The organism is Megasphaera hutchinsoni, assembly GCF_001553405.1.
Classification (GTDB): Bacteria; Bacillota; Negativicutes; order Veillonellales; family Megasphaeraceae; genus Megasphaera; species Megasphaera hutchinsoni.
Genome location: NZ_KQ960952.1, coordinates 326978 through 369108, shown reverse-complemented (window position 1 = coordinate 369108; position 42131 = coordinate 326978). Strand labels below are relative to the sequence as shown.

Below are 42131 nucleotides of genomic sequence, written 5' to 3'. Positions count from 1 at the left end.
CACAGTATGTAGATAAAGACGGCAATCCGCTTGTTAAAGCCAAAGACGGTAAATATTATCCGAAAGACAAGGTAGGCGATGACGGAACACCGCAAACCGGTGCACAGGCAGTTGACCCGGTAGGAATTCAGGTCGGCGAAAAAGATAAACCGACACAACTTATGAATATAGCACCGGGAACCACTTCCATTGCAACGCCGACCGATCCGAATGCAAGTAAGGCAGATAAAGAAAAAGCCGGACTCGCCGATTTAAGTATACCGACGGATGCAGCGGCGGATAACGTTAGTAAGCATACCGCTGCAACAGTAGATGACCTTCGCCGTATGGGTTGGATACTCAGCGTGGGAGATACGTATGCCGCCAAAGTACAAAATGCACAAGAAGTAAACTTTAAAGGTGAAGGTTTGGCAGAAGTAAGCGGTAAGACGGAAGGCCAAAAGAGGATTATTACGGTGACCGTCGATGATAAGAAAGTGGCGGCAGCGGTAAAGGCTATTAATGATAAAGCCGGAAACACTCCGATTCATTATGTCGATCAAGACGGTAACCCACTTGTTAAAGCAAAGGACGACAAGTATTATCCGACAGATAAAGTGGATAATGAAGGAAATGTTATAGCAGGAGCGAAGGACGTTGTCCCGGTTGTACAAATCGGTGAAAAAGGACATCCTATGCAGCTCACGAACGTAGCAGCGGGAACTAAAGAAATCACCGCAGACGGTCCGACAAAAGGCTTGGCAGATTTGGAACATGCAGTATCCGGAACCGTAGCAACCGTAGATGATTTGCAGAAGTTAGGATTTGTCATTAAAGGAACGGATGAAAACGGTAAGGCTGTTAGCGGACAGGTAAGACATGCGAACACCGTAGAATTTGCCGGTGACGGGTTGGCAAAAGTCATTACCGAATCTAAAGACGGTGTTAGCAAAGTAACCGTTAAGGTAAATAAAGAAGAGATTGCCAAAGCGGTTAATGCGGAAAATGCGAAGAACGGTTCTGCACCTACTCAATATGTAGATAAAGATGGCAATTCGCTTGTTAAAGTAGGGGATAAATATTACACGAAAGATCAACTGAAAGATGACGGACAGCCTAAAGCGGATGCGAAGGCAATTGAACCGGCAGGTATTCAGGTCGGTGAAAAAGATAAACCGATTACTGTGACTAATGTAAAAAGTAATTTTGATGCAGTAGCACCGGATGCGAAAGAAGCAAAAGCACCGGAGAGCAAGAAGAACCCGGACGGCTCCGTAGATCCTACTGCTGCAAATCCGTTGGTTGCTATGCAGCATAATGCGGCAACGATTGCCGATATTATGAATAGCCCGTGGAATTTACAGGTTAACGGAAAAGCAGTTAAGGCTGTCAAGGCCTTTGATACGGTAAATATTACAGACGGGACGAATACAAAAGTTGTGGCTACTGAAACCGGCTATAAAGTAAATGTTGTAGGACTTCCTACGGCGTATACAGACAATGCAGGGAATACTATTGCTAAAGGTACAGACGGAAAATGGTTTGTTACCGATAAAGACGGTAATATGACGGCTACTCCTGCCGACTTGGGACAAGACGGTAAGGGAACGCCCTCTGTAAGCTTGGTAAATCCGGCGGCCGAACCGGGAAAAGCGGGAGAACCCGTGGTTATGCACAACGTTGGACAAGGTAATTTGCCGACCGATGCGGTGAATAAAGACCAAATGGATACGGCTATTGCCGGTATGGCCAAGGCAATCGGCAACACTAAGGATGAAGCACATGGAATCGGTGCGGACGCAGCCGCATTGGCGGCGTTGAAACCGTTGCAATATGATCCGGTGGAACCGACTCAGATTATGGCGGGCATAGGAAACTATCAACAAAAAACGGCAGTTGCCTTGGGTGTTGCACATTATACCAATGAAAGCACGATGCTGAATGCGGGCGTATCGTTAGGCACCGGTCATACGATGGTAAATGTAGGCTATACTCGTAAATTCGGACATACAAAGGATGAAAAAGAAATTCCGGATCGGTATAAGGCAGGACCTATCAGTTCTATTTATGTGATGCAAGATGAAGTCAGCGCACTGAAAGCGGAAAATGAACAACAAAAACGTGAAATTCAGGAATTGCGAGAAATGGTGCTGGCTATGGCGGCTAATAAAAAATAGAATAATGTAAAAGCAAGGAAACATAGCGGTACGGTTGACAACATTAGTCATGTTGTTGACCGTATCGCTTTTTTTTGTGTGAAATGTGGATATGAGAAATAACGTGTATCGCTGTTAATTTTGAAAGACGATAAAGAAACAATCACCGTATCGATAAATCCATCGATACGGTGATTAAAGAAAGTGTCGGCAAGTTTGGTGGCAAGCAATCAAAGAAAGCCGATATTAAATTATCCTTTCGAGATGGGGATAGGGAGTGCGATGATGAAGTGTATAAAGGATACGGTTTTCTTAACGCTAATTCAACTAAGCCATCATAATTTGCAGATAAGGCGGTGAACATGCCGGGTAAAGATAAACAAGCAATCATCGTAACACATAAAGAAATAGTAAAAAACGCCTTTGATACTGCTACATATCATTACTGAATAAGCTAAATGGATATTGTAAATCCCCTGCCAATAAAAGTAAAGATCAAAAAAAGCGTCTTATTTTGTGATAAAAATTGAATATGTAAATTTTAGACGATAGAACGTAATAATTCTGTCGTTTTTTTGTTCAAAGAAAGAAGGGAAGAATGAATTTTGTTTATTTTTTTATTACCTGTATACAGATCTCTGCAAATATCTATATACGCATTTTAACTAATATAAGATAGGGATGTGTAAATAAAAAAATCCTTAATCACGGTAATCACATTTTTAATTGTGATGTTAGCAAGTTAAATTACGGATTTCGCTAGGAAGTTTACCTTTATATCTTTTGTAATAGAGGGAAAATTTGCTATGCGATGAGTAGCCCACAGATTTAGCTATTTCCTTTATAGGCAGTTCGGTATTTAACAGAAGGGTTTCAGCTACATTCATTCTTTTTCTTTGGGTGTATTCTGTAATGCTTTGACCATATTTTTCTTTGAACAAATTTTTTAATTTCGTCCCACTCATTCTCGATATTTTTTCAAGTGTATCCTGATTTATATTCATAGCGAAATGATCATCTAAAAATCTAGCTACATCATCAAGGGATTTATTATCATCTGATTCGATTTTATGTTTTTTTCTATTTAAGTACGTATCTATTACTATACTTATCCATTCATTAGCTTTAGCTTTAAAGAAAAATTCAGCGGCGGGAGTGTCCATCTTACAATTTAAAATTTCCATTGCCACCTTTTCTAATGCCTTTGTAAGTATTAGTTGATTTGTTTGAAGTAAAGCCCTATAAAATGATTCTGGATCAATATTAATAAATGATAGGTGTTTTTCTAGAAGCGTTCTTTTAAAACCGATAGAAACAGCAAGATAATAACAGTTTTCGTGTAATAAAAAGAGAAAGTCATCTTTTATGTTGTCAAAATCAAGCGTACATAATGAGTTTGCAGTAAGCGTTTGATAAGGACTAAATCTTTCACCATTTGCACTGACAATATAGCTGGAATATATTGAAACATAGTCGGCCATACTATAAGTACTACGTTGAATTATTTCTTCTCTGACATAGAAATCATGGATATCAATAATAAATCCATTTCCTTCATAAAACCAATACAAGCCCTCTGCATAAGTGGAGTTATTTTTACTCCAACAAAATGTATGTCCTGCATTTGAATATTTCTGATTACTTTTACATTCATTTACGTTCATATATTCTTTTACAAAATCATAATAAGTCATCATAACCATATCCCTTTTAGACAATATTCCGATTAGCTTTATTCATTCCAATCTCTTGTATTAGTAATCATAACCAATATATAATAAAAAAGCAATAATAATTATTATCACTCAAGTAAATTTCAATCTAAAAGGGATATTAAAGAAAGGAGATATTATTATGAAGATTTATAAGAAACTATTTGCTTATGTGGAAGATAAAAAATATCTTGGATATTGGGCTATAGTTTTTTCTGTTATATCTGCTGTTCTTACGGTACATGGATATTATTTAATTTATAAATTTCTAGATAAGTTAATAATTAATTCAGATTTATCTGGTGCAGAGAGCATAGCATTAAAATCTGTCATCACATTAACAAGTGGGGCAATATTTTATTTTGTTTCAGGTACATTTTCACACATACTAGGATTTAGGCTTGAAACCAATTTAAGGAAAAGGGGAATTGATGGCCTAGAAAAAGCCAGTTTTAGGTTTTTCGACTTAAATCCATCTGGTCAAATAAGAAAGAGCATAGATGATAATGCCGCACTAACACATCAGGTGGTAGCTCACATGATTCCCGACAGCTCTCAAGCAATAATAACCCCCATACTTGTGCTTGTGCTTGGCTTTATAGTAAGTATAAGGGTTGGTATTACTTTACTTGCTCTAACCATAATAGGAGCCTTAATTTTAGGGGCAATGATGGGTGAGAAAGAATTTATGAAGATATACCAAGAAGCGCTATCTAAACTAAGCGCAGAGACTGTTGAATACGTTAGAGGAATGCAAGTTGTAAAAATATTTAGAGCAAATGTAGAGTCATTTAAAAGCTTTTACAAGGCGATAAAAGATTACTCGAAGTATGCTTATAATTATTCACTATCTTGTAAAAGAACTTATGTTTTGTATCAATGGCTATTTTTTGGTTTAATTGCAATTTTAATTATTCCTATAGTTTATTTTATGACTAGCTTAGGCAGCACCAAGGTGATTTTACTTGAGCTTATCATGATTTTATTCTTATCGGGAGTTCTCTTTGTTTCATTTATGAGAATGATGTGGTATGCCATGTACATTTCTCAAGGCAATTATGCAGTAGATACTTTAGAGGCACTTTACAAGGATATGCAAAAAGACAAATTGGTCCATGGTAATGTCAACAATTTTAAAAACTATAATATAGAGTTTGACAATGTAAGTTTTGCTTATAACGACAAAGCTGTAATTGAAAATTTATCCTTTGAATTAGAAGAAGGAAAGTCCTATGCACTAGTCGGTTCCTCTGGATCAGGAAAATCAACAGTAGCAAAACTTATATCAGGTTTCTACAATGTAAATGAAGGAACGATAAAGATAGGCGGCATACCAATAAGTGAATATTCTGACGAAGCCTTAATAAAAGCTATTTCCTTTGTCTTCCAAGATTCAAAATTGTTCAAGAAGAGCATTTATGACAATGTAGCCTTAGCAAATAAAGACGCGACAAGAGATGACATTATGAAAGCCTTAAAATTAGCGGGATGCGATTTGATATTAGACAAATTTCCAGATAGAGAAAATACAGTCATAGGCTCAAAAGGTGTTTATTTATCTGGCGGAGAAAAACAAAGAATTGCAATTGCCAGAGCCATTTTAAAGGATTCAAAAATTATTATTATGGATGAGGCCTCAGCATCAATTGATCCGGATAACGAGTTTGAACTGCAAAAAGCTTTCAAAAATCTGATGAAAGATAAAACAGTTATTATGATTGCTCATAGGTTATCTACAATAAAAGACCTTGATGAAATTATGGTGATGGATAGAGGAAAAATTATAGAAAGAGGTTCCGACAAAGAATTGATGTCAAGAGATACAAGCTATAAGAAATTGCAAGAGTTGTTTAACAGTGCGAATGAATGGAGGTTTTCAAATGAAGGCGTTTTATAAAAAAAGATTTGCTCTTACAGATAAAGGAGCAAAAAATTTAAGTAAAGCAACCCTATCCTCATTTTTCGTTTATTGTATAAACATGCTTCCTGCCATACTACTAATGATTTTTGCTCAGGAAGTTTTGGAAAATATGGGAAAAAGTAAGGAATTTTATATAGTATTCTCCCTTTTGACCTTGATAGCAATGTATATTTTGCTTTCTATCGAATACGATAAATTATATAGTACGACCTATCAAGAAAGTGCGGATTTAAGAATAAGGACAGCGGAAAATTTATCAAAACTACCTCTATCTTACTTTTCTAAGCATGATATTTCCGATCTTTCACAAACAATCATGGCTGATATTGAAGGTATAGAGCATGCAATGAGCCACGCAATACCAAAGGTGGGCGGCATGGCACTCTTCTTCCCGCTAATATCCATCATGATGTTAGTTGGCAATGTCAAGATGGGTTTGGCTGTAATTATTCCAACGGTTCTAAGCTTTATATTTATACCACTATCTAAAAAACATTCAGTTAAAGGAGAGAAGGAATATTATGATGTTTTAAGAGCAAACGCTGAAAGCTTTCAAGAAAATATCGAGATGCAAATGGAGATAAAAGCTTATGGCTTAGCAGAGGAAATGAAAGAGAAGCTATATGATAAAATGGATAGAAGTGAAAAAGTGCACTTAAAAGCAGAAATTGTAACCATCTTAATTATGTCACTTTCATCAATGTTTAGCTTTATATCTCTAGCTGTTGTAATATTTGTTGGCGTAAATCTAATTATTAGCAAAGAGATAAGTGCTCTCTACCTTGTAGGATATTTACTAGCGGCTATAAAGATAAAAGACGCTTTAGATGCATCTAAAGAGGGCATGATGGAGATATTTTATTTAACGCCAAAGATTGAAAGATTAAAAGAAATTCAAAATCAACATCTTCAAGAGGGCGATGACTATAATTTGAAAAAATTTGATATTGATCTAAAAGATGTTGAATTTGCCTATAATAAAGACGCAAAAATTTTAAATGGCGTAAGCTTTAAAGCAAAGCAGGGTGAGGTTACTGCATTAGTAGGCACAAGCGGCTGCGGTAAAACAACTATCTTGAAACTTATATCAAGACTTTATGATTATGACGAGGGACAAATTTTAATTGATGGCAAAGATATAAAAAAAATATCCACAGAATCTCTTTTTGATAAGGTGTCTATAGTTTTCCAAGATGTAGTTCTCTTTAATCAAAGTGTTATGGAAAATATTAGACTTGGTAAGCAAGATGCAAGCGACGCAGAAGTTAAAAGAGCAGCAGAGCTTGCAAACTGCACAGACTTTATAGAAAAAATGGATAAGGGTTTCGATACAGTTGTTGGTGAAAACGGAGCGGAGCTATCAGGAGGAGAAAGACAGCGGTTATCAATAGCTAGAGCATTCTTAAAAGATGCGCCAATATTGATATTAGACGAGATAGCAGCAAGCCTTGACGTTGACAACGAGAAAAAAATTCAAGAGTCTTTAAACAATTTGATTAAAGATAAGACCGTTGTCATCATTTCACATAGAATGAAATCCATAGAAAATGCGGACAAAATAGTAGTGCTTGAAAACGGAAAAGTAGAAAGTGAAGGTAAGCATGAAGCACTTTTACAAAAATCAAAAGTTTACAAGAATTTAATTGAAAAGACAAAAATGGCTGAAGAATTTATTTATTAGTAGATAAAAATGAAAAATTAAAGAGAAAATAGTTTATTATACTAGGTTTAAAAAGTTAAAAAACTAGAATTATTATATTGGTAGAGGGGATAATGATTTGGTAAATAGTGTCGGGAATATCATTGCCTAAATTGAAACGCTCGAAAGGGAAAAGATGAAGGGGATTTTACCATAGTGGCTATGGTAAAAAGAGAATTGATGAGGGGTATAAGCTTTACACTAATTCTCTCATCATATGACTCATCGTTCTTCTACATTTTATACAGTCCAGGTAGTTTAGATTTCGATGAAGAATACTCTTGCATAAGGGTATTCTTTTTTTAGTTCCTTGATCTGTGGATAAAACGAGTGTAAATTTGTGGATAACAAGTGGATAAGTATATTTAGTTGAATTTATAATTGTGCAGTTATCGTGTAGTTGTAGTGTAGTTATCGTGTGGTTGTCGTGTAGTTATCGTGTCAGCGTCCCACAGTGTTGCATTTTGCAATCTTAAAAACGGCATGGTTAAGGGATTTTTTTTTTGCATCTCTTATATAAGAGAAGAATAAGAATAAGAAGAGAATAAGAAGAGAATAAGATAAAGAATAAATAAAATAAAATAAAATAATAATTAATATTGTTAGCATAAAACAACATAGGAATAGCACATAAAAAAAAGGGATGCTCTAAAAGAAACATCCCTTTTTTGTGGTGGAGATGAGGAGAGTCGAACTCCTGTCCGTAAATGCTGCCCCATAAATCTCTCCGAGCGCAGTCTTTGTTTGAGTTCTTAAGTAACGGTCGTACAAAGACAAACTAGATTACTCCAGCCTATCTTATTCCCTATCTATTGTTAGGCAACGGATAGATAAGTATCCTGCTGAGTGACGCCTTTAGATATCACGCAGGAATAGATATCCAAGACGTTAGCTACGCTTAGGCAGCTAAAGCAAAATTTTGTTCTTTTGCGTTTACTTTAAAGGTTCACCGTTTTACGGGTAGATGAAATCCCGGCTCGCTACTTATGATACAACCATCCACGTCGAAACCTTTACATCCCCATGTATGGTACGCTTAGTATAGCATATATGAGGATATTTGCAAAGACGAGGAGATATTTTCTTTGGCAGATGGAGAAGTATATATAAATGGGACTGGAAATGTCCATGCGGTTGTAATATCGTACCGCTGATGTCATAATAAAAGCATAAAGAATATAGGAAAAAAGGAGTGGACGCGATGATAAAAATAGGCATTAACGGATTTGGACGGATTGGGCGTTTTGTTTTTCGGTTAGCACAAGCTCGTCCTGATATAGAAGTTGTGGGTATTAATGATTTGTTACCTGTAGATTATATGGCTTATATGCTCAAATATGATACTGTACATGGACCATTTCAGGGAAACGTTGAAGCAGATGTCGATCATAATCAATTGATCGTTAATGGCAAGGAGATTCGCGTGACCGCAGAAAAAGATCCAGCACAGTTGCGGTGGCATGAAGTGGGTGCCGATTATATCGTAGAGGCGACAGGTCGTTTTTTAACCTTGCCTTTAGCAGAACGACACATTCAGGCTGGGGCAGGTCATGTCGTTTTGACAGCACCATCGAAAGCTGATGAAACGGGGAAGCAGGCGGATATGTTTGTGGTTGGCGTGAATACGGATCAATATAGGGGTCAACGCATTGTATCTAATGCTTCGTGTACGACAAACTGTTTAGCACCGCTAGCAAAGGTATTACACGATAATTTTGGCATCAAAGATGGGCTAATGACGACGGTTCATGCGATGACAGCTACGCAAAATACGGTAGATGCTGTATCCGTTAAAGACTGGCGGGGTGGTAGAGCGGCGAGTGGTAATATCATTCCTTCTACGACAGGGGCTGCCAAAGCAGTGGGTAAAATTATCCCGTCTTTAGCGGGTAAGTTGACAGGTATGGCGATGCGTGTTCCTACGTTAGACGTATCTGTCGTTGATTTGACCGTAAACCTCCAAAAACCCACATCGTATACTTCCATATGCCAAGCGATGAAAAAAGCCGCTGAGGGCCCTTTAAAGGGAATTTTAGGCTATACTGATGAGGATGTTGTATCCTCTGACTTTTTAGGTTGTACTACGCCATCTGTTTTTGATGCCAAAGCAGGTATTGCACTGACCGATACATTTGTTAAAGTTGTCGCCTGGTATGATAATGAAATTGGCTATTCAGCGAAGGTTCTGGATCTAATTACCCTTATGGATAGCTATCAGCGACATTGATACTTGACGGACGAGAAACACATCAGTACAATAAATAATATAAGTATTTAAAAGCAGGGAATAATCCCTGCTTTTTTGTCCACGGAATAAAGGAGTATAACAATGATGAATAAAAAGCCGGTTATGTTGGTTATTATGGATGGTTTTGGATGTAGTGAGGAAGTCGAAAACAATGCGGTCGCTCAGGGCCAATTACATGCGTTGCGTGGTTTATGGCGTGCATATCCTCATACGCATTTAGGTGCTTCAGGTGAATCTGTAGGCTTACCGGCTGGACAAATTGGCAATTCTGAAGTGGGCCATTTAAATATAGGTGCTGGTCGGATTGTGTATCAAGCATTAACCAAGATTACGCACGATATTGAAGACGAGACATTTTTTTCACGTCCCGTATTAGTACAGGCGATGGAACAGGTACAACGCAAGGGAACGGCATTGCATATTATGGGGTTGGTTTCTCCTGGCGGTGTGCATAGTAGTGAAAAACATTTGTATGGATTGTTAGAGATGGCCCGGCGGTATCAGCTTTCACGTGTATATATTCATGCCTTTTTGGACGGGCGTGATGTATTACCTCGCAGTGCGGGTCCTTATTTAGCTGAATTAGAGGCCACATGTGCCCGGTTGGGCGTAGGCGTGCTGAGCACGATTAGTGGGCGTTATTATGCGATGGATCGAGATTCTCGGTGGGAACGCGTGGAAAAGGCTTATCGAGCTATTGCTGACGGTAAAGGTGAAGTGGCACGAGACTATAACACTTGTTTGCAACAGTCTTATCAAGCGGATATAGCTGATGAATTTGTTGTACCGACGGTCATTAAAGCACATCCAGTGCAAGATGGTGATAGCGTAATCTTTTTTAATTTTCGCCCCGATCGAGCACGGCAATTGACAGCAGCGTTTGTTGATCCTGATTTTTCAGCTTTTTCTCGGAAGCGGTATAACGATTTGTATTTTGCTACGATGACTCGTTATGAAGACACGTTGCCCGTGCATGTCGTATATGACAAGGAAGCCATTCCCCATACGTTAGGTGAAGTGGTTGCACAAGCCGGGAAAAAGCAATTACGTATTGCTGAAACGGAAAAATATGCCCATGTTACGTATTTCTTTAATGGTGGTGAGGAAACGCCGAATGTGGGAGAAGATCGGGTGTTGATTCCATCTCCCAAGGTAGCTACGTATGACTTACAACCACGCATGAGTGCAATAGAAGTAACAGAGCAAGTTGTACAGGCCATTGCACAAGATACATATGATTTGATTGTGCTTAATTTTGCTAATCCGGATATGGTAGGGCATACGGGTGATTTAGCGGCAACGATAGAAGCGGTGGAAGTCGTTGATCAATGTATTGGGAAAATTCGTGATGCCTTAATAAAAGTTGAGGGGGAACTGGTTATTATTGCTGACCATGGCAATGCCGAAAAAATGCGTGATCCTAAGACGGGTAGTCCCTACACCGCTCATACGACAAACGATGTGCCGTGTATCATCATGAGCAAGCGTTATCAAAAGGCAAGGTTGCGTGCGGGGATTTTAGCGGATGTAGCACCTACGATATTGACGTTAATGGGAATTGCTATTCCCGTGGAGATGACGGGAAAATCACTTTTCGTAGATACGCGTGTAGAAAAATAGGATAACCGTTTATTAAGATAAATGAAAATATCTTGTCCTATCCTTTACAATTGCATAGCTCCATGATATTATTCAATATATGGTTTATAATAGGTTACCATAGGCTAGACTTTAAAGATAAAGAGAGGGAATTGCGTTGGCTTTAATTGTTAAAAAATTTGGTGGTAGTTCCGTTGCTACGCCCGATAAGATTAGTTCCATTGTACAGCGAGTGATACGAGAAAAAAAGGAAGGCGATCAGATCGTGATCGTTGTTTCTGCGATGGGCGATACAACGGATGAGTTAGTAACGTTAGCAAATAAAATTACGTCTAAACCCTATGGTCGTGAAATGGATATGTTGTTGGCGACAGGTGAACAGATATCTATTGCCCTCATGGCGATGGCGTTTGAAGAAGCCGGGGAAAAGGCGATATCTTTTACAGGTGGACAGGCTGGTATTATGACGAGTGCCGCCTTTAATAAGGGGCGTATTTTAGATTTACAACCAGCACGTATTTTCAAGGCGTTACAGGAAGGTAATATCGTGATTGTTGCAGGGTTCCAAGGGCAAACTTCACGAGGGGATATTACGACGTTAGGACGGGGCGGTTCGGATACGACAGCGGTAGCTATTGCTGGGGCTATTCATGCAGATGTTTGTGAAATTTTTACAGACGTTGATGGCATTTATACATCCGATCCTCGAGTAGTACCGGCGGCGCAGAAAATGGAGTCTATTACTTATGGTGAAATGTTGGAAATGGCCAAATTAGGAGCGGGCGTGATGCAACCACGGGCAGTTGAAATGGGAAGCCGTTTTAATGTACCCATTCACGTTCGTTCTACTTTTTCAGAAGAACCAGGGACGATGATACAGGAGGATTATGCAATGAAGGTAAAGCAATATTTAATTCGGGGAGTTGCACAAGATAAAAATGTGGCAAAAATTACAGTATTAGGAATTCCTAATCGTCCAGGGTTTGCATATCAAGTATTTGCGGAATTAGCAGAAAAAAATGTCGATGTAGATATGATTGTGCAAAGTGTGCGTATCGCTAAAGAAGGGGTTACAGACATTACGTTTACGATTGCTCGAACGGAATTACCGGCGGCACGGGAAGTGTTGGCACATATACAAAAAGAGTTGTCCGTGGAAGATATTCTTGTCGATGAAAGTATGGCAAAAGTATCCTTAGTGGGAGCAGGAATGGCAGGACATCCAGGTATTGCAGCCGGTATGTTTGGTATTTTTAGCGATCATCATATCAATATTGAAATCATTTCTACTTCAGAGATTAGTATTTCTTGTTTAATTGCTGAAGAATCGATGGAAAAAGCTGTACAGGCTATTCATGCTCATTTTTTTAAAGAAAATTGAGGTGTCTTATGACCGTATTAGATAGTTTTATTGATGAAATGTTACAGACGGAAGTGCCAAAAACGGTATTTATTAATACATTACTTCGTGCGTTAGAGGTACCTAAAAAACCGAAGTTTACCGTACCTGCTTCGCCTTATACATTTGAATCGAATATACATGGATTACGGTATGACTATCAGGCGAATGAAGTGTGTTTGTGTTATAAAGTAGTGCCGTCTATTTATGCGGATATGGTTATTTCATTTCGTTCTTTTAAAGTGATTTTAGAAGGTCTGGGAATATGTATTCGCATGCAAAAATGGTAAAGGATTAAGCCGTAATTTCAAGTGAAATTACGGCTTTTTTGGAGGCGTTATGGTTGGAATTGATATCGTAGAAATAACACGCATAGAAAGTCTGTGTCAGCAGCACGAAAAACGCTTAGGTAAATTTTTCACGGCTTATGAATTAGCATATAGTGCGGCGAGAAAACAAACACGGGCAGCGACGTTAGCTGGTATATATGCAGCGAAAGAAGCTTTTTATAAGGCCTTAGGAACGGGCTTTAGAGAAGGACAGTGGACGGATGTAGAAGTAAAACATAGTGACTTGGGTGCACCGTATTTTGTGTTTTATGGCGTGTATGCACAACGAGTAGAACTATACGGCGGTACGCCGTATGTATCCATCAGTCATGATGGGGCGTATGCGATTGCACAAGTCGTATGGTGGAGAAACGAAAGAGGAGCAAGCGATGAAAAAGCTTAATACAGCGGCACAAATGAAAGCGATAGATCGGGAAGCGATGCAAGGGAGATATCAGATACCGCCAACTGTTTTAATGGAAAATGCGGGACATGCGGTGGTTACTCACGGCATGCAGGTATGGGGCCCGTGGCAGGGAAAACGGGTCATCATCTTTTGCGGTGCAGGGAATAATGGTGGCGATGGGTTTGTGATTGCTCGTCATTTGATGGCACAAGGGGCTAAGGTGTACGTGTATATTTGCGGTGAGGAGTCAGCGTATAGTGAAGAAAGTCGCATTCATTTACGGACGTTACAGGCGATGCAAGATGATCCGCTTTGCCATTTACAGTATCTGTCTTCTCTGGCGGAACCGGTTGTGCGTAGACGTATAGCGCATAGTCATATGATTATTGATGCACTTATCGGTACGGGGTTTCATGGCATGTTGCGACCTAAGATGCGTGCACTTGCACAGATTATCAATGCGGTAGCACATGAGGCAAAGATTCCTGTTATTGCCGTTGATATGCCAACGGGAGTAGATGCTGATACGGGAGCAAGTGATAAAGATGCCATTCATGCAATGATGACGGTTACATTTGGGGTACATAAGCGGGGACAATTTATATATCCAGGCAAGGAACTTGTCGGTAAAGTGGTCTTAGATACGATCGGTATGCCCATGCCGTTACTTAGAAAAGAGGAAAATGATTGTATGTATGCCCTTGAATTAGCTGATATAGCTGAGATTATGACGAAACGTTCGCCTACTAGCCATAAAGGTACTCATGGAACTGTCGGTATTATTGCGGGTAGTGCAACGATGCTTGGGGCTGCGTTAATGGCGGCACAAGGGGCTGTGCGAGCTGGTGCAGGGAAGGTACGGGCGATGATTCCGTCTGTTGTGGCTACGCATACCATGGGTTTGTATCCAGAAATAATGGTGGCAGCCATAGGTACAACGCCTTATTTTACCAGTGCCGATAGCAAGGCGGTTATGGAACAAATAAGGGATTGCTCTAGTATAGCACTAGGACCGGGTTTGGGTAGGTCGAAAGAAACGCAAGACTTTGTACTTCAAATTTTAGAAAAGGCAAGTTGCCCTTTGGTGATCGATGCAGATGGGTTATATCATTTACAAGGAATGAAAGATAGGGTACGTAGGTGCTTGCAACCACTTATTTTTACCCCGCATATAGCAGAATTTAGTCGTCTTTCGGGGTATGCAATAGATGCAATTAAGACTAATCCGGTACCCTTGTTGCGTGTTTTTGCTCAAGAATGGCAGGTGTGTATCGTCTTAAAAGGGGCACCTACATATATTGTTTCGGCAGAAGGTAAGGCAGTGTATATCAATACAACGGGAAATGCCGGTATGGCTTGTGGCGGTATGGGTGATGTTTTAACAGGTATGGTTGCTGCTATTTGGGGGCGTGAAAATAACCCAATGGCCACGCAAGCGGCGTGTGCAGCTGTTTATTTACACGGAGCTAGTGGTGATGCTTGTGCAAAAGACTATGGGCCTTATGGATATACGCCATTGGAGTTAGCACGGCAGGTGCCATGTATCTTACAACAGGGGCAGGTCGTAACGAAAATAGATGATGGAGAGATAGGATGAAAAAAATACTGGTATGTTTAGTTGGTTTACTTGTATTCGCTTGTTCGTTGACGATACAGGCACAAACGATTACAACTATTAACGGTTTGCGGGCGGTGTGGCGAACAGATGAAACTATTCCGTTTTTGCGTATCGTTTTAGAAACGGATCATCCCGTTACACCGAAACTCGTCATTCGGAATAAAGACAAGGTGCTATTGTTGACTTTGTCTAATACGAAGATTGGCAAGTTAGAACGAGCTTTGGTAGACGATAATCCAACGGTCCGTCAAGTTACGGTTACACAAAAAGCAGCAACAACAATGATAGCATTTCAATTACAACGAAATGTAGCCAAAGAAGAGGTGCAGTTTTTCTCTTTACCCGCTGGGAAGGGGGCTGCTTCGAAAGTACGGTTGGTTTTGGATATAAAAAATCCGGTGGCACCTATTTCACCGTCAACAAAAAGCACTATATGGAGTAAAACGGAAAACATAGGACCGGCACCAGAAACAACGGCGGTAGAAACAGTTCGACCTTATCATGCTGCGGTTGATACGAAAGTGCTACGGGGCAAAATTATTTGTATTGATCCGGGGCATGGTGGTAGCGATGGTGGAGCAATAGGGAGAAAGGTAAAAGAAAAAGATCTTACCTTACAGATTGCTAAGCGGTTGGCGGCTCAATTGACTCAGGCCGGGGCACGTGTTGTATTAACTCGCGATAGAGATACGGATGTATTTTCGGCATATGCTGGTGCCGTGGAAGAATTGCAAGCACGGTGTAATATTGCTAATACCGCCAAGGCAGATGTGTTCGTAAGTATTCACCTTAATTCGTCTATTAAGCAAGCGGTTGGAGGAATTGAAACCTTTTATAACAGCAAAACTCCATATGATTATAGTTTGGCAAATTATATTCATCAAGAAAATGTAAAGGCTACTACTTTTGTTAATCGGGGACTGCATGGAGCTAATTTTTATTTATTATTGCATAGTAATATGCCTGCTGTGTTAGTGGAATTAGGGTTTATTTCTAATCCACGGGAAGAAGCAACATTGCTGCAAGAGGAGCAACAAGAGCAATTTGCCAAAAGTATGATGACGGGATTGAGTAAATATTTTGCTCATAAGGGTAGGTAAGATATACGTATCAAGAAGGATTGTATACGCTATAAGCTAAGTTGCTTATAGCGTATTTTTTATATATTATTAGTGAAATAAATAACAAATAAAATAAAAAGTATATATATAATATATTTTTTGACAATATAATCGTATATTAATGAGAGTATAAAATATGATAGTAAACGGAAGATGAACGAAAAAATGGTTGATTTTATAAAATGAGCAGGTAAAGGAATATAAAAATATGTATGACAAATAGTAATTATCAATTTGAATGTTTATAGCATACACTTATTTGGGGTAAAAAAATAAGCACATACTATAATAATGATAATAAAATGATATATAATGATAATAAAGAATAAAAATGATAAAAGTAATATAAAAAGACTGCATTTATCATTAGAAAAAATGATGACAAGTAGCTTTAACTGTAGAAAAATTATTAAATACATGAAAATTAAAAGAAAAAAAGATGTATATATATACACACCAATTTATATTAAGGCATAAATCAGATGATTTTATGGATAAAAATTTTATATATATTTACCTGTATATGACTAAAACGCATTAAAAGCATAATAAATTGATAATTGTTTTTAAAAAAAAAGTACACAAAAATAGTTGCTTTTAAAATAAAAGATGTATACAATGAAAGTGAAAAAAGAAGACTTAGTAGATGAAAAACAAATTGTTCTTTTTGTAACTAATTGTATGGATTTATGAAATATAAAGAAAATTGCGTTTTAAATTTTAATATTATCAAATATGAAATAAAACGGAAAATTCTTAAAATATTTCGAATACAATATAAAAAAGAAAAAAGTACATCTACGGTTATGGTCATTCTTTTTGGAACAATTATTATACATTTACTGCTAAAGGACGGTGTATGCACATGTTAGAAAATAAGGCATGGGAAGGCTTTGACGGACGGTTGTGGAAAGAAGAATGCAACGTTCGTGATTTCATTCAGAAAAACTATCATCCTTATGATGGGGACGAATCCTTTTTGACAGGACCGACTGCCGCTACGAACAAGCTTTGGGGAAAAGTACAAGAATATCAAAAGCAAGAACGTGATAACGGTGGCGTATTGAAAGAAGAAACAGAAGTGGTTTCTTCCATTACTGCATACGGACCAGGATATATTGATCCGTCTATGAAAGATTTGGAAAAAGTCGTTGGGTTGCAAACCGATGAACCGTTAAAACGTGCATTTATGCCATATGGTGGTATTAAAATGGCAGAAGAAGCACTGGAAATGTACAATTACAAATTAAATCCAGAATTGCATAAGATTTTTACGGAATATCATAAAACGCATAATGAAGCTGTATTTGATGCGTATACAGATGAAATGATTCGTGCTCGTCATACTCATGTTGTAACGGGTTTGCCTGATGCGTATGGTCGTGGACGTATTGTTGGCGATTATCGTCGTGTTGCTTTATATGGTATCGATCAATTGATTGCGTGGAAAGAATACGATAAACAATACAATGACGATGGCGTTATGACAGAAGAAGTTATTCGCTTACGGGAAGAAATTTCTGAACAAATCAAAGCGTTAAAACAAATGAAAGAATTAGCTAACATTTATGGCTATGATATTTCTAAACCAGCTACGAATGCTAGAGAAGCTGTACAATGGTTATATTTTGGTTATTTAGCCGCTATTAAAACACAAAATGGTGCAGCTATGTCCGTTGGTCGTATTTCTACGTTCCTCGATATTTATATCGACCGGGATTTAAAAGCAGGAAAACTTACAGAAGAAGAAGCACAAGAATTAATTGACCACTTGACATTGAAATTCCGTATGGTTAAATTTGCTCGTATCCGTTCGTACAATGAATTGTTCTCGGGCGACCCTGTTTGGGCAACATTGGAAATGGCCGGTATTGGCATGGATGGACGTTCTATGGTAACGAAGACGGATTATCGTTTCTTACATACGTTGGAAAACATGGGACCTGCACCAGAACCGAATTTGACAGTTCTTTATTCTTCCCAGTTACCGATGCCGTTTAAAAAGTATGCGGCACATATTTCGGATATGACGAGTTCTATTCAATATGAAAATGATGATGTCATGAAACCTGTATGGGGCGATGATTATTCCATTTGCTGCTGCGTATCGGCTACACAGACAGGTAAAGAAATGCAGTTCTTTGGTGCACGTGCAAACTTAGCAAAGGCTTTGTTATATGCTATTAATGGTGGTGTGGATGAAAAATTTGGTATTCAGACAGGTCCAGAATTGGCTCCTATTACGTCCGAATATCTTGATTATGATGAAGTAGTTCATAAATATAAATTGATGCTGGATTGGTTAGCTGGTTTGTATGTCAATGTATTAAATACGATTCATTATATGCATGATAAATATTATTATGAAGCTGCAGAAATGGCCTTGTTGGATACGAAACTTCGTCGTACCTTTGCAACTGGTATCGCCGGTTTCTCTCATGTAATCGACTCCTTATCAGCTATTAAATATGCAAAAGTAAAAGTTATTCGTAATGAAAAAGGCTTAGCTGAAGATTTCCAAATTGAAGGAGATTTCCCGAAATATGGTAATGATGATGATCGGGCTGATGATATTGGTGTATGGGTATTGCGTGAATTTATGTCGGATATCGAAAAACGTCATACTTATCGTGACTCTGAACCGACTACATCTATCTTGACGATTACCTCGAATGTCGTATATGGTAAATTCACAGGTAACCTACCAGATGGACGTCGTGCATGGACTCCGTTTGCACCGGGTGCTAACCCCAGCTATGGAGCAGAACAAAATGGCTTGCTCGCATCTTTGAATTCTGTTGCGAAGATGCCGTATGAATGGTCCTTAGATGGTATTTCTAATACGCAATCTATTACGCCGGAAGCATTAGGACATAGTGATGGTGAACGGGCTGAAAACTTAGTTCGCATCATGGACGGCTACTTCGATCAAGGTGCACATCATTTGAATGTAAACGTGTTTGGTAAGGAAAAATTGATAGATGCTATGGAACATCCAGAAAAACCGGAATATGCTAACTTCACGATTCGTGTATCTGGTTATGCTGTTAAGTTTATTTCCTTAACGAAAGAACAACAATTGGATGTTATTAATCGTACCTTCCATAAAAATATGTAAGCAGGGAGAAAAAAACAGCTCTGGCAAAAGCTGGAGCTGTTTTTTACTACTTTTTTAAAAACCATATCGTAAGAAGGCCAAAGGAGTGGAATCATGATGACGGAATCCGTATTAGGTAAAGTCCATTCAATTGAAACTTTCGGTGCTGTTGATGGACCAGGAGTTCGTTTTATTATCTTTTTACAAGGTTGTCGGATGAGATGTCGGTATTGTCATAATCCTGAAACATGGCAGGGAAATCAGAAGGAGCAATACACGTTGCGAAGTGCCGAAGATGTCTTTAAGGAAGCCTTGCGATATCGCACGTATTGGAAAAATGGCGGCGGTATTACCATTAGTGGTGGTGAAGCTCTATTACAACTCGATTTTGTGTTAGCTGTATTTTCTTTAGCGAAGAAAATAGGGGTACATACGACGCTAGACACGGCAGGGAATCCTTTTACACGGGAAGAACCATTTTTTTCTAAGTTTAAGCAGTTGTGTGATGTGACTGATTTATTCATTTTAGATTTAAAAGAAATGGATGACGAAAAACACAAAAAATTGACTGGTTATAGTAATAAAAATATTTTAGATATGGCAACGTATTTATCAGATCAAGGAAAACATATGTGGATCCGCCATGTATTGGTTCCGGGACTTACGGATGAAGAAAGTGGGTTAATTGCACTGCGAGAATTTATTCAAACGTTGCAAAACGTCGATCGGGTAGAAGTGTTGCCCTATCATGTATTAGGCGTACCTGAATGGGAACGTTTACATATTCCGTATACCTTAAGGAATGTCAATCCACCTACAGCAGAAGAGGTAAAACGAGCGGAAAAGTTGATGGGCGCTTTTGTGCGGGCATAAGTAAAGAAACATTAATATGCGATAAAAGCATATTAATGTTTCTTTTTTTGTATAAATATAGCAGGAAATAATATTTATTAAACATTGTATATATATATAGCGTTTTAATAATTGTTATAAAAATGTTAAAATTGAGATAATGTGGATAAAGAATATTTGTTATTAGTCTTATTGGGCTATTATTGGTCTAAATGGAGTGGAAAATAAAAATGCCTTTTGTTATTCTATGAATAGTGATAATTATTTTCATATACTTAGGAGGGGAATTTATGAAAAAGACGAATAAGACGGCAACACGCTGTTTTGTTTTAGGGGCAGTGTTAGCATTGACAGCAGGTTTTTCAACTACTAGTATGGCTGCAAACATGCATTCTAAGACGGATGAAGTACTAACTAAGGATGTTGTCGTAACAGCGACAAAAACGAAGGCGAAAGTACGACTCGTACCACAGGCAGTAGAGATTATTACGGCAAAGGATATTGAAGCGATAGGGGCAACCAATGTAGACGATGTGATGCAATATGCTTTGAGTTTAAATATAATTCATGCTGTTCACGGGGATGCTTTAGCCATACGGGGAATGGCTAGTAATCAGACATTATTTCTTATTGATGGCCAGCGGATTGCCCAAGAAGATACGGGTGATACGATGAATGGGGAAGCGTTAAAAAGACTGAATGTTAGTGAAATTGAGCGTATTGAAATTGTCCGTGGACCAGGTAGTTCCTTGTATGGTTCGGAAGCGATGGGCGGCGTTATCAATATTATCACAAAAAAATCGCATAAGGCGGGGGTTCAATTCGGTCTTGGTTATGGGACAAAACGGAATGCGGGTTTTATTCGAGTTGATTTTGGTAAGCATAATCATTTTTCAGGTTCTCTTGATGCCCATTTTGAAAAGGTATTACGGGAAGTTGAATTTAAAGATCGTGGTGGCACACGGCATAATTATCGGTTTAAAGGAAATTATGATTTTGACAATGCCGCAAAGCAACAATTGCAGATAGAACTTCATCGTATGGACAGCAATTTAGTGGAAGAAACGGATTTATTTAAGAAACCTAATTCTAGCAAAAGTGAGCATACGGGCAAAGTAACATCGGATAGTCGTTTTACGAATAAGGAACAAGGCGGTAGTATCAGTTTTACTGGCAAAACGGCAAGTAATGAATATATGATTCGTGCTTATACGAATAGATTAACCAAACATCAACTAACGCGCGGAACTTTAGCGGATAAGCCTGAATTAGGATTAGTTCCAGGTGATATAGATGCTGCAAAATATAAGACGACTGTATTTGAAGTGAGAAATACTTCGTTTATTAACGATGATCACAATATAACTTTTGGCTTTGAACATAAAAAACAATCATATGCTGGAACAAGATTAATGAGGCAGAAAGTTGAAGGACCTTCACTGACCAAAGAACTGAAAGAATATTCAACTAAATCATATGCCCTATATATTGAAGATCAGTGGCAAGTTAGTGATCGATTATTCCTTTTGCCTTCACTTCGATATGGATATGATTATCAGTATGGGGCGGAAGTTACCCCTAAATTAGGTCTTACTTATGATGTGAATAAAATCTGGAAATTGAAAGCGAATTACGGAAAAGGATTTAAAGCACCGACTATTAGTGAATTATATATGAATTGGGTTCATGGGGGATATATGGGACTGCTTGGAAATCCCGATTTAAAGCCAGAACACTCAAGAAGTTATGATGTTAGCTTAGAAGGTGATAATGGCTCGATGTTCGCTAAATTCACCTATTTTAATAATGATGTATCGAATTTAATTTCCTTTAAGCCGATTCGGCCATCTGCTGATATGGTGAATCCGCCTAAGTGGCTTTATCAGTATCATAATGTGGGATCGGCCCAAATTAATGGGATAGAAATAGAATTAGGCACGCACCTTTCTAAATATTTGACGGCTCGTTTGCAATATAATTGGAATGATGCGACAGATAAAAAGAGCAAAACGCGTTTGCTTGGTAGGGCAGAAGAAGAGACGGGTGTGCAATTGCGGTATGATGATCATGGCGTTAATCCATTACAAATCACGTTGTCTGGAAAATATGTAAAAAATTATATTGTATCTGGTCGCCAGGGTGACGTATTTTTTTCCTATCCGACGATTGATTTAGGGATTCATAAGACATGGAATAAACAAATGTCGATTTATATGGGTGTAGATAACCTCTTTAATAAGAAAGAGGAAGATTTGTACATTCGTGGTAGATCCTATCGAATGACCGTTGATTGGAAGTTATAAGGGTAACTAAAAAAAATAGCATAGACGATGTCTATGCTATTTTTTTTAGTTGCTATATTCACTAGTTTGGTATTGCGATTAAAATAAATCTTTACGCCATAAGAGAATAAAAGCTAAGAACGTGAAAATAAGGGAAATAATTATTACATAAATATAGCCTAAAGGATTTGCCGAAAAAGGTAAGGGCGTATTGATACCCCAAAAGCTAAAAATAATAGTTGGTACAGCTAAAATAATGGTGACGGAGGCTAAGAATTTCATGACGATATTGAGATTATTGGAAATGATGGAAGCAAATGTATCGGACATATTGATAAGAATATTAGAATACATTTCAACCATTTCGATAGCCTGTTTATTTTCGATGATGACATCTTCTAATAGATCTTCATCTTCTTCATACATTTTTAATAAGTGATATAATTCTGTATTACGACGCATACGCATGAGGCGTTCCATTACGATGCCGTTACTACGCAAGGCGGAAGTAAAGTAGGTTAATGATTTTTGTAATTCGAGCAATAAAAAAAAGTCTTTGTTACGCATGGAATGGCGTAGCATCGATTCGGTATCATCCGTCCGCCGATTGATTTGCATTAAGTAGCGTAAAAATAAGGATGCCGAGCGGTGTAGAATTTGAAAGAGGAACCGCGTCTTTTTGAAAGTAGAAAAGAGGGGGTATTTATTCTCCGTAAAGGTACGCATGACTTCTGTTTCTTCAATACAAAGGGTAATGATAAAATCTTCTGTAATAAATATACCTAGTGGTAATGTGTCGTAACTATCTTTTTCTAATAAAATAGGGATATTGATAACGACAAATATATATTCATCTTCAATTTCCACGTGAGAACGTTCTTCCGTATCCAATGCCGTTTTTAATACGTCTGTTGGAATTTCTGTAACCATGGAAACGAGTTGCAAGTCATCTGCGTTGGGATTTACGACATGGATCCATGAACCCTTTTCGGCAGTTACAAGGGAAATATTGTCTTCTAAGTGGCCAGTTATGTGTTTATATACTTGGATCATGCGTGTTATCCCCCTTCAATAATGTATTATATGCTTTATTAAATATACTCAGAAATAGTGGTTTCGTCAAGTCAAAAGCGGTGCAAAGGTAGGTGTCAAGTGCTTTAATAATAAGGTCGTATTTGTTATAATAAGCAATATAGTTGCCCCTACTGTATCAGGGGTTAAGCGAGGGATAGAAAGAGGATAGAGCAGTGCAATTAGTCAAAATGGAATTACGCGGCTTTAAGTCATTTGCCGATAAAACAACACTTACGTTTGATCAGGGGATAACCGCCATTGTAGGACCTAATGGCAGTGGCAAAAGTAATATTTCTGATGCCCTGCGTTGGGTGTTAGGTGAACAGAATGTCCGTCAATTGCGGGGGCAAAAGGCCGAAGATATTATTTTTGCTGGTACGACGATAAGGCGACCGTTGGGTGTTGCTGAAGTTTCTTTGTATTTTGATAATAGTGAGCATGTGTTAGATATTGATTTTACGGAAGTGGTGGTCACACGTCGTTTGTTTCGTTCAGGTGATAGTGAATTTTTGTTAAATAAAAAAGCTTGTCGCTTGAAAGATATTCATGCGTTATTTGCGGATACGGGTATCGGTCAAGATTCGATGGCGGTGATTGGGCAAAATCGCGTGGATCGTATTTTAAATAGTAAACCGGAAGAACGTCGGATTATTTTTGAAGAAGTTGCTGGAATTACGAGGTTTAAGAGTCGCAAAGAGGAGGGTTTGCGAAAATTAGCGGATACTGCCAGGAATTTAGAACGGGTTGGTGATTTGCGGGCGATATTGGAAGATCGATTGGCACCGTTAAAAATGGAACGAGATAACTTAGTGCGTTTTCGTGCATTAGATAAGGAACGGTTGGCCTATGAAGGTTCGCTTACGTTGCAAGCCTTGCGTAATAGTGAAGGTTTGTTGGAAAAAGCCGAACGGAGCAGGGAAGTGGTTCAGCAGGAAATTGAGCATGGGCAACAGCTGATTGCCGAAGTAGAAACGCAGCGGCAGAGCGTATTACAACAGATTGCAGGTGATACGGAGCAAGCGAAAAAATTAGATCAGCAGGTGTTGCAGGTTCATAATGACTGGGAGAGTTTAAAAGAACGGAAAGAGGCATGTATTCAGCGCCAAGCTATTTTAGTAGAACAGATGAAAGAAATTGAAGAGGAAAAACAGACCTTTGCACATAGAAAAGAGGTGTATGTAAAACGGGTAGCTGCACAAAAACAGCAAATGGCACAACGGCAACGGGCGTTACAGTCGGCAAAACAGGGGTTGGCATTATTGCAAGGGGCGTTAGGAGAAGCGGAAGTAAAAGAACAAGCTCTCGCACAAGCGTTAGGACAGCAACGGAATAAACGCATTCAGTATGAGCAGGAAAAAGAATTGCTTGCTCGTGATTTAGTGCATCTGCAACAGCAAATAGAGGCCCTAGGGAAGGATAAGGAAGAAGCGTCAACCGCTTGGCAGTCGGGTTGCCAGGAGCAAGAACGGTTGCAACAGTCGTATGATGCATGGGTAGAGAAAGAAAAGAAGCTGTACGATAGGTCTGTACAGTTGCAAGCAGCTGTACAAATAAAGGAGAATTTATTGAGAAAATCGCAACAGCAGTATGATAAGGTCTATGAACGATATAAAAAAATACAGCAAGTGTTAGTAGAAAAGACACAGCGTGTGCACGTGTTACAAAGCATGGAAGAGGCCTTTGAAGGGGTTGGGCGAGCCGGTAAGGTTGTTTTTGCGGCGGAAAAAGAGTCGTGGCATCAATCGCTGTGCGGTATGGTTGGTAGGCTTTGTTATATTCCTTCTGCTTATGTAACGGCAATTGATATCGCCTTGGGTAATGCCGCAACTTTTATTATCATTAATAACGAAGGGGATGCAAGGCAAGCTATTGCGTATTTGCAAAAGCAGAAGGCTGGGCGAACTACGTTTTTACCTCTCGATCGGATACAGCCGCGGCATCCTTCTAACGTGGAACTAGCAGCGGTAAAAGAAGAGGGCATTATCGGTTTTGCCCATGAATTATTGACGTATGACGAACGTTATGCTGTGGTTTTTTCTTCTTTGTTAGGAAAAACGATTGTTGCGTCTTCTGTTGATATGGCGGCGAAAGTTGCACGTAAATATGGACAACGGTTACGCATGGTATGTCTTGATGGCACGCTGTTTCATCCAGGCGGTGCGATGACGGGAGGTAGTATGGGGCGGCAAGAGGGATCGCTTGTACGGCGTCATGCTTTGGTTTGTTCATTAGAGCAAACCTGTAACACCTTGCGGACTGAGGGCGAAATGGTGGAAGCGAATGTTTCTCAGCAAGCTCAAGCACTTGCGACTATACGGAGTCAATATGAGGACATACAGCAAGCACAAGATGTTTGTGAAAGACAATTGCACGATATTTCTTTACAGCGTATGCATGCAGAAAAAGATAGGCAGTTACTGCAAGCACGTACACACGACTTGCAACAACGCTATGAAAAAATAGATCAAGAAAGGCGTACGGTGCAGGCGATGGTAGTGGCAAAGGAAGAAGCGTTGCATCAACTGATAGATTTTTCTGAAGAGGATGGAGATGATTTGCAGCATCAACGTAAAGAAGTACTTGCGGCGATACAGCAGTATCGACAGGATTTAACAGAAAGTCAGGTCGCTGTGGCAACTTTGGAAGAGCAAATTAAACAGGGGGAAAGACAAGGTGTAGAGGCAGTACAACGACAGCATGATTTGAAGGCTGATGAAGCACGGCTTGGCATCAGATATGAGCAAGGGAAAAAGCAATTAGAGGAAACGGTGCAGATACTTCAAGATTGTACGGTTACGATTGAACGAAAAGAACAGGAAGTACAGGAAAAAGATAAGGAAAAAGAGCAGTTTTATCGTATTCGCCAAGGTCATTTTGAGCAGAGTAGTGCGTATGATGCACAATTAGCAGAATTGCGTTTGCATGTGCAGGAATGGGAAGAGCGGTTGCATCGAAGTGAGATGAAGATAGAAAAGTACAGTGCTGAAATTCGTCATTTTGAAGCGTTGCTGGCTCGACAAGGTTTTACACGGCAACAGGCAATGGAGCAGAAAAAAGAGGGCTCTTTACAAGCGTTACAACAACAGGTGCAGGTATTACAACAGCAATTAGCGACATTAGGGGTGGTCAATCCGAATGCAGAAGAAGCATATCAAACGGCGCTTGAACAGCAGAAATTTTATGATCGCCAATGTGAAGACTTAGAAGTTTCGCGGCAACAGTTGCAACATCTTATTAAAGATATTGATGCAGCTATGGCCTTGCAATTCAGTCAGGCTTTTGACGTGATAGGAAAGCATTTTCAAACGATTTTTAGTCGGCTTTTTGGTGGGGGTATGGCTCAGTTAGTCTTGTCTGATGAAAAAGAGGTCTTGCAATCGGGGGTAGACATGTTGATTTCACCACCAGGAAAGAAAAAACAAGCCTTGTCCCTTTTATCAGGAGGAGAACGAGCGTTGACTGTTATTGCGTTATTATTGGCCTTTTTAGCATATCATCCGGCACCTTTTTGCTTTGTTGATGAGGTGGATGCAGCTTTAGATGAAGCGAATGTTGAACGGTTAGCTCAGTATCTGCAAAAATATACAGATAAAACGCAATTTATTGTCATTACGCATCGGCGTAAGACAATGGAGGCGGCTAAGACGTTACAGGGAATTACGATGGAAGAAAAGGGTGTATCTCGGTTAGTAAGTATAAAAATTGATGATATTATGAAAGAAGGAACATAATATGGGATTTTTTTCAACGTTAAAAAAAGGATTAGAGAAAACAAAACATTCGTTATTGCAAAACGTAGAATCGGTTGTCTTAGGATATGCTAAGATTGACGATGAAATGTATGAAGATTTAGAAGCGGTTCTTTTAACCAGTGATGTTGGTATGGATACAACCGATTACATTTTGCAGCAGATTCGTTGTGGTGTAAAAAATAAAGAAATTCAGTCGGGAAGCGATGTCATTCCTTATTTGGAAAAGTGTATTACCGAATTGTTAAAAGAAAATAATACGCCCGTTACATGGACTAATGGAACGCATGTGATTTTTGTTGTTGGTGTAAATGGTGTAGGAAAAACAACGACGATTGGCAAGTTAGCGAACTATTATTTACAGGAAGGAAAAACGGTTATGGTCGCTGCAGGGGATACATTTCGGGCAGCTGCATCGGAACAGTTGACTATTTGGGCGAATCGTGCGAATGTGCCAATTATTAAACATAAAGAAGGGGCAGATGCGGCAGCTGTTGTTTTTGATGCTACAGCAGCAGCCAAGGCACGTGGTATTGATGTACTTTTGGTGGATACAGCCGGGCGATTGCATACGAAAGCGAATCTGATGGAAGAATTGCGGAAAATGGCACGTGTGGCAGGAAAAAATATTGAGGGTGCCCCGCATGAAACGTTACTCGTGTTAGATGCTACGACCGGACAAAATGCGGTGCAACAAGCGGCATTGTTTGGGAAAGTAGTTCCTCTTACGGGTGTCGTTTTGACAAAATTAGACGGTACGGCGAAAGGTGGCGTTATCTTATCGGTTAAACGTACGCTCGGCGTCCCTGTTCGCTGGGTTGGTGTTGGTGAAGGTATGGATGATTTACGTCCCTTTGAGGCAACTCAATTTGCGGCAGCATTGTTTGACAAAGCGGAAGCATAACGGGGGATAGCGTATGGAGAGAGGAAAACGAATACAGCATATTTTGATGGAGGTTGCACAGGCACGGGAACGGGTGCGGCAACAAAAGCCACTTATTCATGAAATAACAAGTCCTGTGACGATGAATGATTGTGCAAATATAACGCTTGCTCTTGGTGCTTCGCCGATTATGGCAGAAGAGATACGGGAAGTTGCCGATGTGGTAAAACAAGCGAAAGCCTTGTTGCTGAATATGGGGGTTTTAAAAAAGGAACGTCTACGTGCTATGTATTGTGCCGCCGAAGTAGCGATAGAACAACATATTCCGATTGTATTGGATCCTGTCGGTGTGGGTAGTACGTTGTGGCGAACAACAGAAATACGGGCTTTTTTGCAGACTATTCCTGTGTCGATTATTAAGGGAAACAGTAGTGAGTTATATTGTTTATTAGAAACGACCCATGCTGGCACTAAGGGCGTGGATGCACAGGATGAGATGCAATTAGAGCCGTCATTTTGGCAGGATGGGGCAGCATATTTGCATGCGACTTTAGGGGTAACGGGAAAGAATGATGTTGTGGCTGATGCAACAGGGGCGATCTTTTTACAAAATGGGTGTGCCACGTTACCCTATGTTACTGGTACGGGGTGTATGATTGGTGCCTTGGCAGCTGCTTATAGTTCGGTTGCTACGCCATTTATTGCTACCGCGGCGGCGATTATGTCGATGGCCATAGTAGGCGAACAAGCAGTAGGATGCGGTCCTGGGAGTCTACATGCGACGTTGTGTGATGGTATATATAGTTTAGATAAAGATAGTTTTTTTCAATATGGCCAAATTACTACCCCTATGAAGGTATAGGAATATAAATAATAGTATAAATGAAGAACGCTTTTTACAAGTATGTTACGTAAAAAGCGTTTTTTTGTGTAGTTACCTTTGTTGACTTTTTTTTACATAAAGCGTAAACTAGATTGTGGTACTGAGTTTTATGAAAAAGTTTTCCCAAATAGAGGAGATATTTACATGGAAGAAACAATACAACAGCGAATTTTATCAGAAGCTTTGTTTTTGGTGAATACGCAAGGGGCTGATTTTCATATAGATGAGCTAGCTAAGCGGTTACATATCAGTAAACGCACGGTGTATGAACATTTTACATCGAAGCAAGATATCATTTGGCAATCCTTAGTTGCTTTTGCGGATGAGTTATATCGAGAACATAAAGCATTATTAGAGGATACGACATTACCAACGGATGAAAAAATGATGAAATTTTTTCAGATGTCATCAAGGCAAGCACAGGTATTTTCTGTTCGCCATATGAATGTATGGTTATCACGAGTCCCAGAAGTACGAAAAAAATTACGGATTATGGTTAATCGAGATTGGGAGATCCTTGAATTATTGGTAGCACAAGGTCAAGATGAGGGAATCTTTCGCACGTTTGATATTTCCTTGTTTATGCATCTTGTCAAGAATGCCGCTGCGGATATATTGGATTATATGGATGAAATGGAACATGAGTATTCGTTTTTTTCCTATATGACAAAATGCTTAGATATGCTTTTATATGGAATTAAGGTGAATGGGAGGATGTGCGATGAGCGGAAACCGAAAAGGGTTGATAAGTAGTGTAATAGCTATTGTTATGGTTTGTATGTTAAGCGGTTGTGGTGCACCGGCTGGTTTGCCAAAGGGGCCGATTGCGGTGAATACTTATGAGGTCACAGCTGAAGAAGTGACGTTGCAAGATGAGTATAGTGGCATGGTTATTGCGGCAGAAAAGGTACCGATACGAGCGAATGTATCCGGGCGGATCGTAGAAAAATATGTGCAAGGTGGGCAAAATGTACGGGCAGGACAACCGCTCTTTCGGCTAGATAAGCGTGATCAAGAAAATGCACTCGCCGTGGCAAAAGCAGAAGCGGCACGTGCCAAAGCTGTCTTAGCCAATCAGGCGTTGAATTATCATCGATATCAGCAATTGAGTAAGCAACATGCCGTTTCTACACAGATGGTTACAGATCAAGAATCCTTGATGCGGCAACAAGAAGCGGTTGTACAAGCTCAAGAAACACGCGTACGAGCAGCTCAAGACACGCTCGCTGATACGGTGATATATGCTCCTTTTACGGGCGTATTAGGGGTGGATGATGTACCCGTAGGAACGTATGTTACGGCTGGAAATACGCCTGTCGTTACGATTTCTTCAACCGATCCCGTATTGGTTTCTTTTTCCTTGGGAGAGGAAGCGTATTTGCAGTGGGCAAAAGGTAATATGAATCATAGCACGTGGGGACAAGCCTTACAATTACGCCTTTCTGATGGCAGTATGTATCCAGAAAAAGGACGAGTTGTACAAGTTAATCATAGTATGGAAGGTAGTGCTGGTTCTGTTTTGATCAAAGCGTCTTTTGCTAATCCACATCATATCTTGATTCCTGGGTTATATGGTACGGTCATAGCCTCTCAACCAGTGCGTCAAAAAGTGCTGTTAGTACCGCAACGAGCAGTACAACAAACGCTCGGGAAATATTTTATTTCAGTCGTCGATGCGTCTAATAAGGTACATACGAAAGAAGTACAACCGGGTAAAAAGTATGGTGCGTATTGGATTATTCGTTCAGGCATTCAAGCAGGCGATATTATCGTTGTCGATGGTTTTCAAAAAATGAAGGGGGTCGATTTATCTTTTCATCGGTTAACCAAGGCGGATATTGATAAGAAAACTGTTTCTATTGGCGAGATGAAGGAGGGGTAATTACGTGATATCTAAATTTTTTATACGTAGACCTATTTTTGCTATCGTTATATCCCTCATTATTTCTATTTTGGGTTTAATTGCTTTGGGTACCTTGCCCGTTGCTAAGTATCCGAATGTAACGCCTCCACAAGTACGTGTATTTACACGGTATATGGGGGCAAATGCGGAAGTTATTAATGCAACCGTTGCTAGTGTACTTGAAAAGCAGTTAAGTGGTATTGACCATTTGGTTAGTATCGAAAGTATGGGCAATGACATGGGACTATATTCGTTGCAGGCACAATTTGAGCCAGGCAGTAATGTGGATATGGATGTTATTAATATGCAAAATCGCATTCAGCAAATTGCTCCCTTGTTACCGCAAGAAGTAGCACAGGCTGGTATTTCGGTACAAAAATCGACAACTTCAATGGCGATGGTGTTTGCTTTAGTATCGCCGCATGGAACATATGATCCTATTTTTATGAAAAATTACGCGTCGCAGTATTTTTTAGATACGATAAAATCAATTCCTGGGGTAGGGAATGTACAAGAATTTGGTTCGGATTATGCTATGCGGATTTGGCTCAATCCAATGAAAATGGGTATTTTTAAAGTTACTCCCATGGAAGTAGTGAATGCTTTACGCACACAAAACGCACAAGCTGCTGTGGGTATGGTGGGTGCTCAGCCAGGACAAGTCGATGGTATTTATCAATATCCCTTACGAGCGAATGGCCGCTTGCAATCGGTGGATGAATTTAAGCATGTTGTTATCAAAACAAACCCTGACGGTTCACCTATTTATGTAGGGGATATTGCCAGCGTGCAATTAGGTGCACAAGATTATTCGATGGAAAGTAATGTCAACGGACATCCCGCGATGGGATTCATGGTTTCGCTTACATCTGACGCTAATGCTATGCAGACTGTAGGGGAAATCAAAAAAGTATTAGAAAAAGAACAAGCTCGCTTTCCTGATGATATGAATTATAAAATTATTTATGATAGTACTGTCTTTGTGAAAGCATCTATTGAAGAAGTACTTAAAACATTTGTTGAAGCATTGTTGTTGGTCGCTTTGATTGTCTTTTTATTTTTGCAAAATGCACGGTCTACATTGATCCCGCTAATTGCTGTTCCCGTTTCGTTATTAGGGACGTTTGCTTGTTTTACCGTATTGGGGTTTTCCATTAATACGCTTACGTTATTTGCTATGGTCTTAGCGATTGGTTTGTTGGTAGATGATGCGATTGTCGTGATTGAAGCGGTGGTCTATGAAATGAAGTATCATAATCGAACGCCGCGAGAGGCTACGTATATAGCGATGGAAAATGTACAAAAACCTGTTATTGGTGTAGCTTGTGTACTAGCAGCCGTCTTTGTACCAGTTGCATTTTTAGGCGGTATGAGTGGTGTATTATATCGACAATTTGCCTTGACAATTGCCGTATCTGTAGGTATTTCAGCTTGGGTGGCGTTGACATTAACACCGGCACTTTGTCCATTATTGTTACGACCACATGAAAAACGTTCGACACCGCATGTGGGGGTACGCTTTTTTATATGGTTTAATGATAGAGTAGAACGTCTTATAAATGCGTATGGAAAGCGGTTAGTACAGATAAAAAATCACTTGCGTTTAAGTCTGGTAGTCTTAGTTGTGATTAGCGGATTGACAGCGATGTTGTTTATATCGTTGCCCAAGGGATTTGTTCCACCCGAGGATAATGGGTTTGTTATTTTAAATATGACATTGCCAGAGGGAATGTCGCAAGAAGAAACCCAAAAAGTGGGCTCTGCCTTTAGTAAATGGGTACAACAGCAGCCAGGCGTGGCTAATATGCTTAATGTAGTAGGGTTTAGTGTCTTGGCGGGTGGCCCTAAGGCGAATGGGATGACTTCCTTTATTGGTATGGATGATTGGAAAAAACGGCCTGGTTTGGAATTATCTTCATATATGCTTGTGGGTAAGATAATGAAACAAGGCATGGCTGTTCCAGAAGCGACTGTGTTGGCAATGAATCCGCCTCCGATTGATGGCATGGGAACGTCTTCGGGTTTTTCATTACAAATTGAAAACCGTGGCGGTCATACTATTGCTGAATTAGGACAGACAGCGCAACAATTTCTTGAAAAGGCAAAGGAACGACCGGAAATAGCGGCAATTTTTACCGCCTTTACAAGTGACACACCGGGGTATGAATTAATGCTTGATCGGCAAAAGATTGCCCGTGAAGGGGTAAATCTTAAAGAATTATATCAGACACTGCAAATTTTTTATGGTTCCTATCAAGTAAATGATTTTATGATGTTTGGGCGTAACTTTAAGGTGTTCGTTCAAGCTGCTTCGGATTATCGAGGTCAAATTACGGATCTGTCGCATATCTTCGTACGCGATAAACAGGGAAATATGGTGCCTATACAACATTTTGTTACACCTTCTCCTATGGGATCTGCTTCCATTATCACTCGTTTTAATAATTATCCAGCGATTAAATTGCAGGGAATGCCAGCTAAAGGATATAGTTCAGGCGATGCGTTACAAGCTTTGCGTGAGGTTGCACAACAAACCCTGGGTGAAGGTTATGCGTATGAATGGAGTGGTATGAGTCGGGAAGAAGTAGAAGCAGGGAACAAGACTATATATATTTTTGCTTTAGCACTACTTTTTGTGTTCCTCATTTTAGCGGCATTATACGAAAGCTTTAAGGTACCGTTTGCCGTCTTGCTTAGCGTGCCAACGGGGTTATTTGGTGCATCTCTGTTTGCGTATGTATTGCATTTGCAAAATAATATTTATTTCCAAATTGGTATTTTAGCGGTGATTGGGTTGTCCGCAAAAAATGCTATCTTAATTATTGAATACGCAAAAGTACGGGTAGAAGAAAGAGGGATGGATATCGTGTCGGCCGTGATTGAGGCGGCAAAGATCCGTATTCGACCTATTGTCATGACGTCGCTTGCTTTTATCTTTGGGGCTATCCCATTGATCGTGGCATCGGGAGCTGGTGCTTCTTCACGTATTACTATGGGGATTACTGTCGTTTGTGGTACATCCATGGCGACAATATTAGGGATCTTTTTCATTCCTTTATTATTTATCATTGTGCAACGAATAAAGATTCGTATATAGATAGTATAAGAAAAGAAATGAATTATCTAAGGATAATTCATTTCTTTTCTTCTTCTTGTGGAGCGATGGAAAAGGAATATTTGTGATATAATAGTACTGCTATCCAAATAGAGGGGATAGGAAAGGAGTATGTATGGTAAAAAGTATGACATCGGGGAATCCTTTACGCCTAATGCTTGCGTTTATGATTCCCTTATTAATAGGAAATTTATTTCAACAATTTTATAATATTGCTGATGTCATTATCGTTGGTCGGACAATCGGTGTAGAAGCCTTAGCTGCCGTAGGTGCAACTGGTCCAGTTTTTATGGCACTGCTCGGTATCACGGTAGGCTTATCGGCAGGGTTTACAGTCATTACGGGGCAGCATTTTGGGGCAGGTGATCACAATGGCGTACGGCGTAGTTTTGCTATGTCCTTACTGTTATCCATTATTTTCAGTATTATTCTTACGATAGGTATGGTTTGGAGTATGCCCTATGTAATGCATTTTATGAACATTTCCCCCCAATTATATGATAATTCCTATCACTATATTATTATTATTGTCTATGGTCTAATTGCAATGATGCTATATAACTTGTTATCGAATGTTTGTCGAGCCTTAGGCGATAGTAAGACTCCTTTATATTTTTTAATTCTTTCATCGGTCATTAATATTATTCTAGCCTTATTGTTTATCATTCAATTTGGTTGGGGCGTAGCAGGTTCGGCGATCGCCTTGGTTATTTCACAACTTATTGCCACAGCAGCTTGTTTTGGCTATATGTATAAACGCTTTCCCTTACTTCGCTTTCATGTATCTGATTGGCAGTGGGATACCTATTTTGCTTGGCAACACTTGCGTCTAGGTATACCTATGGCGTTGCAATTTGTCATTATTAGTTTGGGTATTTTAGCTGTGCAATCTGTTTGTAATACGTTTGGACCAGAAACGATTGCTGGCTTTGTTTCAGCTACACGGATGGAACAACTAGCCATGCAACCGATGATTTCATTTGGTATATCAATGGCTGTATATACGGCACAGAATTACGGTGCAGGCAAATATGAACGTATACGTCAAGGCGTTCATCAATGTTCGCTTTTATCGTTTGGATTTTGTGTGATTGCCGCTGTGAGCATGTTTTTATTAGGGCATGATGTCGTTCGTTTGTTTACGACGACTTATGATCCTTTATTGATGAAACAAGCTATGCTATATGTTTATACATCCGTTCCTTGTTATATCTTTTTGGGACAAATTTTTGTTTATCGCAATGCTTTACAAGGGATGGGCATATCTAGCGTACCTCTCGTTAGTAGTCTATTAGAATTATTTGTTCGCGGAGGTGCGGCCTTTGGGTTAGCCACTATTTGGGGGTATTGGGGAATTTGTATGGCCAGTCCGTTATGTTGGATCATTGCTTGTTTCTTTACAGGGGGATGTTATATGTATGTTCAACATACGATGAAAAAAGTAGGAAAATAATAAATTAATAGAAAAAACATTTTTTGTTAATAATAGAAAATGATGTTAACTTTGGGCTTATAAACATATATTCATATGAGGTATGTGGACATGGTTTGAAAAGATCTAAACGCAGTTCAAACCGCATTTAGATTATATGGGAGTTGTGAAAATAAATAGATACATGTGTACTTTATTTAGCAAATGATAGCAGTGATATAAGCACAGTCTTTTTACTAGGTAACCAAGCGAATAGAGTATGGTAAAAGACCTACCATGTGTAGTTGCACTAGGTAGGTCTGTGTGTCATGCTATTTTTGCTTTTTATTTATTCGATGGTGTTGGTTAAGGTACCGATAGCGGATATGTTGACGCTTACCGTATCGTGTGTTTTCAGATAGCGTGGTGGGTTAAAGCCCATGCCAACACCTGAAGGGGTGCCTGTTGCGAGTACATCTCCGGCCATCAAGGGCATGCCTTGCGATAGGGTATGAATTAAGTGGGCAATAGAGAATATGCATTCTGCCGTTGAGGCATCTTGCCGTAGTTGTCCGTTTACTTCAGTGGTAATGGTAAAGGAGGAAGGTGCAGCATCACGCAAGAGGAGGTAGGGCCCCATGGGACAGAAGGTTTGCAGGCTTTTGCCGAGAAACCATTGTTCGTGATTGCGTTGTAAATCGCGTGCAGTAATGTCGTTGAGGATGGTAAAACCGTATACATAGTTCATTGCTTCGGCTTCGCTGATGTCGATGCCTGTTTTGCCAATGATGACGGCCAGTTCCCCCTCGTAATCGAGTTCTTTTGTAATTCCTTTATGGGATTGAATGATTTCGTTTGTGCCAATTACGGAGGTGGCCGCTTTGGTAAAAATTACAGGATGGGTTGGCTGTGGTGCTAGCTGGGGTGCTAGGTCTTTTAATTCGTCAATGTGGTCACTATAATTTTTTCCTACACAGAAGATGTTTCTTTCTACTTCAGGAAAGGGGGCTAGTATTTGTACTGTGTCTAAGGCAATAGGTGAAACGGCTTTTGTTGTTTCGTTTTGTTCCCATGCACTGGCTAGTGCTAATAGTCCGTCGTTACCTAAACGTACAAATTCTAATAGTGTTTCTGGAAGGGGAATGAAAAATGCTTCTTCTAAGGAAAAGGCACTATAAATGCCGGTTTCGTCTTCAGTGAGAACGCCCCACTGCGGATATCCAGCAAACTCAAAGGTTGCTAATTTTTTTATGCCCATGATTAAGTCTCCTTTTACTAAGTATAGTTAGGTTATTTGTATCAGTATTATAACACATGTTTTGTAGATATGGGTATTGGACAGGACAATTTCTCGTGTGGCTAGATTAATTTACGGGAATAACTATCGTTGTAGAAAAAATGTGTTATAATACTTCATATACAGAAAATGGTGATGGATATTCTCAAGGAGGTTAGATATGAGTTTACATATTGCAGCGACAACGGGACAAATTGCTGAAACGGTATTATTACCAGGGGATCCTTTACGTGCTAAGTATATTGCAGAAACCTTTTTAAAGGATGTTATATGTTATACGGATATACGTAATATGTTAGGGTTTACGGGTACATATAAAGGTAAGCGAATTTCTGTACAGGGAACGGGAATGGGTATTCCTTCTATTTCTATTTATGTGCAGGAATTAATTCGTGAATATGGGGCAAAACGGTTAATTCGCGTAGGCACGTGTGGGGGGATGCAAAAGGATATTCCTTTGCGTGATGTGGTGATAGCCCAAGCAGCGACTACCGATTCGGGGATTATTCGCAATATTTTTGGTCCATCTATTCAGTTTGCTCCGATTGCTAATTTTGAGTTGCTACGGAAGGCGTATGATAACGCCATAGCGGCACATATTCCTGTACGGGTAGGAAATGTTATTTCAGTTGATCGCTTTTATGATGATGAAATTGATAACGATAAATTGTCTGCTTACGATATCCTTGCGGTAGAAATGGAAACAGCTGGGTTATATGTGTTGGCCGCTAAGTATGGCGTTGCTGCGTTGGGATTATTTACGGTTAGCGATCAGTTGATTACTAAAGAAGCTTGCACTCCCGAAGAACGACAGCTTTCATTTAATAATATGATTCACATTGCCTTGGATACGGCTATTGAAGAGTAGGGGGCAATACGTGTATGTTTACGGTTAGAAAGCGACTGGAAATATCTGCTGCACATCAGTTGCATTTAGATTATGAGAGTAAATGTCGTCATTTACATGGCCATAATTGGATTATTTATGTTACTTGTCAAGCGGCTGAATTAAATGAACAGGGTATGATCGTTGATTTTAAGCAAATTAAAGAATTGGTGCATGGTAAATTGGATCATCAATATTTGAATGAATTGTTTCCCTTTAATCCTACGGCAGAAAATTTGGCTAAATGGATTTGCGATACGGTGCCTTATTGTGTAAAAGTGGAAATACAAGAAAGCGAAGGGAATGTGGCTATCTATGAAAAATAAGTTGTATATTAATGAAATTTTTCATAGTATTGATGGTGAAGGTAGGCGAGCTGGTGAGCTCGCCTCTTTTATTCGATTATGTGGGTGTAATTTGCGTTGTATTTATTGTGATACAACCTATGCTTTTGCTGAAGGGCGGTCGATGGACGTTGAAGATATTGTAGCGGCTGTCCGTTATCGGAATGTTACGCTGACTGGTGGTGAGCCATTATTACAACCGATTCATGGTTTATTGCAAGCACTTTCGGCACAGGATGTTAATATTGAAACAAATGGAAGTGTCGATATTTTACCTTATATGGTATATCCACATGTTTGGTTTACTATTGATTACAAAGGTCCGTTTTCGCAAATGGAAGAAAAAATGTATGCACCTAATTTTCGGCATCTGCGATCGCAAGATGTGTTAAAATTTGTAGTTGGGTCATATCAAGATTTAGAGGTAGCACGTATATTGTGTGAAGAGGTGCAACCTACATGTGCTATTTATGTTGGGGCTGTGTTTGAAACGTTAGCACCACGTGATATTGTAACATATATGGAGCGGTATTCATTGACGTCATGGCGGTTACAATTGCAGATGCATAAGTATATTTGGCCACCTGATATGCGGGGTGTATAGCTATATTGTATTGTGATGGCAAGGGGAACTGTTTTTACTTGCTTTTACATTGGTAAAAAGCGTATGATAGTAGCCAGAGAAAGGGTTTATATTCGGTATAGGATGTGTTGAGGTGAGCAGTTTGCGTATAGTTATTATTGGGGCAGGTAAGTTAGGATATACGATTGCCGAGCTTTTATCTAATGAAGATTTTGATGTCGTTGTTGTCGATCATGACGAAGAACGATTGGAAGTGATAAAAAATAATTTGGATGTGTTAACGATTGCGGCTAATGGTTCGAGTCCGTTGACGATGAATGATCCAGATATTCGTGGCGCCGATATGCTGATTGCGGCTACGGCTGTTGATGAAGTAAACATGGTTGCTTGTATTTTAGCTAAAAAGCACGGGGTGAAGTATACGGCTGCTCGTATTCGTGATATGGAATTTATGTCGGAGGCACGAGAGTATTTAAAAGAAAATTTTGATATTGATCGTTTGTTAAATCCTGAATTTATTACGGCAAAGGAAATTAATCGCATTTTGATGACGCCGGCCGCACTTAATGTAGAAGATTTTGCCAATGGCAAGGTGCGCATGTTAGAAACGAAGATGTCTTCTAAGTCGGCACTGATTGGAATTCCTTTTAAGGATTTGGCTATTCCAAAGAATATATTGGTTAGCATGATTTTTAGAAACAAGAAAATGATTATTCCCCATGGTGATGATCAATTAATGCCTGATGATAATGCGTATTTTATTGGGGAACCGAAGGGGATAGAGGCGTTTAGTAAGGAGTGGCTCAAGCATGATGTAACACGGATTAAACGAGTCATGATTATCGGGGCTGGGCGGACTGGTCGTTTTTTAGCACCGTTACTCGATCAACAGGATGTGGATGTAAAGATTATTGATAAGGATAAGGAACGAAGTTTGCTTGTAGCGGAACATTTACGTAATGGCATGGCTATTTGTGGTGATGGGACGGATATCGATCTGTTAGAACAAGAGGGAATTGCTGTGGCTGATGCGGTTGTTTGCGTAACTGATGATGATCGGTTGAATTTAATGCTAGCATTGATTGCAAAACATTTAGGTGCAAAAAAAACGATTGTGCGCGTATCACGTATGGAATATGCTGATTTGATGGAAAAAGTAGGGGTAGATGTGGTGCTTTCAACGCGGTTGTTGTCGGCAAGTGAAGTTTTAGCGATAGCACGGCAAGGCGGTGTTATTTCGGTGTCTTTGTTAGAAGGCGCTAAGGCGGAAGCCGTAGAAGTGCAGGTTCGTCAGGGGGCTCCCGTCGTGAATAAGCGATTAATGGATATTAACTTGCCAAAAGAATGTTTGGTATGTGCGTATGTACGTGACGGCAAAACATATATTCCTAATGGTGCGTCGACACTTATGGAAGGGGATCGGGCGATTCTTATGATGGAAATGGCGCATTCGCAAAAGGTCATGACGTATTTTAAAGGTAGGAATTAAGATGAACAATCGATTGTTTTTCTTTTTATTAGGACGGATGTTATGTATTGATGGGATTGTTTTTTTGTTTCCCGTTGGGATTTCCTTTTTCGTTGGTACGGAGGGGTTATTTTTGCCTTCTTTTTTTGCCGCATTGGTTTTAAGTGTAGGCTGTATATATTATGGTCGCCATCATAATAAACAATGTAGTGTCCGTGAAAGTGCTTGGTATATGGGCGTGATCTGGATGGTGATGACGGGGTTAGGCATGATTCCCTTTTTTTTGACAGGGCAGTACAGTGTGGGCGATGCGTTTTTTGAAAGTGCTTCGGCATGTACAACAACGGGTATCGTCTTACATCCTGTGTATATTCAGCAGATAGCTGTGCTTGGCATATGGCGAGGTGTATTAACCTGGCTAGGTGGATTGCATTTTATACTCTTGCTGGCAACGATTATGCCTCAGGTAAGTGGCTGTTTCGGATTATTTTTGTCAGCTCGTCAACGTATTCATTTTAGTCCCTTGTTTCATCAGCTGGATGGGCGGGCAAAGCGATTGGGTTTTCTTTATGTTTGTTTTACGTTACTCATCATAAGTGGTTATGTGCTTTGTCATATGCCGTTACAGGATGCATTAGTTCAGGCGTTATTGACAGTTTCCATGGGTGGTGGTTATCAGACGCTAGGTACATATGCACATATGCCTGGTGTGCTTGGTGTGACGAGTATAGGTATGTTATTGGGGGCAGGAAATTTTTTGCTTTTTAGTAAAGAAATGAGATATGAACGCCTTAAAGATATGTTTTGTGATATTGAATGGCGTGTGTTTATGGGACTAATCCTTTGCGGTGGTTTAGGTATTGCTGTCGTCTTGTATCGCATATGTTCTTATTCGATGATAGAGGCTATAGAATATGGATTATTTCATACATTGTCGTTTTTATCAACGAGTGGTTATGTGCTTACGGATGTAGCAAAGTGGCCAGATATGGCCGTGTTTATCTTGTTTATTAGTGCATTTATTGGTGGCGGTATGGGATCGGTTACAGGTGGTTTGCGGATTATACGTTGTATTATTCTCATAAAGGTAGCAATTCAAGAAATGAAGCGTACTTTACATCCTCGCATGGTATTGCATATATCGGTCAATAAAATGCCCGTGGAAATGCAAATTATGAGTCGTATATTGACGTATTTTTTCTTGTTTGTAGCGGTTTTTTTCGTTTCGGCATTGGTTATTTCTTTAGGTGGTATATCTCCTTTAACCGCCATGGGTTTATCGATTGGTGCTCTTTCTAGTACAGGGACGACTGTGTATCTATTTAGTCATGGAGATATTGTTTTTTTACCTATGTGGGTAAAAGTATATAGTGCGTTGTTGATGATAATCGGCCGGATAGAAATTTTTTCCTTTTTTATCATGGTACATACGGGAATACAATATCTGCGGCGGCAGTGGTAGGAGATAGGCATGGATAGTAAAGTAGTTATATATGTATTAGGCAATTTATTGACAGCCGTAGCAATTACGCTTTTTTTACCCCTTGGTGTAGCCTTGTGGTATGGTGAAAGTTGTTGGTTCACTTTTGGTATGACGATTCTTATTGCTTTTGGTATCGGCAGAGGTTTTCGGCTGTATGGTACGGTTATTCAGCGTTCGTTGAGTGTGCGTGAGGGGATTGCCATTACCACCTTAGGTTGGGTTGCAGTTGCTTTAATTGGTATGTTGCCGTATATATTAGGTCATTATTTGGGTGTGATTGAAGGTTGGACGGAAAGTATTTCTGGCTTTTCTGGTACGGGGGCAACGGTTATTTCTGATGTATCACTTATTCCTCAAAGTGTATTGCTTTGGCGGAGTGAAACGCATTGGTTAGGCGGTTTGGGAATTATTGTTATTTTCATTGCTTTTTTACCGCAATTAGGACATGGTACGGTGCATATGTTCAATGCGGAAAGTACGGGACCATCGTCGTCGCGTTCGTTGCCTCGTATTAGAGAAATGGCACAAGCGTTATTTATCGTTTATGCAATATTTACGGGGGCAGTGTTTTTGGCACTTTGGGTCAGTGGTTTATCGCCGGTTATCGCTTTAAATCACGCTTTTTCTACGATTG

30 protein-coding genes and 1 other RNA gene (1 of these 31 cut by a window edge) are annotated in these 42131 nt (G+C 39.6%); 27 read left to right on the top strand and 4 right to left on the bottom strand.

Annotation, left to right across the window (positions count from 1 at the left end):
• Together HMPREF3182_RS05690 and HMPREF3182_RS07785 are read left to right on the top strand one after the other, a co-directional pair.
• On the top strand, nucleotides 1-2156 hold a 2156-nt coding region (locus HMPREF3182_RS05690; RefSeq protein WP_206445556.1), incomplete at its 5' end, for a YadA-like family protein.
• Between the two features lie 149 nt (nucleotides 2157-2305).
• The gene (locus tag HMPREF3182_RS07785; protein WP_438802308.1) at nucleotides 2306-2476 is read left to right on the top strand and encodes an ssDNA-binding protein; all 171 of its coding nucleotides are present in this window, start codon (nucleotides 2306-2308) and stop codon (nucleotides 2474-2476) included.
• Between the two features lie 393 nt (nucleotides 2477-2869).
• On the opposite strand, the gene HMPREF3182_RS05685 is transcribed toward HMPREF3182_RS07785, so the two are convergent.
• A complete protein-coding gene (locus tag HMPREF3182_RS05685) occupies nucleotides 2870-3832 on the bottom strand; it encodes a helix-turn-helix domain-containing protein (RefSeq protein ID WP_206445555.1) in 963 nt (320 codons plus the stop codon).
• A 157-nt stretch (nucleotides 3833-3989) separates the two neighbouring features.
• Here HMPREF3182_RS05685 and HMPREF3182_RS05680 point away from each other — a divergent pair, with 157 nt between their 5' ends.
• Nucleotides 3990-5744 carry an ABC transporter ATP-binding protein gene (locus HMPREF3182_RS05680; protein WP_062486067.1) on the top strand — a complete coding sequence of 585 codons (1755 nt, stop codon included), beginning with the start codon at nucleotides 3990-3992 and terminating at the stop codon, nucleotides 5742-5744.
• Nucleotides 5728-7449, top strand: a complete 1722-nt coding sequence (locus tag HMPREF3182_RS05675; RefSeq protein ID WP_062486064.1) for an ABC transporter ATP-binding protein — start codon at nucleotides 5728-5730, stop codon at nucleotides 7447-7449. The genes HMPREF3182_RS05680 and HMPREF3182_RS05675 overlap by 17 nt, the downstream gene beginning before the upstream one ends.
• Before the next feature lie 689 nt (nucleotides 7450-8138).
• Here the strand turns inward: HMPREF3182_RS05675 and ssrA are convergent.
• Nucleotides 8139-8490: a transfer-messenger RNA gene (gene ssrA, locus HMPREF3182_RS05670) on the bottom strand.
• Nucleotides 8491-8668: 178 nt separating this feature from the next.
• On the opposite strand from ssrA, the gene gap reads away from it, so the two are divergent.
• The 10 genes from gap (at nucleotide 8669) to HMPREF3182_RS05615 (ending at nucleotide 22439) form a co-directional block, all read left to right on the top strand.
• Nucleotides 8669-9694 carry a type I glyceraldehyde-3-phosphate dehydrogenase gene (gap, locus tag HMPREF3182_RS05665; protein ID WP_062486062.1) on the top strand — a complete coding sequence of 342 codons (1026 nt, stop codon included), beginning with the start codon at nucleotides 8669-8671 and terminating at the stop codon, nucleotides 9692-9694.
• A 102-nt stretch (nucleotides 9695-9796) separates the two neighbouring features.
• Nucleotides 9797-11335 (top strand): 2,3-bisphosphoglycerate-independent phosphoglycerate mutase, encoded by a 1539-nt coding sequence (gene gpmI / locus HMPREF3182_RS05660; protein WP_062486060.1) that lies wholly within the window; start codon nucleotides 9797-9799, stop codon nucleotides 11333-11335.
• A 136-nt stretch (nucleotides 11336-11471) separates the two neighbouring features.
• The gene (locus HMPREF3182_RS05655) at nucleotides 11472-12695 is read left to right on the top strand and encodes an aspartate kinase (RefSeq protein WP_007393061.1); all 1224 of its coding nucleotides are present in this window, start codon (nucleotides 11472-11474) and stop codon (nucleotides 12693-12695) included.
• Between the two features lie 8 nt (nucleotides 12696-12703).
• Nucleotides 12704-13003, top strand: coding sequence for a hypothetical protein (locus HMPREF3182_RS05650; RefSeq protein ID WP_007393071.1), 300 nt, complete (start codon nucleotides 12704-12706; stop codon nucleotides 13001-13003).
• A 49-nt stretch (nucleotides 13004-13052) separates the two neighbouring features.
• Complete coding sequence (gene acpS / locus HMPREF3182_RS05645) at nucleotides 13053-13445, top strand: holo-ACP synthase (RefSeq protein ID WP_062486057.1); 393 nt, start codon at nucleotides 13053-13055, stop codon at nucleotides 13443-13445.
• Entirely contained in the window at nucleotides 13432-15045 is a 1614-nt protein-coding gene (locus tag HMPREF3182_RS05640) for a bifunctional ADP-dependent NAD(P)H-hydrate dehydratase/NAD(P)H-hydrate epimerase (protein ID WP_062486054.1), read from the top strand. Before acpS ends, HMPREF3182_RS05640 begins: the two co-directional genes overlap by 14 nt.
• Nucleotides 15042-16166, top strand: a complete 1125-nt coding sequence (locus tag HMPREF3182_RS05635; RefSeq protein ID WP_062486051.1) for an N-acetylmuramoyl-L-alanine amidase — start codon at nucleotides 15042-15044, stop codon at nucleotides 16164-16166. The genes HMPREF3182_RS05640 and HMPREF3182_RS05635 overlap by 4 nt, the downstream gene beginning before the upstream one ends.
• Nucleotides 16167-17052: 886 nt before the next feature.
• Nucleotides 17053-19305: a formate C-acetyltransferase gene (pflB, locus tag HMPREF3182_RS05625; RefSeq protein WP_007393075.1), complete on the top strand. Its 2253-nt coding sequence runs from the start codon at nucleotides 17053-17055 to the stop codon at nucleotides 19303-19305.
• Between the two features lie 93 nt (nucleotides 19306-19398).
• Complete coding sequence (pflA, locus tag HMPREF3182_RS05620; protein ID WP_407942954.1) at nucleotides 19399-20157, top strand: pyruvate formate-lyase-activating protein; 759 nt, start codon at nucleotides 19399-19401, stop codon at nucleotides 20155-20157.
• Between the two features lie 269 nt (nucleotides 20158-20426).
• Nucleotides 20427-22439, top strand: a complete 2013-nt coding sequence (locus HMPREF3182_RS05615; protein WP_062486047.1) for a TonB-dependent receptor plug domain-containing protein — start codon at nucleotides 20427-20429, stop codon at nucleotides 22437-22439.
• 78 nt (nucleotides 22440-22517) lie between these two features.
• Here the strand turns inward: HMPREF3182_RS05615 and HMPREF3182_RS05610 are convergent, their stop codons facing one another.
• Nucleotides 22518-23471 carry a magnesium transporter CorA family protein gene (locus HMPREF3182_RS05610; RefSeq protein ID WP_007392418.1) on the bottom strand — a complete coding sequence of 318 codons (954 nt, stop codon included), beginning with the start codon at nucleotides 23469-23471 and terminating at the stop codon, nucleotides 22518-22520.
• A gap of 194 nt (nucleotides 23472-23665) precedes the next feature.
• On the opposite strand from HMPREF3182_RS05610, the gene smc reads away from it, so the two are divergent.
• From smc to HMPREF3182_RS05575, 7 genes are all read left to right on the top strand, one after another.
• Entirely contained in the window at nucleotides 23666-27223 is a 3558-nt protein-coding gene (gene smc, locus HMPREF3182_RS05605) for a chromosome segregation protein SMC (protein ID WP_062486045.1), read from the top strand.
• Nucleotide 27224: 1 nt separating this feature from the next.
• The gene (gene ftsY, locus HMPREF3182_RS05600) at nucleotides 27225-28145 is read left to right on the top strand and encodes a signal recognition particle-docking protein FtsY (RefSeq protein ID WP_062486042.1); all 921 of its coding nucleotides are present in this window, start codon (nucleotides 27225-27227) and stop codon (nucleotides 28143-28145) included.
• 13 nt (nucleotides 28146-28158) lie between these two features.
• Complete coding sequence (gene thiM, locus HMPREF3182_RS05595) at nucleotides 28159-28986, top strand: hydroxyethylthiazole kinase (RefSeq protein WP_062486040.1); 828 nt, start codon at nucleotides 28159-28161, stop codon at nucleotides 28984-28986.
• Between the two features lie 165 nt (nucleotides 28987-29151).
• Entirely contained in the window at nucleotides 29152-29760 is a 609-nt protein-coding gene (locus HMPREF3182_RS05590; RefSeq protein ID WP_062486037.1) for a TetR/AcrR family transcriptional regulator, read from the top strand.
• A complete protein-coding gene (locus HMPREF3182_RS05585) occupies nucleotides 29729-30889 on the top strand; it encodes an efflux RND transporter periplasmic adaptor subunit (protein ID WP_062486034.1) in 1161 nt (386 codons plus the stop codon). The genes HMPREF3182_RS05590 and HMPREF3182_RS05585 overlap by 32 nt, the downstream gene beginning before the upstream one ends.
• A 4-nt stretch (nucleotides 30890-30893) precedes the next feature.
• Nucleotides 30894-34007, top strand: a complete 3114-nt coding sequence (locus HMPREF3182_RS05580) for an efflux RND transporter permease subunit (protein WP_062486031.1) — start codon at nucleotides 30894-30896, stop codon at nucleotides 34005-34007.
• Between the two features lie 133 nt (nucleotides 34008-34140).
• A complete protein-coding gene (locus HMPREF3182_RS05575; RefSeq protein WP_007392420.1) occupies nucleotides 34141-35478 on the top strand; it encodes an MATE family efflux transporter in 1338 nt (445 codons plus the stop codon).
• 307 nt (nucleotides 35479-35785) lie between these two features.
• Here HMPREF3182_RS05575 and HMPREF3182_RS05570 read toward each other — a convergent pair whose 3' ends face one another.
• A complete protein-coding gene (locus HMPREF3182_RS05570; RefSeq protein ID WP_062486029.1) occupies nucleotides 35786-36694 on the bottom strand; it encodes a fumarylacetoacetate hydrolase family protein in 909 nt (302 codons plus the stop codon).
• A gap of 199 nt (nucleotides 36695-36893) precedes the next feature.
• On the opposite strand from HMPREF3182_RS05570, the gene deoD reads away from it, so the two are divergent.
• The 6 genes from deoD to HMPREF3182_RS05540 all read left to right on the top strand — a co-directional run.
• Nucleotides 36894-37601, top strand: a complete 708-nt coding sequence (gene deoD, locus HMPREF3182_RS05565; RefSeq protein WP_062486026.1) for a purine-nucleoside phosphorylase — start codon at nucleotides 36894-36896, stop codon at nucleotides 37599-37601.
• Nucleotides 37602-37615: 14 nt separating this feature from the next.
• On the top strand, nucleotides 37616-37945 hold the full coding sequence (gene queD / locus HMPREF3182_RS05560; protein WP_007392424.1) for a 6-carboxytetrahydropterin synthase QueD: 330 nt from the start codon (nucleotides 37616-37618) through the stop codon (nucleotides 37943-37945).
• Complete coding sequence (locus HMPREF3182_RS05555; RefSeq protein ID WP_062486022.1) at nucleotides 37935-38567, top strand: radical SAM protein; 633 nt, start codon at nucleotides 37935-37937, stop codon at nucleotides 38565-38567. Before queD ends, HMPREF3182_RS05555 begins: the two co-directional genes overlap by 11 nt.
• A gap of 112 nt (nucleotides 38568-38679) precedes the next feature.
• Entirely contained in the window at nucleotides 38680-40035 is a 1356-nt protein-coding gene (gene trkA, locus HMPREF3182_RS05550) for a Trk system potassium transporter TrkA (protein WP_007392408.1), read from the top strand.
• A gap of 1 nt (nucleotide 40036) precedes the next feature.
• The gene (locus tag HMPREF3182_RS05545) at nucleotides 40037-41476 is read left to right on the top strand and encodes a potassium transporter TrkG (protein ID WP_062486019.1); all 1440 of its coding nucleotides are present in this window, start codon (nucleotides 40037-40039) and stop codon (nucleotides 41474-41476) included.
• 9 nt (nucleotides 41477-41485) lie between these two features.
• Nucleotides 41486-42131 carry the start of a TrkH family potassium uptake protein gene (locus tag HMPREF3182_RS05540; protein ID WP_062486016.1) on the top strand. It continues 809 nt past the right edge of the window, so 646 of the gene's 1455 nt are visible here — the first part of the coding sequence; its start codon is at nucleotides 41486-41488; its stop codon lies off the right edge, out of view.

Coding starts and splice junctions, on each gene's coding strand:
- queD (WP_007392424.1), top strand. CDS start 37,616: ATGTTTACGGTTAGAAAGCGACTGGAAATATCTGCTGCACATCAGTTG.
- pflB (WP_007393075.1), top strand. CDS start 17,053: ATGTTAGAAAATAAGGCATGGGAAGGCTTTGACGGACGGTTGTGGAAA.
- HMPREF3182_RS05575 (WP_007392420.1), top strand. CDS start 34,141: ATGGTAAAAAGTATGACATCGGGGAATCCTTTACGCCTAATGCTTGCG.
- HMPREF3182_RS05590 (WP_062486037.1), top strand. CDS start 29,152: ATGGAAGAAACAATACAACAGCGAATTTTATCAGAAGCTTTGTTTTTG.
- HMPREF3182_RS05675 (WP_062486064.1), top strand. CDS start 5,728: ATGAAGGCGTTTTATAAAAAAAGATTTGCTCTTACAGATAAAGGAGCA.
- HMPREF3182_RS05545 (WP_062486019.1), top strand. CDS start 40,037: ATGAACAATCGATTGTTTTTCTTTTTATTAGGACGGATGTTATGTATT.
- gap (WP_062486062.1), top strand. CDS start 8,669: ATGATAAAAATAGGCATTAACGGATTTGGACGGATTGGGCGTTTTGTT.
- HMPREF3182_RS05685 (WP_206445555.1), bottom strand. CDS start 3,832: ATGATGACTTATTATGATTTTGTAAAAGAATATATGAACGTAAATGAA.
- thiM (WP_062486040.1), top strand. CDS start 28,159: ATGGAGAGAGGAAAACGAATACAGCATATTTTGATGGAGGTTGCACAG.
- HMPREF3182_RS05680 (WP_062486067.1), top strand. CDS start 3,990: ATGAAGATTTATAAGAAACTATTTGCTTATGTGGAAGATAAAAAATAT.
- acpS (WP_062486057.1), top strand. CDS start 13,053: ATGGTTGGAATTGATATCGTAGAAATAACACGCATAGAAAGTCTGTGT.
- ftsY (WP_062486042.1), top strand. CDS start 27,225: ATGGGATTTTTTTCAACGTTAAAAAAAGGATTAGAGAAAACAAAACAT.
- HMPREF3182_RS05585 (WP_062486034.1), top strand. CDS start 29,729: ATGAGCGGAAACCGAAAAGGGTTGATAAGTAGTGTAATAGCTATTGTT.
- HMPREF3182_RS05555 (WP_062486022.1), top strand. CDS start 37,935: ATGAAAAATAAGTTGTATATTAATGAAATTTTTCATAGTATTGATGGT.
- HMPREF3182_RS05610 (WP_007392418.1), bottom strand. CDS start 23,471: ATGATCCAAGTATATAAACACATAACTGGCCACTTAGAAGACAATATT.
- HMPREF3182_RS05570 (WP_062486029.1), bottom strand. CDS start 36,694: ATGGGCATAAAAAAATTAGCAACCTTTGAGTTTGCTGGATATCCGCAG.
- gpmI (WP_062486060.1), top strand. CDS start 9,797: ATGATGAATAAAAAGCCGGTTATGTTGGTTATTATGGATGGTTTTGGA.
- pflA (WP_407942954.1), top strand. CDS start 19,399: ATGATGACGGAATCCGTATTAGGTAAAGTCCATTCAATTGAAACTTTC.
- HMPREF3182_RS05615 (WP_062486047.1), top strand. CDS start 20,427: ATGAAAAAGACGAATAAGACGGCAACACGCTGTTTTGTTTTAGGGGCA.
- HMPREF3182_RS05635 (WP_062486051.1), top strand. CDS start 15,042: ATGAAAAAAATACTGGTATGTTTAGTTGGTTTACTTGTATTCGCTTGT.
- HMPREF3182_RS05650 (WP_007393071.1), top strand. CDS start 12,704: ATGACCGTATTAGATAGTTTTATTGATGAAATGTTACAGACGGAAGTG.
- deoD (WP_062486026.1), top strand. CDS start 36,894: ATGAGTTTACATATTGCAGCGACAACGGGACAAATTGCTGAAACGGTA.
- HMPREF3182_RS05640 (WP_062486054.1), top strand. CDS start 13,432: ATGAAAAAGCTTAATACAGCGGCACAAATGAAAGCGATAGATCGGGAA.